Source organism: Vibrio sp. B1FLJ16 (assembly GCF_905175385.1).
In the GTDB taxonomy this organism is placed as follows: domain Bacteria; phylum Pseudomonadota; class Gammaproteobacteria; order Enterobacterales; family Vibrionaceae; genus Vibrio.
This window is the reverse complement of sequence record NZ_HG992749.1, coordinates 1,384,116-1,441,786: the sequence shown is the minus strand read 5'-3', so window position 1 is coordinate 1,441,786 and position 57,671 is coordinate 1,384,116. Positions and strand designations below refer to the sequence as shown.

53 protein-coding genes, 1 pseudogene and 1 riboswitch (2 of these 55 cut by a window edge) are annotated in these 57,671 nt (G+C 44.2%); of the genes and pseudogenes, 16 read left to right on the top strand and 38 right to left on the bottom strand.

The window, feature by feature from the left end:
• Together KHN79_RS06560 and KHN79_RS06555 are read right to left on the bottom strand one after the other, a co-directional pair.
• Positions 1-127, bottom strand: partial view of a chromosome partitioning protein ParA gene (locus tag KHN79_RS06560; protein ID WP_182008290.1) — the 5' end (the start) only. 608 nt of this gene lie to the left of the window's left edge; the window shows 127 of its 735 coding nt (coding positions 1-127); the start codon lies at positions 125-127; the stop codon falls past the left edge of the window.
• A gap of 28 nt (positions 128-155) precedes the next feature.
• On the bottom strand, positions 156-314 hold the full coding sequence (locus KHN79_RS06555; RefSeq protein WP_182007912.1) for a hypothetical protein: 159 nt from the start codon (positions 312-314) through the stop codon (positions 156-158).
• A gap of 525 nt (positions 315-839) precedes the next feature.
• Positions 840-940, top strand: a riboswitch (glycine riboswitch).
• Positions 941-1,060: 120 nt separating this feature from the next.
• Between KHN79_RS06555 and KHN79_RS06550 the strand changes: the two genes are divergently transcribed.
• Entirely contained in the window at positions 1,061-2,434 is a 1,374-nt protein-coding gene (locus KHN79_RS06550) for a sodium:alanine symporter family protein (protein WP_182007913.1), read from the top strand.
• Positions 2,435-2,597: 163 nt separating this feature from the next.
• Positions 2,598-3,596 carry an LLM class flavin-dependent oxidoreductase gene (locus tag KHN79_RS06545; protein ID WP_182007914.1) on the top strand — a complete coding sequence of 333 codons (999 nt, stop codon included), beginning with the start codon at positions 2,598-2,600 and terminating at the stop codon, positions 3,594-3,596.
• Between the two features lie 74 nt (positions 3,597-3,670).
• Here the strand turns inward: KHN79_RS06545 and KHN79_RS06540 are convergent, their stop codons facing one another.
• On the bottom strand, positions 3,671-4,306 hold the full coding sequence (locus tag KHN79_RS06540; RefSeq protein ID WP_182007915.1) for a LysE family translocator: 636 nt from the start codon (positions 4,304-4,306) through the stop codon (positions 3,671-3,673).
• A 232-nt stretch (positions 4,307-4,538) separates the two neighbouring features.
• Here KHN79_RS06540 and KHN79_RS06535 point away from each other — a divergent pair, with 232 nt between their 5' ends.
• Positions 4,539-6,020, top strand: a complete 1,482-nt coding sequence (locus tag KHN79_RS06535; RefSeq protein ID WP_182007916.1) for a carboxypeptidase M32 — start codon at positions 4,539-4,541, stop codon at positions 6,018-6,020.
• Positions 6,021-6,164: 144 nt separating this feature from the next.
• On the opposite strand, the gene KHN79_RS06530 is transcribed toward KHN79_RS06535, so the two are convergent.
• Entirely contained in the window at positions 6,165-7,115 is a 951-nt protein-coding gene (locus KHN79_RS06530) for an LpxL/LpxP family Kdo(2)-lipid IV(A) lauroyl/palmitoleoyl acyltransferase (RefSeq protein ID WP_211907266.1), read from the bottom strand.
• 364 nt (positions 7,116-7,479) lie between these two features.
• Entirely contained in the window at positions 7,480-7,839 is a 360-nt protein-coding gene (locus tag KHN79_RS06525; RefSeq protein WP_182007918.1) for a hypothetical protein, read from the bottom strand.
• A gap of 364 nt (positions 7,840-8,203) precedes the next feature.
• On the opposite strand from KHN79_RS06525, the gene metA reads away from it, so the two are divergent.
• Positions 8,204-9,145, top strand: coding sequence for a homoserine O-succinyltransferase (metA, locus tag KHN79_RS06520; RefSeq protein ID WP_182007919.1), 942 nt, complete (start codon positions 8,204-8,206; stop codon positions 9,143-9,145).
• Positions 9,146-9,353: 208 nt separating this feature from the next.
• On the top strand, positions 9,354-10,088 hold the full coding sequence (pilW, locus tag KHN79_RS06515; protein WP_182007920.1) for a type IV pilus biogenesis/stability protein PilW: 735 nt from the start codon (positions 9,354-9,356) through the stop codon (positions 10,086-10,088).
• Positions 10,089-10,112: 24 nt separating this feature from the next.
• On the opposite strand, the gene KHN79_RS06510 is transcribed toward pilW, so the two are convergent.
• From KHN79_RS06510 to KHN79_RS06495, 4 genes are all read right to left on the bottom strand, one after another.
• The gene (locus tag KHN79_RS06510) at positions 10,113-10,433 is read right to left on the bottom strand and encodes a hypothetical protein (RefSeq protein ID WP_182007921.1); all 321 of its coding nucleotides are present in this window, start codon (positions 10,431-10,433) and stop codon (positions 10,113-10,115) included.
• A 122-nt stretch (positions 10,434-10,555) separates the two neighbouring features.
• The gene (locus KHN79_RS06505) at positions 10,556-10,990 is read right to left on the bottom strand and encodes an Mpo1-like protein (protein ID WP_182007922.1); all 435 of its coding nucleotides are present in this window, start codon (positions 10,988-10,990) and stop codon (positions 10,556-10,558) included.
• Between the two features lie 77 nt (positions 10,991-11,067).
• Positions 11,068-11,424: an MmcQ/YjbR family DNA-binding protein gene (locus KHN79_RS06500; protein ID WP_182007923.1), complete on the bottom strand. Its 357-nt coding sequence runs from the start codon at positions 11,422-11,424 to the stop codon at positions 11,068-11,070.
• A gap of 18 nt (positions 11,425-11,442) precedes the next feature.
• Positions 11,443-11,925, bottom strand: coding sequence for a MarR family transcriptional regulator (locus tag KHN79_RS06495; protein WP_182007924.1), 483 nt, complete (start codon positions 11,923-11,925; stop codon positions 11,443-11,445).
• Between the two features lie 118 nt (positions 11,926-12,043).
• Between KHN79_RS06495 and KHN79_RS06490 the strand changes: the two genes are divergently transcribed.
• Positions 12,044-12,913, top strand: coding sequence for an EamA family transporter (locus tag KHN79_RS06490; protein WP_182007925.1), 870 nt, complete (start codon positions 12,044-12,046; stop codon positions 12,911-12,913).
• A gap of 350 nt (positions 12,914-13,263) precedes the next feature.
• Here the strand turns inward: KHN79_RS06490 and gabT are convergent, their stop codons facing one another.
• From gabT to KHN79_RS06450, 8 genes and pseudogenes are all read right to left on the bottom strand, one after another.
• Positions 13,264-14,535: a 4-aminobutyrate--2-oxoglutarate transaminase gene (gabT, locus tag KHN79_RS06485; protein ID WP_182007926.1), complete on the bottom strand. Its 1,272-nt coding sequence runs from the start codon at positions 14,533-14,535 to the stop codon at positions 13,264-13,266.
• A gap of 14 nt (positions 14,536-14,549) precedes the next feature.
• Positions 14,550-15,977, bottom strand: coding sequence for an NAD-dependent succinate-semialdehyde dehydrogenase (locus tag KHN79_RS06480; RefSeq protein ID WP_182007927.1), 1,428 nt, complete (start codon positions 15,975-15,977; stop codon positions 14,550-14,552).
• Positions 15,978-16,059: 82 nt separating this feature from the next.
• Complete coding sequence (gene aguA, locus KHN79_RS06475; RefSeq protein WP_182007928.1) at positions 16,060-17,142, bottom strand: agmatine deiminase; 1,083 nt, start codon at positions 17,140-17,142, stop codon at positions 16,060-16,062.
• Positions 17,143-17,154: 12 nt separating this feature from the next.
• The gene (aguB, locus tag KHN79_RS06470) at positions 17,155-18,021 is read right to left on the bottom strand and encodes an N-carbamoylputrescine amidase (RefSeq protein ID WP_182007929.1); all 867 of its coding nucleotides are present in this window, start codon (positions 18,019-18,021) and stop codon (positions 17,155-17,157) included.
• Positions 18,022-18,038: 17 nt separating this feature from the next.
• Complete coding sequence (locus KHN79_RS06465) at positions 18,039-19,316, bottom strand: FAD-binding oxidoreductase (RefSeq protein ID WP_182007930.1); 1,278 nt, start codon at positions 19,314-19,316, stop codon at positions 18,039-18,041.
• A gap of 31 nt (positions 19,317-19,347) precedes the next feature.
• Positions 19,348-20,832, bottom strand: coding sequence for an aldehyde dehydrogenase (locus KHN79_RS06460; protein ID WP_182007931.1), 1,485 nt, complete (start codon positions 20,830-20,832; stop codon positions 19,348-19,350).
• Positions 20,833-20,867: 35 nt separating this feature from the next.
• Positions 20,868-21,425 carry an HTH-type transcriptional regulator PuuR gene (gene puuR, locus KHN79_RS06455; RefSeq protein ID WP_182007932.1) on the bottom strand — a complete coding sequence of 186 codons (558 nt, stop codon included), beginning with the start codon at positions 21,423-21,425 and terminating at the stop codon, positions 20,868-20,870.
• Positions 21,328-22,189 (bottom strand): annotated as a pseudogene (locus KHN79_RS06450) (gamma-glutamyl-gamma-aminobutyrate hydrolase family protein). The gene puuR and the pseudogene KHN79_RS06450 overlap by 98 nt, the downstream one beginning before the upstream one ends.
• A gap of 339 nt (positions 22,190-22,528) precedes the next feature.
• Between KHN79_RS06450 and KHN79_RS06445 the strand changes: the two are divergent.
• The 4 genes from KHN79_RS06445 (at position 22,529) to KHN79_RS06430 (ending at position 28,540) form a co-directional block, all read left to right on the top strand.
• Positions 22,529-23,872: a glutamine synthetase family protein gene (locus KHN79_RS06445; RefSeq protein ID WP_182007934.1), complete on the top strand. Its 1,344-nt coding sequence runs from the start codon at positions 22,529-22,531 to the stop codon at positions 23,870-23,872.
• 181 nt (positions 23,873-24,053) lie between these two features.
• Entirely contained in the window at positions 24,054-25,529 is a 1,476-nt protein-coding gene (locus KHN79_RS06440) for a Na+/H+ antiporter NhaC family protein (protein ID WP_182007935.1), read from the top strand.
• Positions 25,530-25,841: 312 nt separating this feature from the next.
• A complete protein-coding gene (locus KHN79_RS06435; RefSeq protein WP_182007936.1) occupies positions 25,842-26,396 on the top strand; it encodes a DUF3750 domain-containing protein in 555 nt (184 codons plus the stop codon).
• Positions 26,397-26,824: 428 nt separating this feature from the next.
• Positions 26,825-28,540 carry an amidohydrolase gene (locus KHN79_RS06430; protein WP_182007937.1) on the top strand — a complete coding sequence of 572 codons (1,716 nt, stop codon included), beginning with the start codon at positions 26,825-26,827 and terminating at the stop codon, positions 28,538-28,540.
• Positions 28,541-29,147: 607 nt separating this feature from the next.
• Here the strand turns inward: KHN79_RS06430 and KHN79_RS06425 are convergent.
• The 12 genes from KHN79_RS06425 to KHN79_RS06370 form a co-directional block, all read right to left on the bottom strand.
• Positions 29,148-29,543: an ACT domain-containing protein gene (locus KHN79_RS06425; RefSeq protein WP_182007938.1), complete on the bottom strand. Its 396-nt coding sequence runs from the start codon at positions 29,541-29,543 to the stop codon at positions 29,148-29,150.
• 39 nt (positions 29,544-29,582) lie between these two features.
• On the bottom strand, positions 29,583-29,912 hold the full coding sequence (locus tag KHN79_RS06420) for a zinc ribbon domain-containing protein YjdM (protein WP_182007939.1): 330 nt from the start codon (positions 29,910-29,912) through the stop codon (positions 29,583-29,585).
• A 162-nt stretch (positions 29,913-30,074) separates the two neighbouring features.
• A complete protein-coding gene (locus KHN79_RS06415) occupies positions 30,075-30,812 on the bottom strand; it encodes a hypothetical protein (RefSeq protein ID WP_182007940.1) in 738 nt (245 codons plus the stop codon).
• A gap of 205 nt (positions 30,813-31,017) precedes the next feature.
• Positions 31,018-31,734, bottom strand: coding sequence for a sulfite exporter TauE/SafE family protein (locus KHN79_RS06410; protein WP_182007941.1), 717 nt, complete (start codon positions 31,732-31,734; stop codon positions 31,018-31,020).
• 34 nt (positions 31,735-31,768) lie between these two features.
• Positions 31,769-32,188, bottom strand: a complete 420-nt coding sequence (locus tag KHN79_RS06405) for a GFA family protein (RefSeq protein ID WP_182007942.1) — start codon at positions 32,186-32,188, stop codon at positions 31,769-31,771.
• Between the two features lie 11 nt (positions 32,189-32,199).
• The gene (locus tag KHN79_RS06400; protein ID WP_182007943.1) at positions 32,200-32,520 is read right to left on the bottom strand and encodes a hypothetical protein; all 321 of its coding nucleotides are present in this window, start codon (positions 32,518-32,520) and stop codon (positions 32,200-32,202) included.
• Between the two features lie 44 nt (positions 32,521-32,564).
• Entirely contained in the window at positions 32,565-33,038 is a 474-nt protein-coding gene (locus KHN79_RS06395; RefSeq protein ID WP_182007944.1) for a helicase, read from the bottom strand.
• 30 nt (positions 33,039-33,068) lie between these two features.
• A complete protein-coding gene (locus KHN79_RS06390; RefSeq protein WP_182007945.1) occupies positions 33,069-33,494 on the bottom strand; it encodes a GNAT family N-acetyltransferase in 426 nt (141 codons plus the stop codon).
• A 181-nt stretch (positions 33,495-33,675) separates the two neighbouring features.
• Positions 33,676-34,092, bottom strand: coding sequence for a VOC family protein (locus KHN79_RS06385; protein WP_182007946.1), 417 nt, complete (start codon positions 34,090-34,092; stop codon positions 33,676-33,678).
• 741 nt (positions 34,093-34,833) lie between these two features.
• Positions 34,834-35,568, bottom strand: a complete 735-nt coding sequence (locus KHN79_RS06380) for an amino acid ABC transporter ATP-binding protein (protein ID WP_182007947.1) — start codon at positions 35,566-35,568, stop codon at positions 34,834-34,836.
• Between the two features lie 13 nt (positions 35,569-35,581).
• Positions 35,582-36,529: an amino acid ABC transporter permease gene (locus tag KHN79_RS06375; protein WP_182007948.1), complete on the bottom strand. Its 948-nt coding sequence runs from the start codon at positions 36,527-36,529 to the stop codon at positions 35,582-35,584.
• A 314-nt stretch (positions 36,530-36,843) separates the two neighbouring features.
• Positions 36,844-37,632: a transporter substrate-binding domain-containing protein gene (locus KHN79_RS06370; RefSeq protein WP_182007949.1), complete on the bottom strand. Its 789-nt coding sequence runs from the start codon at positions 37,630-37,632 to the stop codon at positions 36,844-36,846.
• A 209-nt stretch (positions 37,633-37,841) separates the two neighbouring features.
• Between KHN79_RS06370 and KHN79_RS06365 the strand changes: the two genes are divergently transcribed.
• Both KHN79_RS06365 and KHN79_RS06360 read left to right on the top strand, forming a co-directional pair.
• The gene (locus tag KHN79_RS06365) at positions 37,842-38,783 is read left to right on the top strand and encodes an SMP-30/gluconolactonase/LRE family protein (RefSeq protein ID WP_182007950.1); all 942 of its coding nucleotides are present in this window, start codon (positions 37,842-37,844) and stop codon (positions 38,781-38,783) included.
• Positions 38,784-38,853: 70 nt separating this feature from the next.
• Positions 38,854-39,639, top strand: coding sequence for an IclR family transcriptional regulator (locus KHN79_RS06360; protein WP_182007951.1), 786 nt, complete (start codon positions 38,854-38,856; stop codon positions 39,637-39,639).
• Between the two features lie 22 nt (positions 39,640-39,661).
• Here KHN79_RS06360 and KHN79_RS06355 read toward each other — a convergent pair whose 3' ends face one another.
• The 9 genes from KHN79_RS06355 to KHN79_RS06315 all read right to left on the bottom strand — a co-directional run bounded on the left by KHN79_RS06355 (position 39,662) and on the right by KHN79_RS06315 (position 54,312).
• Positions 39,662-40,447 (bottom strand): IclR family transcriptional regulator, encoded by a 786-nt coding sequence (locus KHN79_RS06355; protein WP_182007952.1) that lies wholly within the window; start codon positions 40,445-40,447, stop codon positions 39,662-39,664.
• Between the two features lie 188 nt (positions 40,448-40,635).
• A complete protein-coding gene (locus KHN79_RS06350) occupies positions 40,636-45,195 on the bottom strand; it encodes an NPCBM/NEW2 domain-containing protein (RefSeq protein WP_244812621.1) in 4,560 nt (1,519 codons plus the stop codon).
• A 162-nt stretch (positions 45,196-45,357) separates the two neighbouring features.
• Complete coding sequence (locus KHN79_RS06345) at positions 45,358-46,881, bottom strand: CoA-acylating methylmalonate-semialdehyde dehydrogenase (protein WP_182007953.1); 1,524 nt, start codon at positions 46,879-46,881, stop codon at positions 45,358-45,360.
• 61 nt (positions 46,882-46,942) lie between these two features.
• On the bottom strand, positions 46,943-48,100 hold the full coding sequence (locus KHN79_RS06340) for an iron-containing alcohol dehydrogenase (protein WP_182007954.1): 1,158 nt from the start codon (positions 48,098-48,100) through the stop codon (positions 46,943-46,945).
• Positions 48,101-48,213: 113 nt separating this feature from the next.
• Entirely contained in the window at positions 48,214-49,695 is a 1,482-nt protein-coding gene (locus KHN79_RS06335) for an FGGY-family carbohydrate kinase (RefSeq protein WP_182007955.1), read from the bottom strand.
• Between the two features lie 15 nt (positions 49,696-49,710).
• A complete protein-coding gene (locus KHN79_RS06330; protein WP_182007956.1) occupies positions 49,711-50,556 on the bottom strand; it encodes an aldolase in 846 nt (281 codons plus the stop codon).
• Positions 50,540-52,315 (bottom strand): glycerol-3-phosphate dehydrogenase/oxidase, encoded by a 1,776-nt coding sequence (locus tag KHN79_RS06325; protein ID WP_244812619.1) that lies wholly within the window; start codon positions 52,313-52,315, stop codon positions 50,540-50,542. Before KHN79_RS06325 ends, KHN79_RS06330 begins: the two co-directional genes overlap by 17 nt.
• A gap of 41 nt (positions 52,316-52,356) precedes the next feature.
• Entirely contained in the window at positions 52,357-53,343 is a 987-nt protein-coding gene (locus KHN79_RS06320; protein ID WP_182007958.1) for an aldo/keto reductase, read from the bottom strand.
• 9 nt (positions 53,344-53,352) lie between these two features.
• Positions 53,353-54,312: a sugar-binding transcriptional regulator gene (locus KHN79_RS06315; protein ID WP_182007959.1), complete on the bottom strand. Its 960-nt coding sequence runs from the start codon at positions 54,310-54,312 to the stop codon at positions 53,353-53,355.
• Between the two features lie 426 nt (positions 54,313-54,738).
• Here KHN79_RS06315 and KHN79_RS06310 point away from each other — a divergent pair, with 426 nt between their 5' ends.
• The 4 genes from KHN79_RS06310 to KHN79_RS06300 all read left to right on the top strand — a co-directional run.
• Entirely contained in the window at positions 54,739-55,764 is a 1,026-nt protein-coding gene (locus KHN79_RS06310) for a substrate-binding domain-containing protein (RefSeq protein ID WP_182007960.1), read from the top strand.
• Positions 55,765-55,847: 83 nt separating this feature from the next.
• Positions 55,848-57,356: a sugar ABC transporter ATP-binding protein gene (locus tag KHN79_RS06305; RefSeq protein WP_182007961.1), complete on the top strand. Its 1,509-nt coding sequence runs from the start codon at positions 55,848-55,850 to the stop codon at positions 57,354-57,356.
• Positions 57,353-57,529 (top strand): hypothetical protein, encoded by a 177-nt coding sequence (locus tag KHN79_RS21585; RefSeq protein WP_244812617.1) that lies wholly within the window; start codon positions 57,353-57,355, stop codon positions 57,527-57,529. The genes KHN79_RS06305 and KHN79_RS21585 overlap by 4 nt, the downstream gene beginning before the upstream one ends.
• Positions 57,507-57,671 carry the beginning of an ABC transporter permease gene (locus tag KHN79_RS06300; RefSeq protein WP_244812616.1) on the top strand. Its footprint extends 711 nt past the window's final position, so only the first 165 of its 876 coding nucleotides appear in the window; the start codon lies at positions 57,507-57,509; the stop codon falls past the right edge of the window. The genes KHN79_RS21585 and KHN79_RS06300 overlap by 23 nt, the downstream gene beginning before the upstream one ends.

Genomic DNA, 57,671 nt, shown 5'->3' with positions numbered 1-57,671 from the left:
AGCCAATTAAGCCTCCAAACGCCAAGCCCAATGCTGCTGCTATTGCGATATAAATCTGAGTACGCTTGTCGCGCTGTTCAATGACAACCACGTTTTCATGTTCTTCAATATTGTTCTGAGAACTCACTCTATCTTGCTCCATGGATTCTTCTTTACTATCGAATCAGTTCCGCGACCATAATTGACGCGGTATAAATCAGGAATGCGCCGACCAGAATAATCACGGTCGCCTTTTGGACTTTTTCATTGGTTCGGTAACGAAACAGCACGAATGCTAACGCAACCAAAACCGCAATGGCTAACAATCTAATCATACAGCCTCCTTGTCCTGTTGTGAGTTCCTACTTAAAACATAGGCAATTTCACAAAAGGTCATTGTAACCTATTTCACTAATCGTCTAAGTCAACATAACGTAGATTTTAAATTAAGTGAGTCAGTTTTAACCAATTTTGTGTTCTTAATTGAATTACTTACGTTTAAACACAGTGTATACATCTTTTAAAACCACATTCTATCTACGAAATATTGTCTCTAGAGTTTTTGCTAGTTATACGGTAAATAACAGAAAATATACGCTATTCACAATTATGGGCACTCTTTGCTAATAATCTCTTGAAAATAAATCTGCTTTGGGTGTTGAAATGATCAATAAACATGGTAAAGTCCCCTCGTTAATGGTGGCCAGCATCATTAACTAGCCTTTACTCAAAAAGTTGAGTAATTGTTCCGATGAAGACTGCAGGAGAGTAGTTATTAATCAAATATTAACATTTGATTAGCATAACTCGCCGAAGAATTAACTATTTCAGGTGCTACTTAGGTAGCGGGGACTGTAGTTGGAGGAACCTCTGGAGAGAACCGTTAAATCGGTCGCCGAAGGAGCAAGTCCTGTGCAATGCACAGGGTGAAACTCTCAGGCAAAAGGACAGAGGAGTGGAAAGTTTTAACCTAACTATTTTCTTTCGGCGTTCCCGTCTTTTGATAGCTTAGTTCTATTAGAGATCTTGTATCTCGCCCTTTCCCTCTTCTCCTTATTAGTTGTTTTATTAAGGGGAAATCATGAACGACCTACAATCTTTACTACAAACCATCGATAATTTTGTCTGGGGTCCACCACTTTTGCTTTTGCTCGTGGGTACCGGTGTTTACTTCACTTTTAGCCTCGGCTTAATCCAGTTTAAGCATCTTCCGACAGCGTTAATGATGGTGTTCCGTAAAGATAAGTCATCTGATAAACAAGGTGACGTTTCTAGTTTTGCTGCATTGTGTACAGCGCTTTCTGCAACCATTGGTACAGGTAATATCGTTGGTGTTGCGACCGCTATCAAACTTGGTGGCCCAGGTGCCCTTTTCTGGATGTGGCTTGCAGCCCTGTTCGGAATGGCGACAAAATACGCGGAGTGCCTTCTTGCTGTAAAATACCGTCAAGTTGACGCCAAAGGCCAGATGATTGGTGGCCCAATGTACTATCTGCAGTATGGTGTCGGCTCTAAAGCTCTGGCAATCATGTTTGCAGTATTCGCATTAGGTGTGGCTTGCTTCGGTATTGGTACTTTTCCGCAAGTAAACGCGATTCTGGATGCGACTGAGATTTCTCTCGGTATGGATCGTGAGTTGTCTGCATTTATCCTGACTCTGTTAGTTGCTTTTGTTACTTTGGGTGGCATCAAATCTATCGCTAAGGTCGCGGGTAAAGTTGTACCAACAATGGCCGTGTTCTATGTGCTAGCGTGCCTAAGCGTCATTATCATGAACGCAGACCAACTTCTGAATGCCGTTGAACTCGTGCTTGTATCCGCCTTTACTTCGACTGCGGCAACTGGTGGTTTTCTGGGTGCGAGCATCATGTTAGCAATCCAGTCCGGTATCGCCCGAGGTGTATTCTCAAACGAGTCTGGTTTAGGTAGTGCTCCAATGGCGGCTGCAGCTGCGAAAACAGATTCTTGCGTGAAACAAGGTCTGATTTCAATGACGGGTACGTTCTTCGATACCATCATTATCTGTACGATGACAGGCCTTGCTCTAATCCTGACTGGCGCATGGCAAAGTGATTTTTCAGGCGCAGCAATGACAACTCACGCGTTTGCGGTTGGTTTGAATGCCGATACATTTGGTCCGATGCTGGTATCTATCGGTCTGATGTTCTTCGCGTTTACCACTATCCTTGGCTGGAACTACTATGGTGAACGTTGTGTCGTGTTCTTGTTCGGCACTAAAGCAGTACTGCCATACAAATTGATTTTTGTCGCTTTGGTCGCCTCTGGCGCATTCCTGCACCTAGATATGATTTGGATTATTGCGGACATTGTGAACGGACTGATGGCTATTCCTAACCTGATTGGTTTGATTGCTCTGCGTCACGTGGTAATAGAAGAGACCAAGCATTACTTTGCTAACGCAATTGCTAATGTTGCACCGGCAAGTGCCAGTTAAGTAAGGGTTATAAGATTCAATTTAAAGGGAGCGAATGCTCCCTTTTGTTTTTTAACATTACCTGTCATTTTTATCTCTAATCACTTCCTTAAAGGCATAGGGGTTTATTTCGTACTACAGCGTCTCCACATAGACAGTAGGAAAAATGAAACTCTGAGGTCACATGCAATTTCCACGAATCTCCGTCTTAGATCTAGCACCAGTAGCAGAAGGCTCGAACTATACGGAAACCTATCAAAAATCGGTCTCCCTCGCCCAACACGCAGAGAAACTAGGCTACCACCGATTTTGGTTAGCCGAGCATCACAATATGCCAGATATCGCCAGCGCTGCGACATCTGTTCTGATTAGTCACATTGGTGCTCACACAAAATCCATTCGTTTAGGATCGGGTGGTGTCATGCTTCCCAATCATGCACCTTTAGTTATTGCTGAGCAATTTGGTACATTAGATGCGCTATATCCGGGGCGTATCGATCTCGGATTAGGACGAGCGCCCGGTACCGATTACCCTACCATGCATGCTCTCCGCCGAGACCCGGAAAGAATGGATCCAGATTTCTCTGAGCTACTTGAGGAGTTACAGTTCTTCATGGGTTCAGTCTCGAACGGACAACCGGTTCAAGCTTGTCCCGGTTCAGATTCAGCCGTTCCGATTTGGTTACTGGGCTCAAGTACCTACAGTGCACATTTGGCTGCAGTGAAAGGTCTTCCTTTTGCTTTTGCTGCTCACTTCGCACCTGACGCGATGATGCGCGCATTAGATATTTATCGTACAAACTTCCAACCCTCTGAGCAGCTTGATGAGCCTTATGTGATGATTGGTGTTAATGTTGTTGTCGCTGATACGGTTGAAGAAGCGAATTATTTGGCAACGACTGAACATCAGAAATTTTTGCAGTTGATACGCGGCGCGCGAGGAAAAATCCCAGCTCCGGTTGCAGATATGGATAAGCTTTGGCAACCCCATGAAAAACATCAAGTAACTCATCAGTTAAGAGAATCGATTCATGGCGATAAAGCGTTAGCATTAGAAAAGATTAAGTCACTAGTAGAGCGCACTCAGGCAGATGAAATTATTGCTCACTCGATTATCTTTGATCATCAGAAAAAACTACGTTCTTATGAGCTGCTGGCAGAGCTGAAAAACGAGCATAAATAGCCACGATTAAGTGACAAAAAAGAGCGACTATCGAGTCGCTCTTTTGCTGTATTGAAAAAGCTATTCAAGACAGACTATTTGTCTTCCAGCATGAGTTTCACGCCAAGCCCCACCAGCACAACACCGGTCGTACCTTCCATCCAGTTCATGAAACGCGCGCTCTTCAACAAGTTTTTCGCAGAAGTTAACGCTCCAGCCAGACCGCATTGCCAAACCATAGCAATTACAAAATGGATGGCTGCCATAAAGGTCGATTGTAAAAACGCAGAGCCTTCCGGATTGATGAACTGTGGCAAGAAAGCGAGATAGAAAACCGCCGTTTTCGGGTTTAAGACGTTAGATAAGAACCCTTCTCTTAATGAACGAGAAAAACTGAACTCATGACGAGCAATCGTACCAGCTGTTGACTGTGACTCAGCGGAGTTATTCCACAAACCTTTCAACGTCGTTAGCCCTAAGTAGATAAGGTAAGCCGCACCGACCATCTTAACCAAATGGAACAGCTCTGCTGATTGAGCAAGGATTGCGGAAATACCGATCGCTGAAAAAGTGGCGTGAACAAATAGCCCAAGGCAAATACCAAGACTAGTGACCGCGCCATCCGTGAACCCACCGCGCGACGAATTGCGAATGACCAACGCAGTATCCAATCCCGGAGTGAGCGTTAGTATGATAATAGCGATTAAAAATGCTTCAACATTGTGTATCAAGCTTACATCCACCAAGCTAAAAGAGAAAACTGATCCTTTATTGTCATATTTATGCGGTTATTTCAATTAATTTTCGTTACTCACCGAAAAACTTCCCTCCAACGACATCTAAAAACTCCGCTTTAGACTGAATTTTTTGCGCTAACTAATCTAACTTTCTATGCGAATAGCTTGGTTAGGTCGCAGAGGGTTGGTAAACTTTTGTTTTCTCAATAGTCATGGAAGGCGACACATGAGCGCATTCGAAAAACTCAAAGCACATTCATTAAAACTCTCACATTTTCAACATCTCGCGGCGATTTGTGGCTGGGACCAAGCAGCGGTAATGCCTAATGGCGGTAGCCAAGCTCGCTCAGAAGCGATGGCAGAACTGTACGTTCACATGCATAACATGCAAACTCAACCGCAACTTGCTGACTGGTTTGCTGAGGCTGAACAAGAAGCTCTAAACACTCAAGATAGTGCCACCCTGCGTGAACTAAAACGAAACTGGCAGCAAGCGAATGTCCTGCCAGAAGATCTGGTTCAAGAAAAATCGCTTGCTGGGTCGAAGTGTGAACACGCATGGCGTACTCAGCGCGGTCAAAACGATTGGCAGGGCTTTGAAAAGAACTGGGCCGAAGTAGTAAAACTGTCTCAAGAAGAAGCCCAAATCCGAGCTGAAGTCACAGGACTTTCAGCTTATGACGCTATGCTTGATATCTATGAACCGGGCACAACGACTGCATCATTAGATGTGTTATTCAGTGACGTAAAATCTTGGTTGCCAGAAATGATTGACCAGGCAATTGAAAAACAGTCTTCTGAAGCGCTCATTGAACCACAAGGCACCTTCTCAAGCGATACTCAAAAGTCGCTTGGATTGGATGTAATGAAACTGCTTCAGTTCGATTTCGAACACGGCCGCCTTGACGAAAGTGTTCACCCATTTTGTGGTGGCGTTCCCACAGATGTTCGAATCACTACCCGCTACGATGAAAGTGAGTTTGTGCAATCACTGATGGGTATTGTGCACGAAACAGGTCATGCGCGTTATGAACAGGGTTTGCCGAAATCTCTGGCGGGACTGCCGTCGGGCCAGGCACGATCTATGGGCATTCACGAATCTCAGTCGCTGTTCTTTGAAATGCAGATTGGACGCAGTAACGCCTTTATTGAGCATTTAGCGCGCCTTGCCGGAAAGCACTTCACAGGACACGACTCTAAGTTGTTCTCGCAAGAAAATTTCCAAAAACTCTATACGCGTGTGAAAAAAGACTTCATCCGTGTTGACGCAGATGAGCTTACCTACCCTGCCCACGTTATCTTGCGCTACGAAATTGAGCGTGACCTGATGAATGGTGTGATCAAACATACCGACGTACCAGAGCTTTGGAACGAAAAGATGCAAAACTATTTAGGCTTGTCGACCAAAGATAACTTTAAAAATGGCTGTATGCAGGATATCCACTGGACAGATGGCGCATTTGGTTACTTCCCTAGCTACACGTTAGGCGCTATGTATGCCGCTCAGTTTATGTCTGCAATGAAGAAAACAGTAGACGTTGACGCCGCTATTCAAAGCGGTGATCTTACGCCTATTTTTAACTGGCTATCAGACAACATATGGAGCAAAGGTAGTTTGCTAACAACAGATGAATTGGTGAAGCAAGCAACTGGGGAGACACTCAATGCGCAGTACTTCCAAGACCATTTAAGAAGTCGTTACTTGTAATAACTAATATCAAAATAATAAAGAGCAGCGTTAAGCTGCTCTTTTTACATGAACTTCAACAGTTCTCATCGAAAGTGTTTGTCACTTTCCATATTGTGAGTCCGCCTAAACACCGTCGGAATCACATGTCAAAACGAAACGTTTCTATACCATAACCGGACGTAACGGTGACTTGTACAAACACTCTTCACCTTCAGGTCTTGTCTTAAAGCGGCGATGTAACCACATATATTGGCTAGGGCTCGCCATAATGGACTCTTCAATAATTCTATTGGTAAAAATCGCTGCACGGTTAGGTTCTCCTTTCGGGAACCCTTCTACTGGCTTCCTTATAGTTAGCGTGTAGTGCCCATCTTCCCCTCTCACCATGGTAAATGGGACTATTGCACAATCCGTTTCATCCACCAGCAAGCTTGTTCCGGTTGTGGTGCACGCATTTTTAACCGCAAAGAAAGGAGCGAAGGTGGAGCGTCTGGTTCCGTAATCATGATCGGGTGCATACCAGACTCTCTCCCCTGAATTTAGAGCATCGAGCATTCTTCTTACATCTTTTCGGCCGATCAACGTACGATTAGAACGAGAGCGTCCCTTATACTGAAAGTAATCAAAACACGGATTGTTGTTAGGTCGGTAAACCCCCATTCCGGATTTTTTGATACCAAAAGCACGCGCACCCAGCTCTAAGTTCATGGAATGAACGGCTAGCATCAACACACCCTTACCATCTTTTTCTAACGCTTCGACGTGCTCCATCCCTTTTATCGTCACATGTTTATTGACTCTTCTGTCTGACCAGAACCAAGCCATCGCTGTCTCAAACAGTGCAATTCCTGAGTTATCTATATTGGATTTTGCAATCGCTTCTCGCTCGCTTGCATCCATAGATGGAAAACAGAGCTCAAGGTTGCGTCTTATCGTAACCTGACGCTTTTTCATTAAACGCATCGCCAAACGACCGATATTACGCCCTAAGAACAGTTGAACCCTGAAAGGAAGAAGGCTTAGTAAGTACATCACCCCAATTAAAAGTAAAGTTCCCCAATACCTTGGTAATAGGAATTGAGCCTGAAATTTAAGCTCTTTTTGTTTTTTCATAACAGTATTGTCAGATGTGCCCATCTATAAGTAATTAAAAATCAATGATAATTGCATACACCTTTATCATTGATTGCGCTTTTGGCAAAAGTTAAAGCGCTGGTATTTCAAAAATCTCCGACACACTACACAGCACGCACAGCGGAATGGGGTCAGCCAAAATTTGTGTAGGCGATAAAGATGATGCGCACGTTAGCACTGTTTAGAGTAAATTATCTAATTACTTTTATGAACTTGACGTAAGATAACTCCACTAATCGCACAATTAAGAGCTTTAGCAAAGATTTCGTCTGGAATGGGTGGGTTATTGTACTGGATTGACAGTAAAACACCGTGACAAACCATTGTCACGGCGTCTTGAAGTTTAGTGAAGAGTCTTGCTACAGCTCTTTTGATATTGCTGTGAAATGGCAAAGTAGATGTGCATGTCGATAGGCTCTGGGGTGTTAAGTAGCATCTTACCCACTTCGCGCTGGAAATGGCTGTAGTTGCCCAGTTCATCCGTCAAACCTAGCTGTTGATAACTTGATTCATTCACAAACATTCCATAAGCATAGTGATGGTGGTGAATATCTTTCTCTTTATCGTAACCAAGTTGTTGCAGTGCGATGTCAACTTCCTCTGGGGCATAAGTGCTTTTATCGCCAAACATACTCAGCAGTATGCTGGGTACTTGGTGAGCGATGCTCTGAATATCCGTTTTTCGCTTAAAAATACCGAACATAGTGTCCTCCATTGACAACTAATCTCCAGCTACAAATACTCCATGTAACAAGGAGACGGAAAATTTTCTTGTGTATCGCATAACTGCCTACTTATCCACCTATCTATATTAGCGTGATCGCATATTTTCCATCAAATGATGTCTCTGTCGTTTCAATCATCTCTCATCAAAAATAAAGCTTAAATCACATTTATATGGTCATATTGCCCATTCGCTGATAACTCGCTAAACACGTTATGTTGTTCACTCTAATGCTTAAGGATTAAACTTGTTGAAAGTCACATTCCGTATCGACATCTAATTCAAATTGAGTTAGCTTTAGATGTATAGACGTCTAGAAGACTAAAACTAGGGAGAGATAGTCGTGCCAATCCGAATTCCAGATCAATTACCTGCATCTGACATACTCAGAACAGAAAACATCTTCGTGATGAGTGAAACCAGAGCGGCAAGTCAGGAAATACGTCCGTTACGAGTACTGATCCTGAATCTAATGCCGAAGAAGATAGAAACCGAAACTCAGTTTCTGCGTTTACTCTCTAACAGCCCTCTTCAAGTCAATGTAGAACTACTAAGAATTGATGATCGCCCGAGCAAGAATACGCCAACCGAGCACCTCGATAACTTCTACCGTCAGTTTGAAATGGTCAAAGGCAGAAACTTTGATGGTTTGATCATCACGGGTGCACCATTAGGTCTAGTGCAATTTGAAGATGTGCTGTATTGGGATCACCTAAAGACCATCATGGAGTGGGCTAAAGACCATGTGACCTCTACCCTGTATGTATGTTGGGCTGCTCAGGCTGGTTTGAAATTACTTTACGATTTACCTAAGAAAACGCGTAAAGAAAAGCTCTCTGGTGTTTATCATCATGAGATCCATAACCAGTATCATCCAATATTACGCGGCTTTGACGACACGTTTCTGGCACCTCATTCACGTTATGCTGACTTTTCACCTCACTACCTGGAAGAACATACGGATCTGGATATCTTAGCGACCTCTGATGTCGCCGGTGTATACCTGGCAACAACCAAAGACAAGCGTAACGTCTTTGTTACTGGCCATCCTGAGTATGATTCTCACACTTTGCATAACGAATACATTCGCGATTTAGGTGAAGGAATGGAGCCTGCTATCCCGGTTAACTACTATCCGAACAATAACCCGGATAATACCCCAATCGCGAGCTGGCGGAGTCACGGGCATCTGCTATTTGCCAACTGGCTAAACTACTGTGTTTACCAACAAACACCGTACGATCTCGATCATTTCAGTGAAGACGCCTTTACTAAAGACGATTAAATATAAAGTTAACTTAATTGAACTGCTAATAATCAAAGACTTATAGTCTTCCTTATATTTGATTTTGGCTGACTATGTGAACTAAGCCGCCATCCGGCGGCTTTTTCCTGCCAGATTGCAAACCTGATCGCATAGTAATTTTTCATCAATAGGCTTTTGTCACGTATTTCATATCATGCGGTGAGACTCAGGTATGTAGGGATGAGAAATGAAAACGGTTAAGCTCGGTACACTTCTATTGATGGTTCAGTTTTCACTGGCAGGCTGTGTGACGGTGAAAAAAGATGGTGGCCCAGTCGTTAAAGCTGATCCTATCGCAATGGCAGAATCTCGTATTGCACTTGGTCTTGGTTACCTCGAAGGCGGAAGTAACATCCGTGCACACGACAATCTGCAACAAGCGCTTAGCCACGCACCAAGTTATTACCGCGCGCAGCTTTCCATGGCACATTACTACGAAAAGGTCGGCGAAGACTCAAAAGCGGAGGAGATGTACAAACGCTCATTACGCCAACACACCAAAAACGGCAACGTACTGAATAACTACGGCACCTTTTTATGTAAGCGCGGCCAGTTTGAAAAAGCGGACCAGATGTTCACTAAAGCGATAGAACAACCCTATTACTACCTGATCCCTGCAAGTTACGAAAACGCAGCATTTTGTGCGTTAAAGTCAAACGATAAAGACAAAGCGAAGCATTACTTCACACGCGCTATTGACCATGACCCTCACAGACCAAAATCGATCCTTCAACTCGCTAAGCTTGAAATTGATTCCGGTAATTATACTGAAGCAAGAATTCGTCTGATGCGATTTAACCAAACTTATGGCATTAAAAAACCGTCACTACAACTTATGGTTGAATTAGAGCGTGCCGCCGGAAACGACGCTCTGGAACAGAAATATCAAAATCAGTTGGATAAACTGTATTCGGATGCCTGATGTAACCCCATAGTTCCAGGTAAGCTATCGGCTTTGGTCAGAGCGGTTTCGCTGTCTCTTGAGTTGCTTGTCTTTTCGCCTTAACGCCCTGAAAAACTTTGACTCTTCGTGGTACCAACCGATCACACTAATAGGAATACCCACCAGCATCATAATGAACAGATCAGCAGGCAACTGCTCTGTAATGCTTCGAAGGGAATCAAGTTCATCAAAAACAAACAGGCCAATAACTTTTCCAAGCAGCAAAGCACTACAAATCATCAAGAATGATTTGAAAATGTAATGCCATTTACCTTTTTTACGCTCCTCTCTCCAATAAACGTATTTGTGTTCGCGGTTGTACATGTGATACCTCCCGCCCTCAATTCGTTACAAAGAGTATGACAACTTAGTTTAAAGAATCTGAGTTACTTTAATCATAGTGCTAAGAGTCAAAGGTTGCAGATCGAACTCGGTGTCCCAGAAGCTTACTGCTTTCTGAATACCCAAATCGGACCAATAAGGAGAAATTGTAAATCTTCATAAAATGAGGGTTTCGTACCTTCGATCTTGTGACCAATGAATTGCAGCATCCAGAGCACACCAAAGAGAACTAATGAGATATAAAGGACTGGCAACTGCAAAACTTCCATCGCCCAAATCAGACCAATACACGCTAACGTGTAGCCCAACATCATCATGAAAACGCTTAAAGAGAGCCGGAAATAAAATATCCACACAGGAATAACTGCCAACCACACCCAGTTAATATGGATGTCGCCAATAGTCAGAGAAGGGATCGACCAGATAAGCCCAACCACTGAAAGGTAAATGCCTGGTACGGCAATGGTGTGAATTTTACGATTAATTGGGTTTTGATGACTTTCACCATAGGCTTTAAGCCAATCAGATAGTGCGCGCATGACACTCCCCCCCTTTTTTAACTTACTATTTGTTATATAGTCCTAAGTTAATAAAGGTGCGAGTTTTTCATAGAACACTATTGAAAACCAAGTGACGCCCGTTGCGCTTTGCTCATCTTAGCAATGACAAGCTCGTACGATCGTTCACACAAGTCCTGGATCAGCCCATCCTCTACGTCACCATTAAAATACACGGTAACCCAATGTTTCTTGTTGAGATGATAGCCGGGTATGATATCCGTAAACTGAGAAGTCAGTACCTCACCGTCTTCAGGTTCCACCTTCACACTGACATACTCACGCCCGTCACGCTGCGCAAGGATCGCAAACATTTTGCCCTTGATTTTAAAAACCAAGGCGTCCGGGCCAAACGGAAAGTCACTCTCAGCGCACATAAACATATTTAGGTATTGCTCTAGTTCTTTGCTTGTCACAGACGTACCCTCTGTTTGCTACTCAAATTGCGGTAATAAAGTCTTTAGCGCCTTATTAACCTGTACCTTTTCTTCATCAGATAAGCCTCGGATGAAACCGTGCTGAACTTCAACATGCTCCAGAATCAGATTATCAATGAGCTGCAAACCATCAGAAGTCAACTCAACAGTAACACTGCGTCTATCTTCTTTACTGTGTTCTCTGGAGATTAAGCCTTTCTTCTCCAGTTTATCCAAACGATTGGTCATCGCACCTGAAGTCAGCATCATTGAATCAATTAATGCTGACGGTGTTAAACGATACGGAGCCCCTGACCGGCGTAAGGTAGCCAGCACATCAAACTCACCCATTTTAAGGTCATACTGCTTATGAAGCTCAGCGACGCGTGTTTCCATGTATTTAGCAATTCTCATCAGCCGCCCCATAATTGCCATCGGCTGAGTGTCAAGCTCAGGCTTTTCCTTAAACCACTGTTCAACTACTCTGTCTATTGCGTCCATATGTCATTTTCTCCAAAGCAACCTTAACTGCAGAATTACTTTAACATAAAGATACTTTACAAAAAGTAACCTTAGGCGTATCTTTACAATTAATTATCTTAACGTAAAGATATTTAATATGAACATTTTGCTCGCGATGATCCCTGCATTTTTCTGGGGTACAACTTATGCCGTAACCCAGTTTACGGTTCCGGACTGGCCTCCTATTCTCCTGGGTGCAATACGAGCACTCCCGGCAGGCCTTCTATTGCTCGCACTAAAACCAACATTACCGCAAAAGCACGAGTGGAAACCTCTGTTTGTTTTAGGCACGATAAACATCGCAATGTTCTTTTGCCTCGTCTTTGTCATGGCGCTAACGCTCCCAGCCGCCATTGCTGGCGTTGGTATGATTTCAATACCCGTATTCGCAATGCTATATCACTGGGCAGTTTACAAGCGAAAGCCAGGTACAATGCAGGTATTTAGAGGTGTTGCTTTGATCGCCCTCGCTTGGCTCTTGTTTAACCCACAGACAATTACACTAAATCCAGTTGGTTTGCTTGCGATGTTTGCTGCAATTATGTGTATTGTTATTGGTAGCAGTGTGACTAAATTAATGGGAGCACGAATGCATTGGTGGACGGTGCTTACCTGGCAACTCATTATTGGTGGGGTAATTTTGACCGTTGTTTCTGGTGTGATGGCAACCCTAAATCCGGAGCCCTATCTCAGTACACTCAAAAACATTTCCCTGAACAATACGTTAGGACTACTTTGGGTAATCTTATTTAATACCGCCTTAAGTTACACCATGTATGTATGGCTTCTGCAGAGAATGTCTGTGGTCGACTTTACGTTTGGCAACATTATTAACCCAATTGCGGGTATCTTGTCTGGCCTATTGTTGCTCGGCGAAAGCTTCACACTACTTCAATATGGGTTAATGTTGAGTATGATCCTGGTTTCACTACTGCCACAACTTATGATGAAGTTCTTCAATAAATAAAATATCTATACCCAAGTAACCTCAAGATGCTCGGTTCAGCGAGAATGCCTTGGCTTACAGACGAGGCAACGATTTGATGATCTAGTGGTTCTAAATCAAAAATCGTTAACAAAGTATGTAAGCCAAGGCAACTCGCCCTTCGGGAGCGTGTCACTGACACAATTTCGTCGTTAAACAACTTGGAAAGAGCTCGCTATTCCACGGCGTCGTTTTCCTTGAACTTGAATCAGTGACAACGCTCTGAATCCTGCATTTTGAAGTCACTTGGGTATATAAGTAACACTAAAAAGGGGAAGTGACCAACCGGTCACTTCCCCTTTTAAATTCTAGTACTTTGTTACGTTTAAATATTACGCCAATTCAAGAATGATTTTTTCAAGCTTGTCCAAACCTTCGCTCAGCACTTCAGGCTCAATAGTCAGAGGCGGAAGCAGACGTACAACGTTCGCTTTTACACCACATGAAAGCAAGATAAGACCGTTTTCTTGCGCTTTAGAAATAACCGCTTTTGTCATGTCTTGTAGTGGTTGACCTGATTGAGGATCAGTAAACTCAATCGCCATCATTGCACCTGTAGTACGTATTTCACCGATAGCAGGCACTGATTTTTGCAGCGTCGTCATACGTGCATTAACGACTTCGCCAATACCCATCGCTTTCGCACACAAATCTTCTTCTTCGATGATTTTAAGTACTTCAAGTCCTGCAACACAGCCAAGTGGAGAGCCAGCGTAAGTACCGCCTAAACCACCTGGTAGTGCAGAATCCATCACATGTGCTTTACCAACAACTGCTGAGATTGGGAAACCACCAGCAATGCCTTTTGCCATTGTCATTAGATCTGGTTCGATACCCAGGTACTCTGTCGCAAACATTTTACCCGTACGAGCAAAGCCAGTCTGGATCTCATCTGCAATCAACATGATACCGTGCTTATCACACAGCTGACGCAAACCTTGTGCAAATGCTTCAGGCGCCTTGTAGAAACCACCCTCACCTTGTACCGGTTCGAAGATAATCGCTGCAACACGTGACGGTTCGATATCACAGGCAAACAGATCGTCAATCGCTTGTAAGCTTTGCTCAACGCTGATGCCGTGGAACGCATTTGGGTAAGGTGCATGGTAAATTTCGTTCGGGAACGGACCAAAGCCTGCTTTGTATGGCGCAACTTTACCCGTTAGGCCCATTGTCATGTTGGTACGGCCGTGGAAACCGCCTTTAAATGCAATCACGCCGCTGCGACCTGTATGAGCGCGCGCCACTTTTACTGCGTTTTCTACCGCTTCTGCACCTGTCGTCAGGAAGATTGCTTTCTTCTTAGTTTCACCGGGTGCAAGTTCTGTCAGCTTTTCAGCCAGTTCAACAAATGATGCATAAGGTGTAACCATCGCACAGGTGTGAGAGAAATTATCCAACTGAGCTTTTACTGCTTCGGTGATGCGTTTGTTAGAGTGACCAGTGTTGGTTACCGCAATGCCAGCTGCGAAGTCGATGTATTTGTTACCTTCGATATCCCATACGTGCGCATTTTCTGCTTTCTCAACGTAAAGTGGGTACAGAGCGCCCATGCCTTGAGCAATTACTTGGCTTCTTCTTTCTTGTAGTTGTTTGTTTGTCATTGTTTTATCCTTAATTAGTTGCCACCAAAGCAGAGGTATTTCACGTCCATGTACTCATCAATACCTTGTTTCGCACCTTCACGTCCGATACCGGACTGTTTAACACCGCCAAAAGGAGCCACTTCAGTAGAGATTAAGCCTTCGTTGATACCCACCATGCCGTATTCCAGCGCTTCTGCAATCTTCCATACGCGGTGAATGTTTTGGCTGTAGAAGTAAGATGCAAGGCCGTAGATAGTATCGTTGGCCATTTCGATAAGCTGTTCGTCATTATCAAAGCGGATAACTGGCGCAACAGGGCCGAAGATCTCCTCAGAGACAATCTTCATGTCGTGAGTGACGTCTTTTAGCACCACAGGCTGCATGAAAAGGCCATCCAGTTCTTTTAGCTCAGACACTGGCTTAGCACCTTGCTCGATAGCGCCGTCAATAAGCGCTTGAATGCCTTGCTTTGCAGATTCGCTGATCACAGGGCCAATATTCACGCCCTCTTCTAAGCCATTACCAACTTTAAGCTGTTGAACAGCCACATCAAACTTGGCAACAAACTCGTCATACACTTTGCTGTGTACATAAAAGCGGTTAGCACAGACACATGTTTGGCCTGCGTTACGGAATTTAGAAGCGATAGCGCCTGTCACCGCCGCATCGATATCAGCGTCGTCAAATACAATAAACGGTGCGTTGCCACCCAGTTCCATCGACGTACGTTTGATGTCACCCGCACTTTGCTGCATCAGCACACTACCCACTTGAGTAGAACCAGTGAAAGACAACTTACGAATCAGTGGATGTGAAGTAAAAATGCCACCTACCTGACGTGAGCTTTCACCAAGCACCACTTGCAGCACATCGCGAGGGATTCCTGCCTGGTAAGCGAGCTCCGCCACTGCAAAGGCAGAAAACGGCGTTGCTTCAGATGGTTTCACAATAAAACTACAGCCAGCAGCTAATGCAGGACCCGCTTTACGTGTGATCATCGCGATTGGGAAATTCCATGGCGTGATTGCACATGCAACGCCAATTGGTTGCTTGATGGTGACAATACGTTTGTCTGCGCTCGGCGCAGGAATGGTATCACCGTAAGTGCGTTTAGCTTCTTCGGCAAACCATTCAATAAAGCTGGCACCGTAAAGTACTTCACCCTGAGCCTCTGCTAATGGTTTACCTTGCTCTAAAGTCATCAGACGACCAAGGTCTTCTTTATTTTCTAATAGAAGTTGGTACCAACGGTTAAGCAAGCCAGAACGTGTTTTTGCTGGTAGCGCTGCCCACTCTTTTTGCGCAACACTTGCGCGCTCAATACCGTCAAGAATATCGTTTTCTGTCGTTACTGGCGCATAACCAAGAACCTCGCCAGTGGCTGGGTTCGTTACTGCAGTACCCTGCGCTTCACTCGCTGCCATGAACGAAAGAAGGCTTTTGTTTTTTATCTGTTCCATGGTTATTCCTTTTAACCGCTTTGCAGCGCCACATTTCTCTACAATACGAAGAAAGAGGAATTGGTGGCGATGCATTCGCTTTTTAAGCTGGGATCTGCTGCGTTATACAGTGGATGTTCCCCCCGCCAAGCAGCACTTCTCTTGACGGTATAGCAATGATTTGATGTTCCGGCATCGCGTTTTGCAAAATATCTACCGCTAACGAATCCGTTTCGTCATCCAGCATTGGTAAAAACACGTGATCGTTAACAATTAGAAAGTTTGCATATGATGCGCTGAGTCGCTCGCCGGCATGTCGGTTCATTCCTGCGCTAGCTTCAACGCCATTAGCCTCAACTTCACTGTAGTGCAGCGGTCCTGGCAAAGGTAAACGTACAATCTCGATGTCTCGTCCCTTCGCATCTTTCTGTGACTTCAGCACTTTTTCAGCTTGTCGTGAAAGCTCATACTGTGGATCACTTGGATCGTCAGTCCAGCTCAACACGACTTTGCCCGGTGCAATCACGTGAAGTAAGTTATCCACGTGACCATCGGTTTCGTCATTGAATAAACCATTTGGTACCCAAATGACTTTTTCGATGCCGAGATATTCTTTCAATTGTTCTTCAATTTGTGCTTGGCTAAGGTGCGGGTTACGACCAGGGCTCAGAAGACACTCTTCTGTCGTGTACAGTGTCCCTTCTCCGTCAGTATGAATCGCACCACCCTCAAGCACGAAAGGCGCTCGGTAGTAGTCAATGCCGATAATGTCACAAACTGATCCTGCGACTAAATCGTCTTGCTGCCAGTTATCATAAAGGCCGTTGTATTCTCCACCCCAAGCATTGAACTGCCAGCTAATACCACGGCGTTCACCGGCCTTATTAACAAGAACCGTCGGACCGATATCGCGCATCCATGCATCGTTAAACGGAATTTCCACCAATCTAACTTCTGAATGCAGTAACTGACGCGCGCGATCAAAGTTCTGTGAAGAAACAGCGACACTTACTTTGGTCACGTCGACTATTGCATTTGCGATTCTGGCGAACGTTTCTTGTGCTGGAATCGCACCATCACGCCAGTTATCACGTCGTTCAGGCCAAGCTAGCCAGACTTCACTTACCGGCTGAAATTCAGCCGGAAAATAGAAGCCATCTTGTACTGGTGTTGTAGATAACTTCATAGTAACGCCTCTTTAAACAGCTAACTTACCAACACTTGTATAAAGCTCTGGACGACGGTCACGGAACAGACCCCAAGCATGACGAGCTTTCGCCGTTGCTTCTAAGTCAATTTCTGCGTAAATGATCGTCTCACCTTCACGTGGTGCTTCAGCAATTTTTGCACCTGTGTGGTCAGTGATGAATGAAGAGCCGTAGAACGTCGTTTCAATGCCGTCATCCACTTCAGTGCCTACACGGTTTGAAGCGATTACCGGCACTAGGTTTGCTGCCGAGTGACCTTGCATTGTGCGTTGCCAGTGATCACGAGAGTCCAGTGTTGGATCTTGTGGCTCAGAACCGATTGCTGTCGGATAGAAGATCGCTTCTGCACCATGTAGAGCAAGGCTTCGAGCAAGCTCAGGGAACCATTGATCCCAACAGATACCAGCGCCAAACTTACCAAATTTGGTTTGCCATACTTTAAAGCCGGTATCACCAGGGCTGAAGTAGTACTTCTCACTGTAACCCGGACCATCAGGAATGTGCGACTTACGGTAGTTATCCAGTACTGTACCGTCTGCATCAATCATGACTAGCGAGTTAAAAAACGTATTGCCCGCTTTTTCAAAATAGCTGACTGGAATAACTACACCCAACTCTTTCGCCAATGCACTCATCTCTTTGATCAGGCGGCAATTTTCTGTCTCTTCTGCCAGTTCAAAATATTTTGCTTCTTGCTTTTTACAGAAGTAAGGTGCTGCGAAGAGTTCCTGAGGAAGAATCACATTCGCTCCGTTTTGTGCCGCTTCACGAATCGTCTTTTTTGCTTTTTCTAGATTATCTTCCAGATCCCAGCTCTTAGTTAGCTGAAGGGCTGCAAATTTAACTACTTTGCTCATTGGATATTCCTTATCTCTTAAATCGCCAGTTTGTCACGTAGGTTGTAGTATGCCGCACCCATTGCAGTAAATGGAATTTGGAAGTGACGGCCACCAGGGAATGAATAGTGTTTTAATGCTGCGAACGCATCAAATCGTTCAGCATGTCCGGTTAATGCTTCTGCCAGTAACTTACCAGCCAGGTGCGTACAGGTAACACCATGGCCACTGTAACCTTGCAGGTAGTAGATGTTGTCAGCAAAAGAGCCGAACTGGGGCATGCGTGAGTAAGTAAGCAGGAAGTTACCTGTCCACGCGTAATCTATCTTAATGCCTTTTAATTGAGGGAAAACTTTTTCCAGCTTAGGACGGATTAAGGCTTCGACGTTTTCTGGGTCGCGCGCACCGTAAACTACGCCGCCTCCAAAGAGCATTCGTTTATCTGCCGTTAAACGGAAGTAATCTAGCAGGTAGTTACAATCTTCTACACAGTAGTCACTGGTCAAAACTTGCTTTAGCTGCTCTTCATTCAGTGGTTCAGTAGCAATAACTTGAGTGCCGCAAGGAATCGCTTTGTTGCTGATATTTGGTGCCAAACCGCCAAGATATGCATTACCTGCCAATACAACGTATTTACTCTTAACATTGCCTTTCGCAGTTTTCACTACAGGGTTAACACCCTTTTCAATTGATACAACTGCAGACTGTTCGAATATTTGACCACCTAGCGAAATAAATGCTGCAGCTTCACCCAAGGCAAGTTTAAGCGGATGAATGTGTCCGCCACGCATATCCAGCAAACCACCGGTATACACTTTAGTACCAACAGCTTTTTCAACTTCGTTTGCATCCAAAAGAGTTAACTGATCGTTGCCGTAGCGCTCCCAGTTTTTCTTATGTTCTTCCAGGCCTTTAAGTTGCTTTTTATTCAGAGCCGTAAACAAGCCACCTTGCTTTAAGTCACACTCGATGTCGTATTTATCAACCAGGCCACGGATAATATCGCCACCTTCAAAAATCATGTCACAAAGTGCTTTTGCCTGGTGTTGGTCGTAACGGCTTTCAATAACGTCAACATCTCGGCTGTAACTATTAACGATCTGGCCACCGTTACGACCAGTTGCTCCAAAACCTACTTTTGCACTTTCTAACACGACGACTTTAAATCCTTTTTCTGCCAGATGTAGTGCAGAAGAAAGACCAGAGAAGCCAGCGCCGACGACACACACATCACACTCAATGTTGTCTTGAAGTTGTGGGTAGTCTGGCATGTTTGGCACAGAGTTAGCGTAGAACGAATCCGTATGCTTGTTCATAGTGATATTCCTTTATTAATCGTCAGCAATTTTATGGATGTAGGCGAATCCAAGTAGTTTTGGTTTCAGCGAATTTTTCAATGGCGTGCAGAGATTTATCTCGACCGTTGCCACTCATCTTGAATCCACCAAATGGGACTGTCATGTCACCTTCGTTATAGTTGTTCACCCATACTGAACCAGCTTGCAGGCGTTTAGCGACGCGATGAACGCGGTTAATGTTGCTACTCCAAAGTGCAGCGCCCAGGCCGTACTTTGAGTCGTTGGCAATTTCGATAGCTTGCGCTTCATCCTTAAATGGAATCACACATAATACCGGACCAAAAATTTCCTCTTGAGCAACGCGGAACTGATTGTCTACGTTATCCAGAATGGTTGGCTCAACAAAAGCACCTTGACCTTCAACATTGCCACCGCAGCGCAATACTGCACCTTCTGCCTGGCCTAACGTAATGTATTCCAACACTTTCGATTTGTGGTCTTGGTCAATAAGAGCGCCCATTGAAGAACTTGGGTCCATTGGGTCTTTTGGTGCAAAGGCTTTAGCTGCCTCAATCACTTTTTCAATAAACTGATCTTTAATACTTTCGTGGACAAGTAAACGTGTTGCCGCCACACACACTTCACCTTGGTTATAGAAACAACCGGCTGCCGTTTCAACCGCTGCGCGGTCTAAATCGTCGCAATCTTCAAATACGATGTTAGCGTTTTTACCACCCGCTTCTGCAAATACGCGTTTAAGGTTACTTTCACCAGAGCGAATCATTAACTGGCCAGCGATACGTGTAGAACCAGTGAAAGCTATACAATCAACGTCATTATGAGTTGCTAACGCATCACCTGCTTCATGACCAAAGCCTGTAATGACTTGGAATACGCCTTTTGGCAAACCAGCTTGCTCAGCAAGTTGACCCAGGAAGATCGCAGTGAGAGAAGATTTTTCTGAAGGTTTAAGAATAACGCTGTTACCAGCTGCAAGTGCAGGACCTAGTTTCCAGCAAGCTAGCCAAAGCGGGAAGTTCCAAGGAACCACAGCTGCCACAACACCAATAGCTTGATGTGAAACAAATGCGTGAACGTCTTTTTCTGTCGGGGCAACTTCGCCGTACACTTTATCGATAGCTTCTGCGTACCAGCGCAATGAGTTTGCCGCGCCAGGAATATCGGTTGAGAAGCTGTGAGAGATAGGCTTACCGGTATCAAGAGTTTCAAGCAGAGCTAACTCTTCACGGTTTTCGTCAATCAGATCAGCAAATTGCTTTAGCACTGCTTTACGGTGCGCAGGGCTGCTTTCGCTCCACTGACCTGACTGGAATACTTTACGAGCGTATGACACAGCAAGATCGACATCTTCACTTTGACAACGTGCAATTTCGGTAAAAATTTCGTCCGTTGCCGGGTTAACAACAGGAATAGTTTCGCCACTAAGCGCAGAACTGTATTCGCCGTTGATATACGCTCTGTTTTCGATGTTCAGACTGTTTTTAAGTTCAATCCATTGCTCTTGAGTTTTCATACGCTCTCCTTGTTGTCACACAAGGCAAGCACCACTTAGAAAGTGGTTGGCGTATGCGCACTTATCATTCGACAAGCCTTGTCTGTGTGATTCGTAAATCTGTGTGGCTGCGTCGTATCAATAACGTACGACTCACCTTGTTTGATGATAAAAGAACGGCCTTTGTATTCCAGAGTAATTTCACCCTCTAATACTGTGCCAATTTCTTCACCTTCATGCTTAATTTCAGCAGAACCTGTGGTTCCGTGTGGTGCATATTCTTCGATCAAGAATCCGATTACCTGATCTTTAGTGCCGTTTGTTACCAGCTTCATCGACACCGTTTCACTGCCCATTTCGACCAGTTCTTCTGGTGTCACGACAACTTTTACTTCGTCGTTCCGAGTTTGTTCAAAAATGAAAAACTCTGATAGAGATAAAGAAAATACGTTCACAATTTTTTGCAATGAGCTAACCGAAGGGCTTACCTTGCCATTTTCTATAGATGAGATGGCACTATGGGTAATACCAGCTCGTTCGGCTAGTTCTCGTTGCGACAATCCATGTTTTTTTCTTAACTGAACAATATTTCGACCAATCTCTTGATTGTCCATTCATGTGGCTCCAAAAATTAAAGAGAAGCCGCCATAATAAATTCTTTAAATAAAATTTGTGAGAAATGATTCGTTTTTGCTTTCCATTCTGGGTGCCACTGCACGCCAACGAAATATTTTTGTCCTGCCAGACTAAAAGCTTCTACCAATCCATCCGGCGCTTTTGCTTCGATTTTCAAAACAGGAGCCAACTGGTCAACCCCTTGATTATGTAATGTATTAACTTCAAAGAAACTCGTGTTTTCCCAGTTATTTTCTACTAGCCATTGTTCAAACAAGCTCTCTTTCTGAACTAATACTGCATGGGCAGGTGCGTATTTTTGTTCAAAATCATCTACAGGAGCTTCACGGTGGTCATTAAAGCCAGACTCATGAACCGCAGGGTTAAGAGTGCCGCCCAACGCAACATTCATCTCCTGAAAGCCGCGGCAAATACCTAGGCAAGGAATGTTTTTGTCTACCGCCTGACGAATCAAGCTCAAAGCCAGTTCATCCCTAGCTTCGTCTTTCTTATTCTCAGTATGGCTTGCGTTGTATCGATGCGGAGCAACGTTAGAGTGACTGCCCGGGAACAAGAAGCCATCACACAATTCTAAAATTGACGCGACTTCATCACTCGACATATCTGGCGCTAGCATGACAGGTAATCCGCCAAAATCTTTAACTGCGCGAAGATAAAAGTCATTAACTGCCTGAATCTGATAGCCACCTAACTCCTTGGTGCAACTAACAACGCCGATAATGGGTTTACGTGTGTTTGTCATGACATATCCGTGTTCAATTTATTTAACAACAACACTACAAACCATGTACAAAATTATCAACACCGAAGTTCTATATTATCGCCACAATGTGATCTTTCGCACTTTTTAGGCCATAAAAACGAATATTTATGCTCATTATATTGAACAAAATAAAAACGACTGTTACAAAATAGTTAACAACAAAGCACAAAAATAACCCATTAATAAGCCAGAATACACATTAAGTGATTGTTTAAATTAAATATAACTGAAATGACATCCGCATTAATTAACGCTTTGTAATTAAATTGTTAATTCAGCTATCTCTAATTTCTACTCACTGGCTATTTGGAGAAGAAAATGGAATCGTATCTACAGGAAGTTCAAAATTTTAAACAACAATGGCCCGACATTGAGTTTATCGACCTCATCTTTACTGACATAAATGCAACACCGAGAGGAAAACGCATTCCAGTCGATGCATTGGAAAAACTGGATAAAGGTGTCGCACTGCCTCTCTCTACTATTACTCTGGACACAAAAGGTAACGTTGTTGAATCTGCAGGACTTGGAGAAGATTTAGGCGAGCCAGACAACCTTTGTTTTCCAATCAGCGGAACATTAATGCCAACGGCCAAAGAACAAGTTGGTCAACTACTTCTTTGCATGATGGATGACTCAGGTAAACAGCCAAGTCCCCTCTTCATTCGTAACATTGTTGCTTCTATGCTTGAGAAGTTACAGGCTAAAGATCAATACCCTTGTGTCGCCCTGGAGCTTGAGTTTTATCTGGTTGATAAGCAGCGCGGTGAAAACGGTACGCCGTTAACTGCAATAAACCCTACTAAGAAAACGCGCGAAAAAGACACGGAAGTGTATGACTTAGATGGATTAGACGATTACGCAGACTTCTTGTCAGACTTAAACAAAATCGCGTTAGATCAAGGCTTAAATACTTCCGGAGCCCTTTCAGAATCCGCTCCGGGTCAATTTGAAATCAACTTCAACCATTCAAAAGATGTACTCCGCGCTTGTGATGAAATCATCATTGCGAAACGTTTGATTCGTCAAGTTGCACACCAGCACGGATTTGATGCGACTTTTATGGCCAAACCTTTTGGTGATCAGGCTGGTAACGGTATGCACATCCACCTGAGTCTGGTTGACAGTGAAGGCAACAATCACTTTAGCCAGCAAGATGGCAAAGCAAGTCCTCTCTTTTACCAAACTATGGCGGCGATGCTCGAACAAACATCGGGAGCCATGGCATTAATTTGTCCTAATGTTAACTCTTTCCGCCGCTTTATTCCTGGCGCTTACGTCCCGACGAAAGCTGACTGGGGCGAAAACCATCGTGGCGTGGCGTTACGTGTTCCTATCAGCGATAGCAAAAATCGCCGTATTGAACATCGTATCGCCGGAGCTGACGTTAACCCTTATATCCTCGCTGCAGTAGTACTTTCCGCAGTATTAGCGAGTGAAAACTATACCAAAGAACAATGTCCATCAACCTTAAGCGATGATGCAATTGACTTACCTGTCCGTATGTCAGAAGCTCTGGAACAGTTGGATCGCAGTGAGTTGGCTCAATACATTTCAAGGGAATTTATCGATCTGTATTTGGCCTGCAAACGCAGTGAACTCGCTGAATTTGAGCGCGCTATCACGCCATTAGAAATTGACTGGATGTTGCACTCGGCATAATACCAATCGTAGTAAATAACTGGTCATTCTAGCTTGTTAAAATGCTTGATAACTGCGTTATAAATTTTGACTGTAGACTAGCTACTTATCGAAAATTTTTGCCTTGTTATCAACCATTTTTCCTACGCTATTTCTGCTCATTTATTCACTGTGATTGGCATAAACAAAGGAAATGCATTTTATGACTACGCAAACAAAGGCGATGGATGCGCCGTTAAAATTCAACATTCAACATATTGTTATCTCGTTAATTTGTATTGCGACATTCGTACTTTTTACGACGATTGGATTGAATCACGAAGAGGGCCAAGTATACGGCTGGATGAGCCTGTTACCAACCGCATTGGTTTTAGTCTTCGCTTTAACGACGCACCGAACGGTAGAAGCGCTTTTTAGCGGCGCAATTGCCGGAGTTTTACTGCTGAACCCTACAGAGGCAGTTGAGCAAATCGTTGATATCTCAATGACAGTTATGATGGATGAAACCATTGCATGGATCATTCTAGTATGTGGCTTGATGGGCGGCCTGATTGCTATCCTTGAGAAAGGTGGTAGTATCCTGAGCTTCTCAGATATGCTGGTAACAAAAGTTAAGAGCCGCAAGCAGTCAATGGTGATGACATTTGTTCTTGGTATTCTGATCTTCATTGACGATTACCTAAACGCGATTGCCATCTCTTCATCAATGAAGAAAGTCACTGACGGCTACCAAATCTCCCGTGAGAAACTGTCATACCTTGTTGACTCAACGGCAGCACCGATCTGTATCCTTGTACCAATCTCTACGTGGGCGATCTTCTTTAGTTCTTTGCTAGAGTCAAACGGCGTTGCAGAAACAGGTAAAGGTATCCAGACTTACATCGAAGCGATTCCATACATGGCTTACGGTTGGGTAACGTTAGCAATCGTTCTGTTAGTTGCATTGGAAAAGATCCCGGATCTTGGAGCGATGAAAGTGGCAGAGCAACGTGCGAAGAATGGTCAGGTTCGTCCGGATGGCGCGACTGATGTTGATTTTGGTTCTGACATTGCTGCTCATACCAACCCTACAATGGGTCTAATCAACTTCCTGTTGCCTATGGTTGTCCTGGTGGCTGCAAGCTGGTACTTCGGTATTGACCTGCTAGCAGGCGTATTTGTAGCGATTATCTTTACAGTATGCTTCTACGGTTTCCAACGATTAATTTCGATGAATGATATGTTCGAAGCGGTTTACGATGGCATTAAGGTTATGCTGCTGCCTCTAGCGACCGTAATCGGCGGCTTCATGCTGAAAAACGTTAACGACTCTTTAGGCGTAACGCAGTACGTTATCGAAACGGTAAGTCCATACCTGAATGCATCGTACTTCCCTGCGATCATCTTCCTGATTACCGGCGCTCTGGTATTCGCGACTGCATCTTCTTGGGGTACGTTCGCAGTTGCAATGCCTATCGTTCTGCCATTGGGTGAGCAACTTGGCGTGCCACTGCATCTAACGGTTGCGGCTCTGCTTTCTGCATCTGCTGCTGGCAGCCACTCATGTTTCTTCAGTGACTCGACTGTACTTTCTGCACAAGGCTCTGGTTGTACTTCAATGCAACACGCAACTACTCAGCTCCCTTACGCATTGATCGGTATTGTCGCGACAGCAATCTTCTTCCTTGTTATTGCTTAAGCGTCATCATTGATAACCGCAAGCCCTGCTTTGAATGAGCAGGGCTTTTTTATCCTAGCTATTAAACTGACATCATCAGTTTCACCAACCTACTCTTGCAAAAACCATCCATAGTCTTCGCTCTCACTACCATATGTTCAAAGTTACGCCTGTTTTACACACCTAGTTCAATTCACTATGAACATTGATTGCCCTAAAGCAGCCACAAAAGCGTATAGAGGAATATAGTTTTATAATTACGATCAGGGCTTTCCTTATTTACTAAGAACTTGTCGCAGACTATGACATTAGAAAGAACGTTGAGAACTAGGGATGAAAAATACAAAAAATTTAAAACACCTGATTAAGCCAGTTATCTTAACTGTCTGTGCTCTACTTAGTGGCTGCACTCAGGGAGACTGGCGTACTGCCAGCCGGGAACCGGCAGGTATCGCTCCTAATCCTGCTGATGTTAAACAAGCGGTCATTGAGTTCTATGCCGCAGATGCCTTTGGATGGCGTGGCTGGTTCGCAGTGCACACTTGGCTCGCGATTAAACCAGAGAACGCAAATGAATATACCGTCTATGAAGTGGTTGGATGGCGAGTCGGCCGTGGCCAACCAGCGCTATATGCTTATCAAACGTCTACTCCAGATCGCTATTGGTACGGGGCAAAGCCAGAAAAAGTACTCTCAATAAAAGGTGACAAAGCCCAGCAACTCATACCGAAAATTCAGAACGCTGTCGCACACTACCCTTGGGCGGATGAATACACTCTGTTTCCCGGCCCCAACAGCAACACTTTCCCAGCCTGGGTAGGTCAGCAGATTCCGGAGCTCAACTTAAATATGCCTTTTCGGGCTATTGGGAGTGGTTACGTAAACTGATTATTAAACGATAAAATTCGGGTGCTCATCGAAAAGAAAGCCACTGTATGCGCTCTGTTACATTAGGTATGCATTAAAATAGTGATCTTAACCTCTTAATCATATTGCACCCTATTTCAAACAATAGCGGCAGTTTAAAGCTCGTTACCATTTCAAGAAAACACCTTTCCACAGTCCACTTCTCAAAGGCTTGTTACGGATCATGCGTACAGGAACCGCCTCTCTTTTCAAACAAGACTCATACATCTTTTAAATATTTCGTTCCTACAAAAACTGAGAGCCATAAGTCAGCTCTCTTTCACTGCACCAATAACGTCTTCTTTTGTCACCCAAAATGAACGTAACTGGCACTACCCGCCTACTGATTAGGTTTTTATCGTTAGCCATCTGGCACCAACTTAATGTCTTGATATCCAAAGGAGATTGGAATGACAAACCAAGGAAGGTTCACCCTCACTGCTCTTACAATTGCATTATTGGCGGGTTGTAATAGCGACGATACCACCCCAGAAGTCGAGGCTGATACAGTTTTATACAACGGCACCATCGTTACTATGGATGGTGAGCAGAGCACAGCGAGTTCGTTAGCGATCAAAGACGGTAAAATTGTTGGCTTAAACGTCAACAGTGAAGACTATTCATCAGAAGATACTCAGATTATCAACCTCAAAGAGCAAACCGTAGTTCCTGGCTTTATCGATGCACACGGGCATTTATCGATGGTTGCACAGACAGTTAACTTCGCTAACCTTGCACCTTCTCCTATCGGAAACAGCGACACCATTGCACTATTAGTCAATGAAATGCAGCAATTTTGGGATGATAAGGAGTTAGCTGAGGGACAGTGGATGGTCGGCATGAGTTACGACGACTCACTGTTAGCCGAACAAAGACATCCTACTCGTTACGATCTTGACCAAATCAGTACCGAAGTACCAATTGTCATCGTCCACGTATCCTTTCACCTAGCTGTTGTGAACAGTAAAGCACTAGAAGTATTAGGTATAGATGCAACCACAGCTGACCCTGACGGCGGTAAAATCGTTCGAGTTTCCGGAAGTGATGAGCCAAACGGGGTGTTAGAAGAAACTGCAATGTATCTCGCGATGGGAGGACTTTCGTCAGCGCCGCAGACGGAAGATTCATTATCAAACGCGTTTGCAGCGGCACAAGAATATTACGCGAGCTTTGGGATAACGACAGTACAGGAAGGTGCAGCAAGCAAAGATCAGGTTTTACTTTATGAACAGCTCGGAGAAGCTGGCGAGTTATATTTGGATATTGCCGCTTATCCGACTTGGGATGCGTACAGCATGATGAAACTGGATGGTTACGCACCGAGCAAAACTTATACCAATAACTTTAGAATTGCCGGAGCTAAAATTGTTCTTGATGGTTCACCTCAGGGCAAGACTGCGTTCATGACCCAGCCATATCTAAATCCACCAGCTGGTGAACCGGCCACTTATGTAGGCTACCCAACGCTGACCAGAGAGTTTCTTGAAGCCAAACTAAGAGAATACCTGGACAAAGATACCCAATTCATTGTCCATACCAATGGCGACGCTTCTGTCGATATGTATTTAGCTGCGCTCGATGCCGTCTCCACTGAAACGGATGACTTTTCAATAATTCGTCCTGTTTCCATTCACTCACAGACGACTCGTGACGACCAATTAGAAGAGATGGTTAAATATCAAATGATCCCTTCATTCTTCAGTGCACATACCTTCTTCTGGGGAGACTGGCATCGTGATGAAGTCTTCGGTGAAGAACGTGCAATGCGCATTAGCCCGACCCGTTCGGCCAGTAACTTAGGCATCAATTATACAACGCATAATGATGCGCCTGTTGTTGACCCAGATATTATCCGTCTCATGTACAACACGGTAAACCGGGTGACACGCTCTGGACAAACGTTGGGTGAAGAGCAAAAAGCGACCGCGTATGAAGCACTAGCGTCAGTTACTAAAAATGCAGCGTATCAATACTTCGAAGAAGATCAGAAAGGTACCATTGAAGTGGGTAAACTTGCAGACCTTGTAGTTCTATCTGCGAACCCCTTGACCATCGAGCCTGAAAAGATAAACACAATAGAAGTATTAAAAACATACAAAGAAGGTAACCTCGTCTACACTCAGTAGTTGATTAGACCTCAAAGCTCAACGAGCTTAGTCTCAAAACGGCGCTGCGACTCATGTATAGAACGTATGCGCCGTTTTTCTTTTCATTCACGCCATCTCTACACCCAATCATCCAATCCACACGTGAGCGAACCACAATAAGCAAAAATTTGTTTAAACTCGGCCGGATACGTTCCCTAGATCCATTAATGTATAAAAACTACATTCGTGAATTTAATATTAAATTTTAAACTAACCTTGATCACATTAAAAAACCAAACTACGTTTTTATAGTACATATTTGTAATTTATTTACATTAAAGGGAATTGCTATGTTATCCGTTATTAAGGAAATGTTGATTCATCACAAAGATTATTCTGGCCATGATATCGATACAGTGATCTCTCAACTCGCAGCACAAACAAGAACCGAGGCCTACATCTGGTCTTATATTGAGGAACAGTCTGTTTATGAAAACACGTCAAATGGAATGAGAGTGTACCCCCACGAACTCCGCAGATATATTTCCTAGTATTCTATCGGCTCCACAACATGTGCCCTACGGTGTACTTAGGTGTAGGGCTCATTCTGACTGCCTGTGAGTAATTGAGTTTAAGGGCTGAAACGTTACTCCGATAGTTCACGTAGCGCTTTAAGTGCAGCATTTGCCTTAGAGGATTGAACAAAGATATGATCGTGAAAGTAAGCCGCAATAACGTTGGCACTGATGCCTTTTGACGCGAGCTTAGTTGCCACAGTAGCGGTTAACCCAACTGCTTCCAGACTCGAATGAATCGTAAGTGTTATTTGCTTAAACGTACCTTCAAATGATAATCCGGCTTCAATAGCGACAGATTTTTCGAGCACAAGGGTTAATCCCTCTTTTTCCTTAAATGTCGCAACAATGTCGAGCGGGAGATAATCTTTCAGCTCCCCGTTCACGCTACAAAACACAAATTCAGGCTCTAACAACGTAGGGCTTAATGACTTCAGTAGTTCATTTAGGTTGGTTATCCCTGCCATCCTGGTTATCTCCATATAACTAAATTATGAATTGTAAGCTCAAGCCTTCTTAACAAATTTAGCGGTCACCATCATTTCACCTGCGCCGTCCACTTTACAGTCCAGCTGATGATCTTTACCTTCAACAATGCGTCTAATGACAGCTTTCGTTCCTATTTTTAAAACAAGAGAACTGCCTTTCACCTTAAGATCTTTAGCGAGAGTCACTTTATCGCCTTCAGCCAGCAAAGTGCCATTTGCGTCATTGACGCTATAAGCTTCTTCAACTTCTGAAGGGTTCCATTCATAAGCACATTCAGGACAGATAAGGTGGTTCTGATCCTGGTAAACGTATTCGGATTGGCAGTTCGGACAAGGAGGTAAAGACATAAGCTATCTCTTACTAATTGAATTCTGGACGCTATGTTAATACGTCAGACTAAAAATGCACGTACTGCAGGTAAAAAAACACTCTGCTCGTTTTTTCTAATACGCAACGATTTAGTTTGAGTATAAAGTCCGAACGTCACTAGCCGCATAAAGCGGTCTGTTTCATAGCTTGTCAGCAGCACGAATTATCGCTTTATCCGTGCTCTCTTTAATCTCTAAGGTAGTTTCAGAAATACTTTGCTTTAGTAAAGGTAAGTATTTATAACTCAACTCATATATCTGATTTACTGGCCCATTCCCCCTCAGTGAGACAACGTTATCGGAGTTTACTCCCCATACTTTCTCTGTACCAACAAGATCTTTGAGAATTAACTTTGCTAACAAATTACTCGACTGAGGGTAGTTTCTAGCTTCTAAGTAAGCGCCATACTTTAATGTAAGCTGTTCAACTAAACTGGAATAGAAATACTGTTTTTCATCAACGGGTAGCTGAGCAACGATTAAGCTAGCGTTTATTTTGTATAACTTCTGTGTCTTTTGAGTGAAAAACAGCATAACTTTTGTTTTTTTCCCCGCTATAACCGTGCTGTAGGTATATATTCTTGCTTCGGGATTGCTATCTAAAAGCCTTTCATTGTATTTACTAATTAATAATGTTTGCCCTGGAACAATTGGCAGTTTCCTGTACTTCGACTCTCTTTTGACAGCTAGAATATTCATACCGTACTTCCACCCATCAAAAGTATCGATTTCTTCTATACCGTAGTCAAAATCTTCAGCGCATGGGGCATCTTGAAAAACGCTCTTTTCACCAAATTTGCATGTATATATTTTCGAAGCAGAAGCTACATTGGTGAATGAAAACAGAATGGAAAAAGCGAATAAAATCCGAAACAACATGTAGTTCTACCTTGAATTAGTTATAACGACTGTCAAAGCAATACTACTGTACAAACAAATTCTTAAAGAAAATAAGTATAAGTCTATTAGCCTGAATTCGATCGAATTCAATTTTTCCGTCTCCAGAGGCACGTTTTAGAAGCATACCAACACAAAAACTTAATCAAAGCCTTCACTTTCAGTAGCACATATAAAGTTCGTTTTCTTAAAGTAAAACGCTAACCAGCATCCGAACCGCTAATACAGTGAGCAAGATTTTTATAATCCAAATCACCTTTTTATTACCCGCCTTGAACCTGGCTTTGGTGCCAATAAAGGACCCTAAGATGGAACCTAGAACCATAAACACCATAACACTCATATTTGACACCAAGTCACTCGTCACCGCAGCATAGACGGGTATTTTAGCCAGGTGGCTGATAGTCAGAAACATTGAGCTCGTAGCGATAACAGCATCATTCGATTTTAGCTGCTTGGTAAGCACGGCAAGTGACAATGGCCCCACCGCGCCGACAATCAGCCCTAAACCAGTTTGCAGAAAACCGATCAGATAGTAGCTTTCGTACCGACGAATGAAGTGTGCAAATCGCTTGCTCCAAAGGTTCAATAAAATATATGTTCCGATTGCAGCAGGAACGTACTCAAACGAGATATTCGATAAAAAGAGACCGAATACCAGCATACCTACTAAAGAACCAACCAAGAACTTAGGAAGTAACGACCATTGAACATGGGCGAGCGAGAAAAACATCCTGGAAGAATTACTGGCTAACTGGGTAACGCCATGAATCGGAATAATTAAGCTTGGGCTAAGGAAGCTGGGCAAAATTGCAATGAGTAACATCCCTCCGCCAAATCCTATAAGACCTGCAATGGCGGAGGTGAGCATCGCAATGAATCCTAAAATAAACTCTACTGACACTACTTTCCCTTAGTACTACACTACGCTTTAATATTTAATTCTTGTTTTGCTCAGGTAATTGCTCATAACTTGGCACCTGAGAGAGTTCATTCACCCAACTTGCGCAACTAGCAACAAATATTCTTGCCGTAGGTGATACAGGAACCGGACTATCAAGACTCCCGGCAGGCACGACTATAGATTGAATACTTTGAGCTACGGTTGGCAGTGCCGAACCACAATTCTGACAAAAGCTCTTACTATGTAATGTGTTTTCGTGATGATAGATCTTAACGTCACTCTCACCCTGAGTCCAAATTAGCGTTGATTCTCTGGCAAACAGATTCGCGGCATGGGCTGAACCAGTATCTTTTTGACAACGATGACAATGGCATAAGAAGAATGACTGAAACGTACCTGTAAGTTCATAACGAACACGCCCGCAAAGGCAGGAACCTTTATACACACTTTCCATAAAATGCTCCGCTACATTTTAGCGTCGACGCTCAGTTCTCCGAATGCTTCTATCCACTGATGTGGCTCTGCAATAATAAACTCAAAGACTCTCTCATCAGACAGCGTAATTCGGATTGCTTCACTTGTTACAGGCATAATGCCAGCACCTTTTCCGATACACTTTTCTACCGAGGTGATTTCATCACGCTTTAATATGTAGGGGCCAAGTGCAAGTTTCTGACCGTATGGCTTAAAAATGACTTCTGACGGTGTTAAAGAAAGCTTTCCATCCGCTCTTGCCACCCCAAACTGTATAGTCGCGGCCGACGACTTGATAATATCTTCAGACATAACATCTCCTGAGTCGCAATGATTAATGTTTAACTAACGTGCTATTAAACACGCTTATCTACAAACGCAAAGATGGTTTCTGGCGACCATATCCAATCACTGGTTGAACGATATCCTCTTAGCCATAGTTCATCATTTTTAGAACTCAGATAAAACCCATTTGGATAGGATTCATCAGTGAAAGCCCGAGCTGAAGCGACAGTTAACGGTGCAGCATCTGTTTGTTCTGAATATACCAATCTAAGATAAGGTGCGAGTTCAAGTGGACACGGCTCCAACCCTACTCGTTGGGCAGCTTGCACTATGTCGGCGTATAACGCTCCATCTGGAAAACCGAGTTCTTCAGTACTGACTTGTACAACGTTGACTCGCTTACTTACGGCAGACACGGTAAAAGCCTCAGACATAAAAAGCATAGTCGCATACGCGTTGAGATTAATTTTTTGTTGGGAAAGTCTTAATAAGATCTGATTTTTGCTCAGTGAACCGACCTCAACACTCCATGTTTTAGTTGTCACTTATCTACCTTTTTTGAAAAGTGAAATACATTAAAAGACTGGACGAGACATGTAGTAAAACCTGTCGTCCTCTTTCTCTACAACGAAACCGTTTCTCACATACAGGTGGTATGCAGGGCTGATTTTAAATACCTTCAACCTAACTTGCGTTGCTCCGGAGTCGATAGCCAACCTTGACGTTTCTGCAAGCGCCGCTGCTCCAACTCCCTGATTTTGAAATGATGAGAGGACTTGTAAATCACGTAAATAACAGTGGTCACCATCATATTCCAGTCGTATCGCGCCAACTACTTTACCATCAAACAAAATATCCCAACTTTCCAGTTTGATAATTTGTTCCAATATATTTGGTTGCTTCCAATCAACAGAATAATGCTCATAATAAGCGCGCATATTGTCGAAAGTGATTGTCGCTGATTTAGAGAAATCAAAAGTCGGTTGAAGTGAAATATCCATAACTCTCCTAATTCAGGTAATCACTAAAGGTGCCCAGCGAACGACCACATTGCCAATGTCAAAAACTACATTCCTGATGTTATTCGATACCATATTTTAACCAGATCTCAGCTTATGAAGCAGAAGTACCGTACATATAAAGATGCCACGAGTGGCAGATACTTCTAATCGAGTACGAAATTTACCTTTTGGCCATTGGATGATCTGGTTTTAGCTGGAGGAGATCCCAGAGATTGCCATACAAATCTTCAAAAACGGCAACTGTGCCATACTCCTGCTCTTTCGGATCACGGACAAACTTGATGCCTATCGATTTCATGCGTTCGTAATCACGCCAGAAATCATCCGTATTCAGGAAAAGAAAGACTCGCCCACCAGCCTGGTTACCAATAAAATCAAGTTGTTCTGGTTTTGATGCTCTTGCCAACAGCAATGACACACCGTGTGAGTTAGGCGGGGCGACTACGACCCAGCGTTTATCTTCTTCCGGTTGGTATGTATCTTCAATAAGCTCAAACTGAAGCTTGTTTACGTAAAAATCAATTGCTTCATCGTAATCTTTCACTACTAACGCAATATGGACAATATTCTGCTTCATTTGGTTTCCTAATGTTAGAACAGCGGCTACCACGCTAAGCGGTAAACCAGTAAACACTCGTGCGTAAGCATAACATCTTAATTGCTGTGCTGGAGGTATCCGATGGCACTTTCAAACGCATTAACATATTAAACAACAATGACTTTTGAATATCGGCTGTACTGAGACAATACTTTTTCTGCGCGATATTTGGAGCTATCCAAAAATCATATGGAACATCAAATATCACTACTCTATTACCTAATATAAACCTAGGCTATTTTTCCAGATTGTTTAGACACATTGGTGGGCGCAGAGAAGAGAACAACTCTACTTAGTTCCCGTTCAGCAAAGCAATTATTTGGCGGGGAGTGTAGCTTGAGAGTTTATACGGTCTGCTAGTAGTAGTTACGGCAAGGGAAAGCATTTAAAGCGATTGATATTTATACCCAAGTAACCTCAAGATGCTTGGTTCAGCGAGGATGACTTGGCTTACAGACGAGGCAACGATTTGATGATCTAGTGGTTCCAAATCAAAAATCGTTAACGAAGTATGCAAGCCAAGGCAACTCGCCCTTTGGCAGCATGTCACTGACACAATTTCATCGTCAAACAACTTGGAAATAGCTCGCTATTCCGCTGCGTTGCTTTCCTTGAACTTGAATCAGTGACAGTGCTCTGTATCCTGCATCTTGAGGTCACTTGGGTATATAGATAAATGAGGATGATATGAACACCCTCATTTACACCTAGACGCCTATATTACAACACTTTCGATAAGAACTGTTTCAATCGTGCGTTCGTTGGGTTGTCAAAAAATCGCTCCGGGGTGTCTGACACCAATAGCTCACCATCTTCCATGAACAACACTCTATCAGCCACTTCTTTTGCGAAGCCCATTTCGTGAGTCACAACAACCATCGTCATACCATCTTTTGCTAAATCTTTCATTACATCTAGCACCTCTCCGACCATTTCTGGATCGAGCGCTGAGGTAGGCTCATCGAATAGCATAATGTTTGGCTTCATAGCAAGTGCACGCGCAATGGCTACACGCTGCTGCTGTCCGCCAGACAAATGATTTGGGTAGTTGTCCATTCTCTCGGCTAAACCCACTTTATTAAGTAGATCTTTCGCCTCTTTTTCCACTAGTTTAGCGTCTCGCTTGGCCACTTTTAGTGGTGCTAGCATGACATTTCCTAACGCTGTTTTATGAGGAAAAAGGTTAAAACCTTGAAACACCATACCAACATCTGCGCGAAGTTTATTGATATCAGTTGATTTGTCGTACATATCAATGCCATCAACAACAATGCTACCGCTGTTTATGGTCTCTAGCTGGTTAATCGTTCTAAGGAATGTCGACTTACCAGAGCCAGAGGGTCCGACAATCACAATCACTTCGCCTTTTGCAACCTCTACCGAGACGTCCTTCAAAGCATGGCAGCCATTAGGGTAAATTTTATTGACCTGTCTCGCTGTAATAATTTGTTCCATAACTTACTCCTAATTAGTCACTTGCTGCCAGTTGTCTTTCTAACATTTGTATTGCCCAAGACAAACCGCTAGTCAGAACTAAGTAAAGTGCCGCAACAGTAAACCACACTTCAAAAGGAGCAAAACTGCCACTCACAACCTCCCTGCCCGCTTTGGTTAGATCGGTAATTGAGATTACAGACACTAAGGATGAATCTTTAATCAGGTTAATAAACTGCCCAGCTAAAGGAGGCAACGTTTGTTTAAACGCCTGTGGTAAAATCACGTAGATCATTGCTTTGGGGTAGTTCATGCCCAACGATCGCGCGGCTTCCATCTGCCCTTTAGGAATGGATTGAATGCCAGATCGAACTATTTCAGCCACATACGCCGCCGTAAATACCGAAAGTGCAATAACACCTGCAGTAAAACGCTCCAAATCAAACACAGTGCCCAAAAAGAAATAGACAATAAAGATTTGAACTAAGAGTGGTGTTCCACGAATGACTTCAATATAAACAATAGCGAGCTTTTTAAGCGCGGGGTTGCTTGATATACGGATCAAACCTATCACCAACCCCAAAACTAAAGCAATTATCAGTGAGCAAATAGATATTTCTATCGTAGTAATAACGCCCTCTAGAATAGGACCAATACGCCATTCTTGATCGGTTGCTAACGTATCGCCTTCAAAAATGATGTCTCCTTCGTAAACATTCAGTGATTTATGGTTACCTAGCTTTAGGACAACCTCACCGCTGAGATTCTCGAGAGCTAATTGATTGTCCTCGCCGAGGATAATATTGCCGTCTACTGGTGCCGTAACCGATGAGGCCGCATTAGTAGCAATGTAAGGAAGTACACGATCCCAGTTCCAGTTGTAATCAATTCGCTTTCCTGAAAGATAAACAAGGCCACAAATTGATAGCAAAACAAGAACAAAAACTGCATTCCATATAAGGGATTTAAGATTATTTTGCATGTGATTCCGAGATTTAGTTTTGAACAAACTTGATTGGATACAAAAGAGAAAGGCAAAAAGTTACCAATCACAGCAAATAAGTGATCAGAAATAGCGTAGAAAAAATGCTTGAGAACAAGGCAATAATTTTCGAGAAGTTGTTATTCGATAATCAACTTACTTTGAAACGAAAAGTTAACGATGTTATCGAGTATTTAAAAGCCAGAATGACCAGTTATTTACTGCGATTTGCATTAGCCTCAGGAAATCAAATTCCGTAATTGGAAAAGATATAATCCTGAAGCTAATATTTTCACCTGAAAAATGAAACGCGTTTACTTAACCTGCGCTAGCCATTTATCGTCGTTAAACCACTTATCGTAGATGCGGTCATAAGTTCCGTCACCTTTGATTTGACGTAGGTAGCTGTTTAGGAAGTTGATTGTATCTGGGTTACCTTGAGGTACTGCCCAGCCAAGAGGTTCATAGGTAAACGGTTCAGCTAAGTGAACTAACTGCCCTTTGTTCTCATTGTTGTAGATTGAGTTGTACGGGAAATCGTAGATAAACGCATCCACTTTACCATTAGCAACTTCCAGAACCGCTTCTGACTGCGTTTCATACAAGTTTACTTTTGCTTTTGGTAAGTAGCGTTTAATAGCCTGCTCACCTGTTGTCCCTAGCTTCGTTGCTACAACAAAATCAGCGTTGTTTAAATCTCGGTAACTAGCCACTTTACCTTCATGCTTTGGTGCAAGAAGAATAGATTGGCCAATGATCACGTATGGGTCAGCGAAATTAACCTGAATATTACGCATCGGCGTAATGGTCATCCCGCCCATGATAACATGGCACTTACCTGTTAAAAGCGTTGGAATGATGCCATCCCACGCAGTGTTTACAGGAACGAAGTCGACGCCCATAGCGCGTGCCATTTGCTTACCTAGGTCAATATCAAAACCAATATATTGACCATTTTTTGCCGTCATTTCAAAAGGCATATAACCTGAATCAAAGCAGACCTTTAATTCACCGTTGCTTTTAATGTCGTCTAAAATTGGATCAGCGAATACTGACGTCGAAGCAGTTAACCCCAGTGCAGCAACACACAATAACTTTTTCATAGATATTCCTTTATCACCTGTTAAAGCCTTGTTATACACGAGTAAAATATAGAAAACTACCCTAAACAATGATTTAGTCAATAAAAGGCACAAACGTCTAGTTTGAGCACTTTTAGATCCCTAAGACCACCAATAACGCTATGAGATAATTTGCATAAATGCCAATATTAAACCATATTGATACAAATAATATCACTTTAGGCTGAATTATGTATTCCTTGGAAAGTATCGTATGCAAGATTGGTGAGTCTCCAATTTGGTTACCAGAGAGCAGAGAACTGGTTTGGATAGACGCCGCGGGTAAATCCATTTACAAATTGAACATGCGTTGGCGCACTACAGAAACCTTCAACGTGCCATTTGATATCACCGCTATCGCTCGATGTGATAACAACGGTTGGCTCTGCGCAAGCAAACAAGGGCTTTTCTACTGTTCTTCATTTTTTGATAAATACGTGCCCATCATCGACCCATGCTCCAAGGCTTCCAACCTTCATCTGAACGATGCAGTTACCGCTCCGAATGGAAAGCTGTGGTTTGGTTCAATGAATGGTGAAGATCTTGAGGCTCCGGACGGAAAGCTATTCCAGTTCGATAACGGTCTTGCCATTGAAATGGACGACAATTTTAGTGTGGCTAATGGAATAGCGTTCAATCCAGAGTTAAAGCGCGCATACTGCTCAAACATGTTTCAAAGAAAAGTTATTGAGTATCAACTCGATGATTCGATGACGATAATAATCGATAAATCGGTCTTTGTAGAGTTTACACCACAGCAAGGTTATCCTGACGGGCTAACGGTGGATAACTCAGGTAACCTACTTGTGTGTCATTGGGATTGCGGCATGGTTTCATTCTACGCTCCCAACAAAAAGAGTATCGGAAAACCGGCTAAACTCGGTCAAATAGAGTTGCCAGTAAAACATGCCACTCGCTGCACTTTTGGCGGTGAAAATTTTACGACTCTTTTTGTCGCTACTGCAGACTACGAGTTAACCTCTGAGGAAAAAGAACGGTTCCCTCAATCTGGAAATCTATTCATTTTAGACGCTCCTACACAAGGCCGAGCAGAATCACTGGTTGATAGCTCTAGTATTCCAATACTCAGTCACGCCAATGAATCACAGAGCTTATTGAAAGTCGCGAAATAGTTTGGGAATATAACGTCTTATGGTTTACAACTAACCAATTAGTTACGCGCTGTTATCAATGAGGTTCAAGGTGTCGGAAAAAATAAACTCAGTAGATCGTCTCATTGATGTAATCCAAAGAGTAGGCCAATCTAAAAGCCCAGTTTCGGCTTCCGACATTATTTTCGAATCAGGCATCCCTAAACCTACCTGCCATCGTCTACTCCAACAGCTAGAAGAGGCAGAATATGTCCAGACAGATGAGCGTGGCCATTTCTACCCTGGTGCTCAGCTGGTTTCTATCGCTTTAGATGTAAACTGGACCAATCAACATAAACTCCAGCGCCAGGCAATCCTGCATGGCTTATCAAGGAAGCTAAAAGAAACTTGTGGACTTGCGTTAGCTAACGATACGCCAAGTGATCACATGGTTTACTACGATCGAATCCAAACAAACTGGCCGCTACAAATTGTTATTCCTGTCGGTTTTCCTATTCCACTATGGGCGTCGGCGAGTGGAAAACTGTTTTTAAGTACCCTTTCTACAACACAATTGCGCCGCGTATTAAGCAAAATGGAACTGATCCAACACGCCAAAAATACCATTACCGATTTACAAACGCTTAAGAAAGAACTCAGCCTAATTAAAAAACGAGGCTACAGCATTGACGACGAGGAGTTCATTGATGGAATGGCAGCTATCGCACTCCCACTCTATGATCAGGAAGGAAACTTTTTAGCTGCTCTGTTTTGTCATTGTCCTAAAAGCCGCAAAAGCGTCTCAGACTTAGAAAACTATCTCCCTATCCTACGTTCAGCGCAGGTAAATCTAGAGATGGTTTACAGAGATATGTTGGCGCAGTTTCCAAAACATTAAATAATAAACATAGCGATTTGAATTAGCTTAAGCCTAATTCTTCAATGGTAAAGTTCAATATCTCTTCGGCTGCAGATTGCATGTCCGGAATATAGGTTTTTAACTTTTCAAGTGAAGTTCTAAAGCTTGGTGCGTGACAAAACAGATATCCAAAATCTACCCCGTTTGAGCGAATCGGGACTGATATTGCCACCATTCCGTCAATAAACTCTTCATTGTCTTCACCGAATCCTTGATCTTGTATCCTGCGTAACTCTTCCAGAAATAACCTTTCATGCGTAATAGTCTGCGGAGTGTATTCCGTAAGCCCCATATGCTGGATTACATTTTCTCTGATGTTCTCATCAAGTGTCGAAAGGTAGAGTTTTCCGGATGCGCTTGCAGCGATAGGTGCACTACTGCCTTCTGCCAGGTTGATTTGTAACGGCCAGTTACAGTTCACTCGTTCAAAGTAAATCATCTCAATCCCATTCGGAACCGAGATGCCACAAGTTTCTCCTATCTTATCGGAAAGCGCGCGCAAAACTGAAGTACGCATATCAGAGAAACGTTGGTTCTTGAGGATATCGTGTGCCAGTGACTTAAGTTTTGGACCTGCTATGACGTGGAGAACTATGTTTTCTTGCAAATAACCAAGCGAGACCAGTTGAGTGATTAACTTGTTAGCGGAAGCAATCGGCATTGAAAGTTGTTCTGCGATTGACTCTCGATTCATTTGCCCGCGGCTTTTGGCGACAATCAGCAATACTTGCAGTACACGATCAAGAGTCGAACCTTTACTTGAACTTGGCGATTGAGTGGTGGACATAGAACGTCTTGCTTCCTGAAAAGTTTAATACGGCTAAACGTAGCCTATTGCTTTTAACCGGTAAGCGCAACTGCACGAGTTGAAATACACATAAAGACAAGGGCTTACTTTGTAGTAAGCCCTTTAAGTAGGGGGAGTCTATAGTGTCCCTCTTACTTCTAACTCCGAACGAAACAACGAACTTTGACTTAGTTACTTCCCGGATCTTCAGTCATAAACAAGTTTCCTGTTCCATTGTCTGATGGATGAACCCAGTTCGTGCCACCATTTGGATCATAAGCAAACGCAAATCCGGTATGTGCACCACTACCACCGTTACCGTTACTTAATCTGAGTTCGAACTGATGCCATCCTGGTGACAAGTTGAGATTAGCTGTAGACACACGGTCACTCCATAAATCACTACTTAATACAAGCTGACCATCAATCCAAAGGCGAGTCTTATCGTCATTGTTCTCACTGAACGAAATCTGCCCATCAGCGTCATAGATATAGCCTGTATAAACTTCCGTAGTATTGCCCGCTATCGAATCTTCCGTTTCGTTCAAGCTCGTCGTGATCAATGTTTTAGGGTTTGGATCCGTCACGTTAATATCTCCTGAAAGGGTTCCGTAGAACAGCCCAGGAACCGCAGAAGAACCTCCCTGGCTTGGCGTGCGAAGTTTTGCATCACCCCAAGAACCATGGTCATTACCAACGCCATCACCGCCATCAGTGACGACTAGTTTGAGCTCTTGTACAGTGTCACTAATATTGACCGAGACATACTCCGCCACATCATTTCCTACTAACGTACCGCTCTGATAAGCCATCACACCATCTAGCCAGACCTCAAACACCACAGAGCCTGCGCTACCGCTCTCATCATCGACACCGATGAACGCGGTAAATTGGTCATAGTTTCCACCAGTTAAGTCATAAATCACTTCGGAATAAGCATGAACACCGAGCCCCTTGCTAAACTCACTCCCGCCAATAGAGATAGTAACTCCATCTCCGGCAGCGCTTTCACCAACACTGGTATCTTTCTCAATAGGCCCCCAACCATTGGTAGAATAGGTTTCGCTCAAGTCACTAAGGTAAGTGTAGCTCGTTGCTTGTGGTGGATCGGCTACCACAATTGCAGGTCCTTCATACTCAATTTGCTCAAGATAGGCCACCAATGCAGCTCTTTCGCTACTACTAGACACCGTATGCTGCGAGCCAGTTTGCAACACGTCATCTAACGTAGCCGCTTGGCCATTATGCAAGTACGGCGCACTTGCCCAAAGACCAATTAGACTTGGTGTATCGAACCCTATACCAGATAAAGACGTTCCGCTACCAAGGCCAGAAGATGCATCCATCGTTCCGACATCATGTCGCTGCATGTCAGTGTAATAAACTCCCGAATGACATGAATCACATCCTTTGGCAGCAAACAGAGCCTGACCCGTTTGAGCTTCCGCAGTTAGAGACCCCGTGTTGTCTCGATTTGGACTTTGTGGAAACTTGTTCAGACTACTTACATAGAATGAAAGGTTATCCAGGTCTTCACTTTTTCCAGATTTAGCCGTGCCTAACGGATTCTCAGTTAGATTGAACAGAGCATCAACCATAAAGCCTCGACCACCAAATGCATAACGAATATCGTTTTCGAAATCCTGAATTTCATCGAAGTTTGCCGTCCAGTGAACTCGGCCGTTTCCGGTTCCTGTTTTGCCCAATAATGAAATCGTATTTCTTAACCCTTCACCTCGGTCACTAAAGTCCCAGACTCGGTGGTCGCTGTCTCCGTCCGCATGACAGCTAGCACACGATATATAACCGTCTTGAGTCATTCTGGCGTCAGCTGCGTTGTAGAATATCTGCTTTCCTTTCAACACCCTCGGGTGAAGTACTTCATTCGCGACAACTCCAATTTGCGCCACCGTAGAAATATTGCCCCTGCTTTGTAAGAACTCATCGACATCATGAACAGAAATCGTTCGGGACATAAAATTGTGTACAAAGAGCGTATTGCCCGACAACACTAATCCGCGAGGTGCTAAACCAGTATCAAAAATTTCTCCTGCTCGATTTGAAGTGTAGGTACTTCGAATCTCGATGCTGTTTTGTCCTTCTAAGGCAATGAATGCTAAGTCGCCAATATCACTAAACACGACCGCTTTAGGTTGTGCACGGTTGTCAATGTCTAAAGCGTTTGACTGAACTGCTTGAGCAGTCAAATCTAACCGATTAACTACCGCCCGGATTGTGGTTTCGAAGGTTAGCTTTAGTGCGTCATCACCCTCTAAGTAAGAACCGCGATCCACGTTGGCCTTGTTTGATGGGACCCAAGCGCTGTATCCATCGGGGGAAATGACAACTGAACTTAAGTAGTTCGCCACTCCGCGACTGCGGTCTGGCCCATCAATAGTTATCGTATCCTTTGCAATTTGATAGTTGGTGTCGATGGACATACTACCGGCATCAACTGCGACGACTTCAGCATAGGATTGAGGAGAAATAAATCGGGTCACCAGTACTTGCGATGAAGAACTGTCTATCGCTAGGCCACGAGCGCTATACCCGACATCGGTTGTCGCCACAATATTTCGCGAGCCAGGATCAATTTTCACCAGCTGACCACTCGCCTGCAATGAAACGAACACGTCATTTCCATCAGGAGAAAACGCGATTCCATAGGGTTGCGAAGCTCTTGGAAGATAAATTGTCTCGACCAATTGTCCTACGCTGGAGAGAATAGAAATGGTAGAGTCAGCCTGATTCACAACCCACACATTTCCATCAGGAGCTGCGGCCAAGGTTCTGGGCTGATCACCTACTGCGGTTTCCCAAAGTTTGTTGTATGGCGCGCTATTACTGATGGCACTGACTGAATCGTTGTCTTCATTAACTACTATGACTTGACCGCCGGATTCAATAATTGTTGAAGATGCTGTCGGAGCAACGGCCGTAGGTTGTCTATATACCGTTATTGGCATCGACTTACTGCTTTCAAACACACCATCAATTGTTGTTTCACGTACTGTGACGACCGCGGACCAATTGTTGGGGGCGCTGTAGATGTGACTTGCACTGCTATTGGATGAAAAAGCCGTTGAAGCAGTGCCATCACCGAAGTTCCAAGAGTACTCCATAGTACCGCCTAACATTGGAGAGCTAGTGGCACTAACGTTAATACTGCTGCCCAATGTCACTTTATCACTTGCGGTGACACTGATGTCATGCCCAGCTTGAGAACCAGTGGCAAATCGATACTCCGTTCGAGCCATTGGGTTGCCTGAGAAGTCTTCTATTCCCTCTAATACCACTTGATAAATACTGTCTGCTTCAAGATCTTGAGCAGGTGTGAAATGGATAAATCCTAGGTTCACACTGTACTCCCCTTGAAGTGGCGTACTGCTTCCCAATTTAGTAACCGTAAACGTAGTGCTGTTCACAGACTCCATCAACACACTGTCAGAAAGTGCAATACCAACACGTGTTGTCAGCGGCTGTAACGTAGATTCTATCGCAGGGTCAGTTGCAGAAATGTAAGGTGGTACCATATCCGGACTACTTTGGTGCGCAATAAGACCACTGCCTGACCCGTGGTCATTACCCACCCAGACCAAGTTGCCGAATGGGAAAACCTGACCATGATCGGTATTGGTACTGGTCGCGTTAAGAGAGCTTCTGCCTATCTCTTGAATATTGTTAATATCGCTTATATCTAGCACTGCAATATCGTCTTGATTTCCAAGAAAGAGTTTATTGTCTTGCACGTTACAATATAGGTTCTCAAAGCCAGTTAATGACTCATTAACCAGCATCATTGGCGTGGTCGTTGTATCGTATATCCGCAGCGAATCAGTAGTACTTCGCGCGCCAAAATAGGCATATTTACCGTCCCAACATGACGCGTAGTATTTCTCCGGTAGGCTATTCACTGTTTTCACGAGAGTCGGGTTGGTAGGGTCATCAATATTGAGGAGCGAAAAACCTGCCGTACCTTCCATACTGGAGATAAACATTCGATTTCCGAGCGCAAATATCGGTCCTACGTTAAATCCGCCAAGTGCTGAGTTCGGAACTGTTTTAACCAAAGTAGGGTTACTCATATCACTGGTGTCGACAATGGATAAACCTGCATTGCCTCTTGCAACATACAAGTACGGAGCTTGCCAAAAGAGTTGCCAGGAGACATTGTTATAGTCACCGAAATTAACACCGGAAATAGCGAGCTTAGACAAACGAACTGGATTGTTAACATCGGACCAATCCCAGATTTCAATGCCCTTACCTGTTTGGATTGCAATGGTATTATTCTCGCCAAGACCAAACGAATGAGGTTCTCTAAACTCAGACGTTCTCAAGCCATCACCTGTCCGATTGGTATTTGACAGATCTGGCTCATAAACTGTTTTAACAAGTTGCATCGCTGTAGGGTTAGATACATCGACAGCAATCCATCCGCCGGGGCCTCCCCCACTATCAGGCGCAAAAACACCAACCATATAACCATTTAGCATGGTCATTACATTTACGCCGTAATGTTTCGTGCTAGGGTAATCAGGAGGTAAGAAATTGGTTGAATCATCAATGAGGGGGCTGGATACATGAGTAAACGCTTCGCTCGAACTATAACTCAGGTTACCCAGACCAGGGCCTTGCGCAGCATACGCAGTAGTACTCAGCGAGACTCCATACATTCCCGCTAGAATACTATTAACAACAGGGCGACGCCAAGTCTCTAAGGACTGTGTTAGGCTGGTGGCTATCATCGCCTTCTCCTTGTTTTTTGTGGTAATGAAAAGCTCATTCCTCGGAGAGAAGTGAACCATTAAAAAACATGAAGAGGACAGGATCGCGTATCCAATTAGTCCCTACGCTAAATGAACAAACATCAAAAGCAAACCTACCACTTACCTCCTCACGTCAATGCGTTATTTCATTGTTGGCATGACGAATTCGGCTTGTGATTGTGTGCTTTCTCTATTATCCACTTTAACGTTGGATTCAGGCCACCGCGTTGTGATGGTTTTCATTCTAGTGAAGAAACGTACACCGTCTGGACCATGCATGTGAAGCGGTCCGAACAGTGAACGTTTCCAGCCACCAAAGCTGTGGAATGCCATTGGTACAGGAATAGGAACATTAACCCCGACCATGCCGATTTGTACATTGGTTGTGAAATCACGTGCGGTATCGCCATCGGCAGTAAAAATAGCGGTACCGTTACCGTATTCGTGCTCATTGATGATATTAAGAGCTTGCTGGTAGCTATCCACCCTGACAATACAAAGCACAGGGCCAAAGATTTCCTCTTTATAGATGCTCATGTCGGTTGTAACGTGGTCGAACAGAGTCGCACCGACAAAATAGCCATTGCTCGACTTGGCCAGTTCTAACTCTCTGCCGTCTACGACAAGAACAGCGCCTTGCTCCACACCTTTCTCAATGTAGCCACACACCTTTTGCTTATGCTCTTTCGTAATCAACGGTCCCATGTCATTCTCAATCGATTGACCGTACCCCTGACCAACTTTTAGTGTGGCTAACTTATCCTGAAGCTGACGCGAAAGTGCATCCGCCGTATCATCACCGACAGCAACGGCAACAGAGATCGCCATACAACGTTCTCCTGCAGCACCATAGGCAGCGCCCATCAGCGCATTGACCGCACCATCAAGATCAGCGTCTGGCATGACAACCATGTGATTTTTAGCGCCACCAAGCGCCTGAACACGCTTACCATATTTAGCGCCTTCTGAATAAATGTATTCTGCGATGGGGGTGGAACCGACAAAACTCACCGCTTGAATTCTATTGTGCTGTAGCAAGGCATCTACCGCTTCTTTGTCCCCCTGAACAATATTAAATACACCGTCTGGTAGCCCGGCTTGTTTGAGTAAATCGGCGACAAACAGAGAAGCGGATGGGTTCTTTTCTGATGGTTTGAGAATGAACGTATTACCCGTCGCAATAGCAATTGGGAACATCCACATTGGTACCATGACGGGGAAATTGAATGGAGAAATTCCCGCGACCACACCCAATGGCATCATTTGTGAGTGAGAATCCACGCCAGATCCAACATTTAAGCTGTGCTCGCCTTTCTGCAAATGCGGAATACCGCAGGCGAATTCGACAACTTCTAGCCCTCGCGTTATTTCTCCTAACGCATCACTAAACACCTTGCCATGCTCGCGACTGATGAGTTCGGCGAGTTCATTGCGATTATCTTCCAGTAGCGATTTGAATTTAAATAGAACGCGCGAGCGACTCAGAGGTGTTGTTGCAGCCCAAGCTGGAAATGCGGTCTGAGCACATTCAATTGCCCTCTCGACTTCCGATCGTGTGGAAAGAATAACGTGGTTTTGGATCTCTCCTGTCGCTGGGTCATAAACTGCTTGTTGTTTTTCAGATTTGCTTTCTACGTAATCATTATTGATAAAATTGCTGATCATACTTTCTTCCTTGGATTATATTCAGGGCTGAATTTTGTTTTAGCTAAGTTGTGATTTATCGCTACCAAGCGGCTTTATAAAGCTCAATCATGGTTTCCTTATCCGGTACTCGGGGGTTATTGTTAGGCGATCCGGAAGCCAGCGCTTGCTCTGACATAACTTCCAAACTCGACCAGAAAGCTTGTTTATCAATCCCAAATTCACTCATTGAAGGGACTGACAGGTCTTTATTGATTTGCTTCAGCTCCTCAAGCAGTAGAGCCACCGCACCATCATCACTCATGGACATGTCTGCAACGCCCATCGCACGAGCGCAGTCTGCATATCTTTCTTTCGCAGCAGGAATGGAATATTCGGTTACCGTCGGTAAAAGCATCGCATTGCTCATCCCGTGTGGGACATGGAAATGAGCACCAATTGGGCGACTCATCCCATGAACCAAAGCCACGGATGCATTAGAAAACGCCATCCCTGCTAACGTTGCGCCAAGCATCATCTGCTCTTTAGCCAGTTTATTTTCGGGGTTGTTTACCGCTTCGCGAAGATTTGGAGCGATGAGTTTCATTGCCAGTATTGCTTGCTGATCCGTGAATAATCCCGATTTGCCGCTTACATAGGCTTCAATGGCATGCGTCAGTGCATCAATACCGGTATCAGCCGTGATTCGAGCCGGTGCGGTCATCGTTAAGGAAAAATCAATAATCGCAGCCGACGGGATCAATCCAGGCCCCATGCATAACAGCTTTTCATCATTAGATTCGTCAGTGATGATGGTCATTCGCGTCACTTCAGATCCGGTTCCCGCCGTGGTTGGAATAGCAATGAGCGGCATAATTGGTGACGTTACGATGTTAGGAACGGAGTAATCACGGATACGACCGCGGTATTGTGCCAATAACGCAATGGCTTTCGCACTATCGATCACGCTACCGCCCCCAAGCGCAACAATGCCATCGTAGTGTCCATCTATTGCTTGTGTGACGGCGGGAAGGATCGACGTTTCCGTCGGCTCTGGCATTGTGTCAGTAAACACATCCGCTTCTAAACCCGCTTGACTGATGATCTCCCTAATATGGTCAACTTGCCCGAGCGACGCCATCACTCTATCTGACACTATCATCACTCGCTTGCATCCGAGTTGAATGGCAATATCCCCAGCGCGATTGAGAGCGCCTTCCCCAACTTCTAAAAACTTCGGTAAAACAATAGATTGACTCATAAATCACCTCAAATTTATATCGATACGATTAGTATCAATATATGAATTAATGAATTTTTCGCGCAGTCATCCAACCACAGCTATCAAGTGGCCAGAAAACTTAAACAAACTGACTAAATCGTATTTAGAACATCCCTTAATGCACAATATTTCTGAAAACGTCGTTTATAATAGGCTCTGCGATCGTCTATAGGAGTGAAAGCTCTTTGACTAACATATTGGTTTTCTTCAGGTTTAGTGCCATTTTTTGCCGCTTCCAATGCCAGCATCGCCACTCCTCTTGCGCCAACTTCTTTACAGTTCATCGCAATAACCTTTACATCAAGCACATCTGCAAACAGCTGACACCAGTAGTCACTTCTCGAAGCGCCGCCACTGATAGAGATGGTTTCGACCTTGTAGCCAGACTCGCGCAAGCGTTGAACGTGCTCCAAATGGGCGAACACAATTCCTTCGTAGAAGGCATAAACGATATGAATGTCCTCATGCCAACCTTTAAGGCCAAAGAGGTTTGCTGCCGTGGACGTTCGCTCAGTAGAACCATAAAGATAGGGAAGGAAAACAGGCAAAGCATCTTGCAGCTCTACGTCTTCTAGCTTCCGATTCAAGCGCTCAAATATATTGCTACCCTGCTTAACCTCCTGCTCTCTTTCGGCAGCAAAAAAGCGTTGCACTAGCCATTCCAGGTTAGAAGCCGAGCAAGTACTGGATTCAATCGCCAGATAACTCTGCCTCGTGAGTTTACACGCCATAAACACTTGCTCTGGCGGGAGTGAATCCGTTACCACTTGGTTGATGTTCCATGTTCCGGCCACAACAGATACGTCGCCAAGATTCGTCGCTTCAGAACCATACGCACCCGCAACAACATCAAACAAGCCTGCGATAACAGGCGTCCCTGTAGCTAGTCCGGTCAATCTTGATACTGCATCAGTTATTCCGCCAATAATCTGGTTGCCTTCAACGATCATTGGCAGCTTGTTTTGAATATCAGTTAAGTCATAGTGGCGAAGCAGCGCTTCTGATACCTTGTCCTGTTCAAAATCAAATAGTCCAGAAGCCGTAAGATCACTCCACTCGGTCACACACTCCCCAGTTAGCTGAAAGTTAATGTAGTCCTTGCAAAACAGAACCTGACCAATTCTTTCATAGGTTTGAGGGTTATTCTGTTTGAGCCACATCAGCAAAACCGCACTTTGAGATGACCAAACACCTTGTCGATTTCTGCGCTTGAGATCCACATACCCGACTGATGATTCTAGAGCTTGTACTTCACAAGCCGCGCGATTATCAAGTGACTTGATAGCCAACAAAGGAGAAAGCTTTTCATCAAGAAGATACAAGCCATTACCATGTCCACTGACACCAATAGCTTTGATGCTCAAGTTATCAATGTTGGTTTTTTCGATGAGACGTTTGATTACATCTGCGCATAACTGCCAACATTCATTCATGTCTGCTTCGGTATGTTCAGGTTTAGGAATATGCGTCGGGAAATTAATCGCAACGGTATCAATCTCAGCTCCATGACTATCAAACAAGGCTGCTTTTATTGCCGTATTGCCGCAGTCAATTCCAAGTGCGTATGACGTCATACTCCCTCCCAGTTTTTAACTTTCACCAAAGTAGATATTCATCGCGTCAGACGTAGACGCGCCGTTATGAATCATCGCCATTAACGCATCGACCACACGACTTGGATTCGGGTGCTGATAAATATTACGACCGTAAACCATGCCTAGAGCTCCCTGATCTAACAGTGCTCGAGCTTTATTGAAAACGGATTCAATATCTTCACGCCCGCCGCCGCGTACCAATACCGGACAACGAGCCGCTTCTACGACTTTGTGGAAATCTTCTGCGTCTGTGGTTGGATCAGCTTTGATAATGTCAGCACCCAACTCACGAGCCATGCGAACCAGTGTTACGATCTTCTGACAATCCCCATCGACCATATAGGCCTGTCCTTGTGTGTTCGGCTGCATCACCAACGGCTCTATCATCAGTGGCATACCGTACTTTTCGCACTCCGCTTTGACTCTGCTGATATTGGCCACACACTGCTTGAACAGTTCCGGTTCATCCGGCAGCATAAACAGATTGACCACCACACATGCAGCGTCCATTTGCAGCGCTTGAATCAGCGGTTGTTCGGCGTTTTGCAACAATGACCACATATGACGATGTCTTTCAGCATTGTAGGGATTGCCTAAATCTATTCGCATAACCAGCGCGGGCTTATCTTTACCGTCTACGGTTTGTAGAAGATCGGCTTGCCCGGCATTCATTTGAATGGCATCAGGTTTAGCTTGTATAAGTTGATTCACTACCGAAGCCATATCCTCCAGCCCATCAAGAAACATAGGTTCATTGCAAACCCCGTGGTCGATAGCAACATCGAGGCATCGACCCTGTTTAAACAGGCGGTTCATCCTGACTTTACTGGTTAAATACATACTCTTCTCCATTTAATGATTGGTTTTTATCCGTAATCGTTGCGGTGCGCTTTAGTTGATTAGCTACCGGCGCAATATCGAGTTCCACACCATGGAAACGCGATAGTACTTGCTTGGTATTAGTTCGGTCTGTTACCTGCTCTGAATCGCTCCAGTTAAAATGTTGAGCAACCAACGTCGATATCTCTTCAAAAACAGAGTTGTTAAGTTTGCCTTCAATCGCGATAGAGGTACGACGTAATAAAATATCCAGTGTGGTTTCGACATATTCATGCTTCAGGATGTACTTCAATTCGCCTTTGGTGTAGTAGCTGAGTGACGAGAGTTCCGAATCATGATAATCCACCAGCCACTCAAGCAATGCTTCGCATCGCGTGCCGTAGCGCATAAACCAGGCTTCTATCTGTGCCTTTGAATAAGTGTGGTATTGATGAGCTAACGTATTGATATATGATTGTCGGTCTACTTTGCTCACGGGATATCTCACACCACCACCTATCGGCTTCTGCTTAGTGCTGCAAATTCTTTCCTTGCCGAGAGAAACAAGTATTTCGTCAGCCACCTCTTCGCCGAAGGCGCGAAACGTCGTCCACTTACCGCCAATCAGTGAATAGATGTCTGTAGACTCAACTCGATTTCGTTTAATTGAATGGCTGCGAGGTATCTGACCTGTTGTCGAAGTATGGACGGAAGGTAAAGGTCTAACCCCGCAAAACTGATACACAATTTGGTCTTCGCTAATATCGAGCCCCGGCAATATTCCTCTGAGAGATTCCAACAGGTATTGGATCTCTTCGTCCGTACAGCGAACCGTCTCAGGATCACTCACAGGAATATCAGTTGAACCAATCAGCACCTTACCGAAGTACGGGAACAGTATGCAGACACGACCTTCACTGTTCTCATAAAACAGCATGTTGCCATCTAGCTCGGACAACAATTGCTCATTTTCAACAATAATGTGCGAACCTTTAGTTCCTTGCATATATTGACTTGGTGCCGTTAATAAACCGTTCGTGAAATCAACCCAGGCTCCAGTTGCATTCACAATATGCTGGGTTTTAACCCTTACTACTTGCTCACTTGTTTGGCTAGCTAATACCAGTTCTCCATTTTCGAGATGCGTGACTTTGGTGTAATTCAACGCCACACCACCAGCGTTTACTCCCTCTTGAATCAGCTCCATCGCTAAACGTTCCGGAGAACGGATCCACGCATCAAAATAGGTTGCACTGTGTTTAACTTGCTTTCCCATTAAAGGCCAGCGCTGATGCGTATCATTAGCTGAGTGCATTTTGTGCTTTGGCATCATTTGGTCACGCTTTGTAAACCAGTCGTAAAGGCTAAGACCAAGTTTTATCACCACAGATCCACGCTGAGACGGACGATCTTTGACGCCTAGAAACTTAAACATGCCGTCGAAAAGCCCCGACCACGTGGAGAAAATCGGAATCGTCGTTTCAAGCGGAGCAACCAGATGTGGCGCATTACTTAATAAACGATTTCGCTCAAAAAGCGCTTCTTTTACTAACCCAAATTCACCATTTTCCAAGTAACGTAATCCACCATGGATCATGCGCGAAGGCGCTGCACTTGCTTTAGAGCAAAAATCGTCCTTATCGACCAACAAGACATTCACACCTTGGAGTGCGAGTTCCCGAAAGACGCTAATACCATTGATTCCGCCACCAATAACGACGACTTCGAAATCGTTTTGATCCTTTAGGTGGCCAAACCGTGTCGTGTGATTATCCATCATTGCTCCCTGCCAGCCAGTTAACGCCTTCTTAATCTTACGGTTTATGCCAACTCTAATTGGCCAAAAAACTCACGAGACTTAGCGTCAATGAAAGCGACATCTTCTTGTGATAACTGAACATTACCTGCCGCAGCGTTTTCAATCGCTTGTTCACTATTGCGTGCTCCGCAAAGCGCATAGGTAATTCCCGGCTGTTGTAAGGTCGCGGCGATGACTAGCTGAGCAACCGTTATGCCTTTTTGCTGTGCAATCGGCGCAATAGACTGGCAGAACTTCTGAACCCATTGGCGATTTTTAACCGTAAACATAGGGTCAGTAATTCGCTGGTCGTCGCCAGTGAAGATACGCTCTGGGCTCACTCTTCCGCTTAACAAGCCCATCGCCAACGATGAATAACTCAAACACGATACATTTGATGCTATCGTCGCTGGCAGCAAAGTTTGCTCCAATTGACGCTCAATCAAGTTGTATTTTTCCTGTACCGCATCGACCGTCCCTACAGCCTGATACTGTGCCAGTTCCTCTTTGCTCGCATTACTGATGCCTATTGCCCGGATTTTCCCGGCCTGTTTTAACGATTCCAGTGCTTGCATGGTTTCACTAATCGGGGTAGTTGGATCTTGCCAGTGCGTGATGTACAAATCGATATAGTCGGTTTGCAGACGTTTTAAACTCTGCTCAACTTCGTATTCAATCGCGTCTGCGCCCAAGTAACGATGTACCGGTTTCCCATTTTCATCGAAAAAGTGATTACCTTTATTGGTATGCCAAACTAATCCACATTTGGTTGCGAGTACCACTTTGTCTCGCTTACCTTTTATCGCTTTACCTACAATCTCTTCTGAGACACCCAAGCCATACGCTGGGGCGGTATCAATAAGAGAAACACCACTATCCAGTGACGCATGAATCGCTTCAATGGAGGCTCTTTCATCTGTGCCACCCCACATCCAACCACCCATTGCCCATGTTCCTAACCCGATAACCGACGCCTGAATACCTGAGTTACCAATTTCTCTTGTTTGCATAATTGTTCCCTATTCTGCTTGTTCCAAAACACTTGCCACTGTGTCTTCATCAGAGACTAAGCCATTAATTAGTCCACCTCGCAGCGCTGCCAGCATCGCGGACACTTTTGAGTGAGTTGCGGCAACGCCAATACTGTGTTCAACGTTGCCAAGTTCTTTTAGATTCAATCCAATTAGCTTGCGGTTTAAATGATCTGCACACGTTCTGCCGTAGTCGTCGTAAAGATGAGCAAGGATCTCCCCCTGGCATTGCGTACTCATCAACGCTTCCGTCTGATGACCACTAAGCGTCCGCAAGTCGTAATAACTGTCGCTTTCATTCGCCACTGAACCTATACCTACCAGCGCGATATCCGCATTTCTCGCCAGATCAAGCACCTCTTTAACACTGCGCATCTCCATTAACAGAGTGCGTTGTTCATCCGTATCGACAAATAACGGAGCGTGTAGTTGAGTACTTGTTCCTCCGAGTTTCTCTGCCAGTTTCGAAGCTAGATAATTTACGTCTGTATAGTGGTGCCCCTGGATACCCCCAGTCGCAGGCACGACACGTACTTTGGGGAAGCTCATTGGTTTAACTTGCTCTACAATCTGAGCCATGGTTTTACCACCGCTAATACAGATAATGCTGTCTGGTTTGACGGTTTCGATTAAAAGCTCTCCAGCGGCTAGTGCGACTTGCTGCGTTATCACCGAGTCATCTTTACTCAGGCTGGGCTGAATGACCGCAGTCTTTAAACCGAACAATTTGATAAGGTGTTGTTCGAGATTGTGCATTCTCTCTTGAGGCAGCTTCAGTGTTATCTCAACCAAGCCATCATCGTGAGCTTGCCTGATAACGCGATTCACTTTCGCCGTAGACAACCCAAGCTGTTTAGCAATATCCGACTGACTGCGATTCTCCATATAACGTAAGGTCAGGATCTTGGCGGTTTGTCTCAATATGTCGTCACGCTCGCTCATCGTCATAAATCTACCTTCAATTATTTCATTTCACGAGCCCTTTTTATTGGCTCAAACACATGAATCTCAATCGACACTAAATGTTATTGATGTGTGAAATTTATTTCACCTGAGTAAAAATTAAGCACAAAAAAACACCTTTACAAGTAAAAATGATACCAAACGTATCAATTTAATCATTATGGTGCGCACGATCACAATTAAAGACCAAAGTGATACAAATCGTATCGGTATACCATTGACCAGTTACATTTTGTTCACTAATTTTTAACACGTGAAATATATTTCATCGTTGTGAAAGATAATTCACTCCAATGAGAAGGACGTGTTGTACTGCTTTTGTCAGCTATATAAGAACGTTAATTAACGGAAGAAAAGCAGCTGTTGCTTCAAAGACGACGAGTAAATGCCAAATAGAAAATGGAGAATATTATGAAGTCAGTGACTTTAAAGAATCTGTTTAACAAAGGACTTATTGCTACGAGTATTATTGTCGCTTCAAGCCTCGCTGCCACAGTACAAGCTAATGAAAGAATTGCGTTTTTCGTTTCAGACTTGTCAAACGTTTTCCATCAGTCACAAGCGACAGAGGCGAAACGTTATGCAAAAGAGAAGTATGGTGCAGAGGTGGTCATTTTTGATGGCAAAGCTGACTCAGCGGTCATGACTCAAAACGTTGACCAGGTAGCGGCGGGCGCATTTGACGGCGCATCTCTGCATATTTGGGATGGAGAAGCGGCAACGCCGGGTGTAATGGAAGCGCTGGAAGAAAACATCGCGATGACCTCATTCTTTAGCCCTATTACCGACACTGGTATCCCAACGGCCCGAAGTGATGAAGCAACCGTATCGTTCGACATGGGTGCACAGATGGCTAAAGAGTGGATGGCAGCAAACCCGAATAAACCTATTGTGATGGTGCAACTAGGCTGGCCAAACCACACTGAAGTTACCTCTGGCCGTACTAACCCATTTGCTCAAGGCGTTCTTTCTGTCGCGCCAAATGCAAAAAACTTGGGCGCTCTGGATGCCAGTGGTGGTCAAGAAGCCGCGAAACAGATCATCGTAGACCTTCTTACTCAGCAACCTGAGGTGAACCTAATATACTCAGAAGCTTCAAACCTGACTGTTGGCACTATGGCTGGTCTGAACCAACTAGGTCGCGGTAAGTTCAAAAACGGCAAACCAGTCACTGAGATTGTTGCCAGCGTGGACTTCGACTCAGTGGAATTTGGTCAGATTTACGATCCTGAATCAAGCCTGAAAGTGTCAATGGGTCTGCCGCCAATCGAAACCGCTCGTGGACGCATCGATTTGGTTATGGATGTAATCAATAAGAAAGTTGCACCAAGAAGCGATGAAGCACAAGAGTTCTTCTACGACGCATACACGATTTCTTACTGGTCAATGCCTAAGCCTGACGCAGAGCAATGGCTAAAAAATCAGTTCAGCAACTAACCCTATGTGAGGTCAGCAAAGCCACCGCTGACCTCTCCTCCTAAGAAACATATTCAAAATCTCAGTGATTAGGAGAGATCATCTTGAATAGTCAGAATACAACACCCGTCCTTTCGATTGAGGGGCTTATCAAAGATTACCCGGGCGTAAGGGCTGTTAATGACGTCAGCTTTGCAATCGAGTCCGGTACTGTCCATTGTTTGATTGGCGAAAATGGGGCGGGAAAATCAACACTAGTGAAAATGATTACCGGCGCTATCCAACCGACGCAAGGGACGATGAAAGTTAATGGCAAGGTATACACGCCAAATGGCACCCAGTCTGCACGTGAGTCGGGTATCGCTACCCTTTTTCAGGAACTGCACGTCGTCGATGAACTGACTGTTCTTGAAAACTTAACCTTGGGCATGGAGAAGAGCTGGTTCGGCTTTTTAGTGGGTTCCGATTTAGAAGAGAGAGCAATGAAAACACTTGCTACTATTGAGCCTTCTATCAATCCTCACGCCAGAGTATCGACACTGGGTGTAGCGCAAAAACAGATTGTCGAAATAGCCAGAGCAGCCTCTTCCGGTGCGAATGTCATCATAATGGATGAGCCAACCGCTGCGCTATCAGAGCGAGAAGTCGAACGACTATTTACGGTAATTCGACGCTTACAAGATCAAAACGTTACCGTGATTTATATCTCTCATAAACTGGATGAGATCCTTTCGTTAGGTGATCGCGTTACCGTAATGCGCGATGGTAAACACATCGCGACCAAACCAATGGCAGAGATCGATGGCCGCGCTGAGCTTATCAACATGATGATTGGCCGCAGCATCAAGCATGATTACTCTCCTCGCGATGCAATCACAGACGAGGTCTTTTTGTCGGTTCAACGCTTGACTAACCATCGACTTAAAAACGTCTCCTTCGATATTAAGAAAGGCGAAATCGTGGGTTTCTATGGCCTGGTTGGCGCAGGAAAAACAGAAATTGCCCGCGCTATCTTCGGGGCCGATAAAGCATCAGGCACTATCCGGCTCAACGGAAAAGACGTCGGAAAGTCTCCACGCGAAGCCATCGCTGCAGGTATCGCTTTAGTGCCTGAAGAACGTAGAACTCAAGGCTTATTTACCAGCCTGACTATCCGGGAAAACATTCCGGTAATGAACCTGCCCAGAATGTCTGATTTTGGCGTTTTCAGAGAGAAAGATGAACTCAACGCTGCTATTGACTACGTGGAAAAGCTCTCGATTGCGACCAGTTCAATAGAAAAGCACACAGAAAAACTGTCTGGCGGTAACCAGCAAAAAATCGTCATTGCTAAGTGTTTATTCTCTCAAGCTAAGCTTCTGCTGCTGGATGAACCGACTCGCGGTGTCGATGTTGGCGCGAAAAAAGAGATCTATGACCTCGTAAAAGACTTGGCTAACGAAGGTAACTCTGTCGCGGTTTTCTCCACCGAATTAGAGGAGATACTGGGAGTCTGTGACCGTATTTTCTTACTTTATGACGGCTCTCTGGTATCGGAAATTAACAACGGGCCGGATGTTGATACCAACTTTATTTTGAACGCCGCTACGGGTGGTCTAGAGGAAGTAGTATGATGAACACGTCAGTCAAACCAAATAACTCACCTGTCGAATACCGACGCCTGAGTGATCAAATGTACATCACATCACTGGTTGCCATCGTTGCCATCGGGCTTTTTTTTGGTTGCCTCTGTATTCGTGCCGAACTTTTTTCAGGTTCAGAACATGATGAACCTGGTGACCAATAACTGGGCCGTCATCTCATTAGGCATCGGGGTTTCATTCCTTCTTATCTCAGGCAATTTTGATCTCTCTGTCGGCGGTATTGTTGCCTTATCAGGGGTTTTATCCGTGTGGTTTGCTCAAGCAGCAACAGGAGCAAGCTCCCTT

What these genes read in the sequence shown, in the direction of transcription:
- KHN79_RS06555 (WP_182007912.1), bottom strand. Translation starts at nt 314, where the DNA reads ATGATTAGATTGTTAGCCATTGCGGTTTTGGTTGCGTTAGCATTCGTG.
- KHN79_RS06550 (WP_182007913.1), top strand. Translation starts at nt 1,061, where the DNA reads ATGAACGACCTACAATCTTTACTACAAACCATCGATAATTTTGTCTGG.
- KHN79_RS06545 (WP_182007914.1), top strand. Translation starts at nt 2,598, where the DNA reads ATGCAATTTCCACGAATCTCCGTCTTAGATCTAGCACCAGTAGCAGAA.
- KHN79_RS06535 (WP_182007916.1), top strand. Translation starts at nt 4,539, where the DNA reads ATGAGCGCATTCGAAAAACTCAAAGCACATTCATTAAAACTCTCACAT.
- KHN79_RS06530 (WP_211907266.1), bottom strand. Translation starts at nt 7,115, where the DNA reads ATGAAAAAACAAAAAGAGCTTAAATTTCAGGCTCAATTCCTATTACCA.
- KHN79_RS06525 (WP_182007918.1), bottom strand. Translation starts at nt 7,839, where the DNA reads ATGTTCGGTATTTTTAAGCGAAAAACGGATATTCAGAGCATCGCTCAC.
- pilW (WP_182007920.1), top strand. Translation starts at nt 9,354, where the DNA reads ATGAAAACGGTTAAGCTCGGTACACTTCTATTGATGGTTCAGTTTTCA.
- KHN79_RS06510 (WP_182007921.1), bottom strand. Translation starts at nt 10,433, where the DNA reads ATGTACAACCGCGAACACAAATACGTTTATTGGAGAGAGGAGCGTAAA.
- KHN79_RS06505 (WP_182007922.1), bottom strand. Translation starts at nt 10,990, where the DNA reads ATGCGCGCACTATCTGATTGGCTTAAAGCCTATGGTGAAAGTCATCAA.
- KHN79_RS06495 (WP_182007924.1), bottom strand. Translation starts at nt 11,925, where the DNA reads ATGGACGCAATAGACAGAGTAGTTGAACAGTGGTTTAAGGAAAAGCCT.
- KHN79_RS06490 (WP_182007925.1), top strand. Translation starts at nt 12,044, where the DNA reads ATGAACATTTTGCTCGCGATGATCCCTGCATTTTTCTGGGGTACAACT.
- gabT (WP_182007926.1), bottom strand. Translation starts at nt 14,535, where the DNA reads ATGACAAACAAACAACTACAAGAAAGAAGAAGCCAAGTAATTGCTCAA.
- KHN79_RS06480 (WP_182007927.1), bottom strand. Translation starts at nt 15,977, where the DNA reads ATGGAACAGATAAAAAACAAAAGCCTTCTTTCGTTCATGGCAGCGAGT.
- aguA (WP_182007928.1), bottom strand. Translation starts at nt 17,142, where the DNA reads ATGAAGTTATCTACAACACCAGTACAAGATGGCTTCTATTTTCCGGCT.
- aguB (WP_182007929.1), bottom strand. Translation starts at nt 18,021, where the DNA reads ATGAGCAAAGTAGTTAAATTTGCAGCCCTTCAGCTAACTAAGAGCTGG.
- KHN79_RS06465 (WP_182007930.1), bottom strand. Translation starts at nt 19,316, where the DNA reads ATGAACAAGCATACGGATTCGTTCTACGCTAACTCTGTGCCAAACATG.
- KHN79_RS06460 (WP_182007931.1), bottom strand. Translation starts at nt 20,832, where the DNA reads ATGAAAACTCAAGAGCAATGGATTGAACTTAAAAACAGTCTGAACATC.
- puuR (WP_182007932.1), bottom strand. Translation starts at nt 21,425, where the DNA reads ATGGACAATCAAGAGATTGGTCGAAATATTGTTCAGTTAAGAAAAAAA.
- KHN79_RS06445 (WP_182007934.1), top strand. Translation starts at nt 22,529, where the DNA reads ATGGAATCGTATCTACAGGAAGTTCAAAATTTTAAACAACAATGGCCC.
- KHN79_RS06440 (WP_182007935.1), top strand. Translation starts at nt 24,054, where the DNA reads ATGACTACGCAAACAAAGGCGATGGATGCGCCGTTAAAATTCAACATT.
- KHN79_RS06435 (WP_182007936.1), top strand. Translation starts at nt 25,842, where the DNA reads ATGAAAAATACAAAAAATTTAAAACACCTGATTAAGCCAGTTATCTTA.
- KHN79_RS06430 (WP_182007937.1), top strand. Translation starts at nt 26,825, where the DNA reads ATGACAAACCAAGGAAGGTTCACCCTCACTGCTCTTACAATTGCATTA.
- KHN79_RS06425 (WP_182007938.1), bottom strand. Translation starts at nt 29,543, where the DNA reads ATGGCAGGGATAACCAACCTAAATGAACTACTGAAGTCATTAAGCCCT.
- KHN79_RS06420 (WP_182007939.1), bottom strand. Translation starts at nt 29,912, where the DNA reads ATGTCTTTACCTCCTTGTCCGAACTGCCAATCCGAATACGTTTACCAG.
- KHN79_RS06415 (WP_182007940.1), bottom strand. Translation starts at nt 30,812, where the DNA reads ATGTTGTTTCGGATTTTATTCGCTTTTTCCATTCTGTTTTCATTCACC.
- KHN79_RS06405 (WP_182007942.1), bottom strand. Translation starts at nt 32,188, where the DNA reads ATGGAAAGTGTGTATAAAGGTTCCTGCCTTTGCGGGCGTGTTCGTTAT.
- KHN79_RS06400 (WP_182007943.1), bottom strand. Translation starts at nt 32,520, where the DNA reads ATGTCTGAAGATATTATCAAGTCGTCGGCCGCGACTATACAGTTTGGG.
- KHN79_RS06390 (WP_182007945.1), bottom strand. Translation starts at nt 33,494, where the DNA reads ATGGATATTTCACTTCAACCGACTTTTGATTTCTCTAAATCAGCGACA.
- KHN79_RS06385 (WP_182007946.1), bottom strand. Translation starts at nt 34,092, where the DNA reads ATGAAGCAGAATATTGTCCATATTGCGTTAGTAGTGAAAGATTACGAT.
- KHN79_RS06380 (WP_182007947.1), bottom strand. Translation starts at nt 35,568, where the DNA reads ATGGAACAAATTATTACAGCGAGACAGGTCAATAAAATTTACCCTAAT.
- KHN79_RS06375 (WP_182007948.1), bottom strand. Translation starts at nt 36,529, where the DNA reads ATGCAAAATAATCTTAAATCCCTTATATGGAATGCAGTTTTTGTTCTT.
- KHN79_RS06370 (WP_182007949.1), bottom strand. Translation starts at nt 37,632, where the DNA reads ATGAAAAAGTTATTGTGTGTTGCTGCACTGGGGTTAACTGCTTCGACG.
- KHN79_RS06365 (WP_182007950.1), top strand. Translation starts at nt 37,842, where the DNA reads ATGTATTCCTTGGAAAGTATCGTATGCAAGATTGGTGAGTCTCCAATT.
- KHN79_RS06355 (WP_182007952.1), bottom strand. Translation starts at nt 40,447, where the DNA reads ATGTCCACCACTCAATCGCCAAGTTCAAGTAAAGGTTCGACTCTTGAT.
- KHN79_RS06350 (WP_244812621.1), bottom strand. Translation starts at nt 45,195, where the DNA reads ATGATAGCCACCAGCCTAACACAGTCCTTAGAGACTTGGCGTCGCCCT.
- KHN79_RS06345 (WP_182007953.1), bottom strand. Translation starts at nt 46,881, where the DNA reads ATGATCAGCAATTTTATCAATAATGATTACGTAGAAAGCAAATCTGAA.
- KHN79_RS06340 (WP_182007954.1), bottom strand. Translation starts at nt 48,100, where the DNA reads ATGAGTCAATCTATTGTTTTACCGAAGTTTTTAGAAGTTGGGGAAGGC.
- KHN79_RS06335 (WP_182007955.1), bottom strand. Translation starts at nt 49,695, where the DNA reads ATGACGTCATACGCACTTGGAATTGACTGCGGCAATACGGCAATAAAA.
- KHN79_RS06330 (WP_182007956.1), bottom strand. Translation starts at nt 50,556, where the DNA reads ATGTATTTAACCAGTAAAGTCAGGATGAACCGCCTGTTTAAACAGGGT.
- KHN79_RS06325 (WP_244812619.1), bottom strand. Translation starts at nt 52,315, where the DNA reads ATGATGGATAATCACACGACACGGTTTGGCCACCTAAAGGATCAAAAC.
- KHN79_RS06320 (WP_182007958.1), bottom strand. Translation starts at nt 53,343, where the DNA reads ATGCAAACAAGAGAAATTGGTAACTCAGGTATTCAGGCGTCGGTTATC.
- KHN79_RS06315 (WP_182007959.1), bottom strand. Translation starts at nt 54,312, where the DNA reads ATGACGATGAGCGAGCGTGACGACATATTGAGACAAACCGCCAAGATC.
- KHN79_RS06310 (WP_182007960.1), top strand. Translation starts at nt 54,739, where the DNA reads ATGAAGTCAGTGACTTTAAAGAATCTGTTTAACAAAGGACTTATTGCT.
- KHN79_RS21585 (WP_244812617.1), top strand. Translation starts at nt 57,353, where the DNA reads ATGATGAACACGTCAGTCAAACCAAATAACTCACCTGTCGAATACCGA.